The organism is Streptomyces sp. MH60 (genome assembly GCF_002939385.1).
Taxonomy (GTDB): Bacteria; Actinomycetota; Actinomycetes; order Streptomycetales; family Streptomycetaceae; genus Streptomyces.
Map to the genome: position 1 here is coordinate 1 of NZ_MULI01000037.1, position 56,158 is coordinate 56,158.

At 72.3% G+C, this 56,158-nt stretch carries 51 protein-coding genes; 24 read left to right on the plus strand and 27 right to left on the minus strand.

Translation table 11 applies throughout. The features are described 5' to 3' along the window. Both BZZ08_RS22135 and BZZ08_RS22140 read right to left on the minus strand, forming a co-directional pair. Positions 1-791, minus strand: a 791-nt coding sequence (locus tag BZZ08_RS22135; RefSeq protein ID WP_104633990.1) for a class I SAM-dependent methyltransferase, incomplete at its 3' end; no start/stop codon positions are given. A 146-nt stretch (positions 792-937) separates the two neighbouring features. Further along, positions 938-1,849: a class I SAM-dependent methyltransferase gene (locus tag BZZ08_RS22140; RefSeq protein ID WP_104633991.1), complete on the minus strand. Its 912-nt coding sequence runs from the start codon at positions 1,847-1,849 to the stop codon at positions 938-940. Between the two features lie 427 nt (positions 1,850-2,276). Between BZZ08_RS22140 and BZZ08_RS22145 the strand changes: the two genes are divergently transcribed. Continuing rightward, positions 2,277-3,314 carry an acyltransferase gene (locus tag BZZ08_RS22145; protein WP_104633992.1) on the plus strand — a complete coding sequence of 346 codons (1,038 nt, stop codon included), beginning with the start codon at positions 2,277-2,279 and terminating at the stop codon, positions 3,312-3,314. Positions 3,315-3,387: 73 nt separating this feature from the next. Here the strand turns inward: BZZ08_RS22145 and BZZ08_RS22150 are convergent, their stop codons facing one another. The 4 genes from BZZ08_RS22150 to BZZ08_RS22165 all read right to left on the minus strand — a co-directional run bounded on the left by BZZ08_RS22150 (position 3,388) and on the right by BZZ08_RS22165 (position 8,211). After that, the gene (locus tag BZZ08_RS22150) at positions 3,388-4,743 is read right to left on the minus strand and encodes a polysialyltransferase family glycosyltransferase (RefSeq protein ID WP_104633993.1); all 1,356 of its coding nucleotides are present in this window, start codon (positions 4,741-4,743) and stop codon (positions 3,388-3,390) included. A gap of 3 nt (positions 4,744-4,746) precedes the next feature. Further along, on the minus strand, positions 4,747-5,712 hold the full coding sequence (locus BZZ08_RS22155; RefSeq protein ID WP_104633994.1) for a glycosyltransferase family 2 protein: 966 nt from the start codon (positions 5,710-5,712) through the stop codon (positions 4,747-4,749). A gap of 178 nt (positions 5,713-5,890) precedes the next feature. Then, the gene (locus BZZ08_RS22160; protein ID WP_104633995.1) at positions 5,891-7,225 is read right to left on the minus strand and encodes a polysialyltransferase family glycosyltransferase; all 1,335 of its coding nucleotides are present in this window, start codon (positions 7,223-7,225) and stop codon (positions 5,891-5,893) included. Further along, entirely contained in the window at positions 7,222-8,211 is a 990-nt protein-coding gene (locus tag BZZ08_RS22165; protein ID WP_104633996.1) for a glycosyltransferase family 2 protein, read from the minus strand. Before BZZ08_RS22165 ends, BZZ08_RS22160 begins: the two co-directional genes overlap by 4 nt. A 198-nt stretch (positions 8,212-8,409) precedes the next feature. Between BZZ08_RS22165 and BZZ08_RS22170 the strand changes: the two genes are divergently transcribed. The 12 genes from BZZ08_RS22170 (at position 8,410) to BZZ08_RS22225 (ending at position 23,193) form a co-directional block, all read left to right on the plus strand. Beyond that, a complete protein-coding gene (locus tag BZZ08_RS22170; RefSeq protein WP_104633997.1) occupies positions 8,410-9,747 on the plus strand; it encodes a DUF6716 putative glycosyltransferase in 1,338 nt (445 codons plus the stop codon). A gap of 95 nt (positions 9,748-9,842) precedes the next feature. Continuing rightward, positions 9,843-11,111 carry an N-acylneuraminate cytidylyltransferase gene (locus BZZ08_RS22175; RefSeq protein WP_104633998.1) on the plus strand — a complete coding sequence of 423 codons (1,269 nt, stop codon included), beginning with the start codon at positions 9,843-9,845 and terminating at the stop codon, positions 11,109-11,111. A gap of 13 nt (positions 11,112-11,124) precedes the next feature. Next, on the plus strand, positions 11,125-12,063 hold the full coding sequence (locus BZZ08_RS22180; RefSeq protein ID WP_104633999.1) for an N-acetylneuraminate synthase family protein: 939 nt from the start codon (positions 11,125-11,127) through the stop codon (positions 12,061-12,063). A gap of 42 nt (positions 12,064-12,105) precedes the next feature. Continuing rightward, the gene (locus tag BZZ08_RS22185) at positions 12,106-13,173 is read left to right on the plus strand and encodes a hypothetical protein (protein ID WP_104634000.1); all 1,068 of its coding nucleotides are present in this window, start codon (positions 12,106-12,108) and stop codon (positions 13,171-13,173) included. 239 nt (positions 13,174-13,412) lie between these two features. After that, complete coding sequence (locus BZZ08_RS22190) at positions 13,413-14,651, plus strand: M20 family metallopeptidase (protein ID WP_104634001.1); 1,239 nt, start codon at positions 13,413-13,415, stop codon at positions 14,649-14,651. 136 nt (positions 14,652-14,787) lie between these two features. Then, positions 14,788-15,831, plus strand: coding sequence for a BMP family lipoprotein (locus BZZ08_RS22195; RefSeq protein ID WP_104634002.1), 1,044 nt, complete (start codon positions 14,788-14,790; stop codon positions 15,829-15,831). Positions 15,832-16,105: 274 nt separating this feature from the next. Next, positions 16,106-17,152, plus strand: coding sequence for a BMP family lipoprotein (locus tag BZZ08_RS22200; protein WP_104634003.1), 1,047 nt, complete (start codon positions 16,106-16,108; stop codon positions 17,150-17,152). Between the two features lie 239 nt (positions 17,153-17,391). After that, positions 17,392-19,113 carry an ABC transporter ATP-binding protein gene (locus tag BZZ08_RS22205; protein WP_241965534.1) on the plus strand — a complete coding sequence of 574 codons (1,722 nt, stop codon included), beginning with the start codon at positions 17,392-17,394 and terminating at the stop codon, positions 19,111-19,113. Beyond that, positions 19,113-20,237 carry an ABC transporter permease gene (locus tag BZZ08_RS22210; RefSeq protein WP_104634004.1) on the plus strand — a complete coding sequence of 375 codons (1,125 nt, stop codon included), beginning with the start codon at positions 19,113-19,115 and terminating at the stop codon, positions 20,235-20,237. The genes BZZ08_RS22205 and BZZ08_RS22210 overlap by 1 nt, the downstream gene beginning before the upstream one ends. Then, positions 20,234-21,508, plus strand: coding sequence for an ABC transporter permease (locus BZZ08_RS22215; RefSeq protein WP_104634005.1), 1,275 nt, complete (start codon positions 20,234-20,236; stop codon positions 21,506-21,508). The genes BZZ08_RS22210 and BZZ08_RS22215 overlap by 4 nt, the downstream gene beginning before the upstream one ends. Next, positions 21,505-21,897, plus strand: a complete 393-nt coding sequence (locus tag BZZ08_RS22220) for a cytidine deaminase (protein WP_104634006.1) — start codon at positions 21,505-21,507, stop codon at positions 21,895-21,897. Before BZZ08_RS22215 ends, BZZ08_RS22220 begins: the two co-directional genes overlap by 4 nt. Positions 21,898-21,915: 18 nt before the next feature. After that, positions 21,916-23,193, plus strand: coding sequence for a thymidine phosphorylase (locus tag BZZ08_RS22225; RefSeq protein WP_198601628.1), 1,278 nt, complete (start codon positions 21,916-21,918; stop codon positions 23,191-23,193). A 251-nt stretch (positions 23,194-23,444) separates the two neighbouring features. Here BZZ08_RS22225 and BZZ08_RS22230 read toward each other — a convergent pair whose 3' ends face one another. Next, positions 23,445-24,365, minus strand: coding sequence for an AEC family transporter (locus BZZ08_RS22230; RefSeq protein WP_104634008.1), 921 nt, complete (start codon positions 24,363-24,365; stop codon positions 23,445-23,447). A gap of 131 nt (positions 24,366-24,496) precedes the next feature. On the opposite strand from BZZ08_RS22230, the gene BZZ08_RS22235 reads away from it, so the two are divergent. After that, positions 24,497-24,883 (plus strand): STAS domain-containing protein, encoded by a 387-nt coding sequence (locus BZZ08_RS22235; RefSeq protein ID WP_104634009.1) that lies wholly within the window; start codon positions 24,497-24,499, stop codon positions 24,881-24,883. Here the strand turns inward: BZZ08_RS22235 and BZZ08_RS22240 are convergent. Together BZZ08_RS22240 and BZZ08_RS22245 are read right to left on the minus strand one after the other, a co-directional pair. Continuing rightward, positions 24,776-25,780 (minus strand): sigma-70 family RNA polymerase sigma factor, encoded by a 1,005-nt coding sequence (locus BZZ08_RS22240; protein ID WP_104634010.1) that lies wholly within the window; start codon positions 25,778-25,780, stop codon positions 24,776-24,778. The two genes, BZZ08_RS22235 and BZZ08_RS22240, sit on opposite strands and share 108 nt — an antisense overlap. Positions 25,781-25,907: 127 nt before the next feature. Then, positions 25,908-27,218: an MFS transporter gene (locus tag BZZ08_RS22245; RefSeq protein WP_104634011.1), complete on the minus strand. Its 1,311-nt coding sequence runs from the start codon at positions 27,216-27,218 to the stop codon at positions 25,908-25,910. A gap of 63 nt (positions 27,219-27,281) precedes the next feature. Between BZZ08_RS22245 and BZZ08_RS22250 the strand changes: the two genes are divergently transcribed. Then, positions 27,282-28,235, plus strand: a complete 954-nt coding sequence (locus BZZ08_RS22250; RefSeq protein WP_104634012.1) for a LysR family transcriptional regulator — start codon at positions 27,282-27,284, stop codon at positions 28,233-28,235. Here BZZ08_RS22250 and BZZ08_RS22255 read toward each other — a convergent pair. The 7 genes from BZZ08_RS22255 to BZZ08_RS22285 all read right to left on the minus strand — a co-directional run bounded on the left by BZZ08_RS22255 (position 28,189) and on the right by BZZ08_RS22285 (position 36,636). Then, positions 28,189-29,172 carry a carbohydrate kinase family protein gene (locus BZZ08_RS22255; RefSeq protein ID WP_104634013.1) on the minus strand — a complete coding sequence of 328 codons (984 nt, stop codon included), beginning with the start codon at positions 29,170-29,172 and terminating at the stop codon, positions 28,189-28,191. The genes BZZ08_RS22250 and BZZ08_RS22255 overlap by 47 nt on opposite strands. A gap of 11 nt (positions 29,173-29,183) precedes the next feature. After that, positions 29,184-30,377 (minus strand): methionine adenosyltransferase, encoded by a 1,194-nt coding sequence (gene metK, locus BZZ08_RS22260; protein WP_104634014.1) that lies wholly within the window; start codon positions 30,375-30,377, stop codon positions 29,184-29,186. A gap of 69 nt (positions 30,378-30,446) precedes the next feature. Continuing rightward, the gene (locus tag BZZ08_RS22265; RefSeq protein ID WP_241965535.1) at positions 30,447-31,160 is read right to left on the minus strand and encodes a CPBP family intramembrane glutamic endopeptidase; all 714 of its coding nucleotides are present in this window, start codon (positions 31,158-31,160) and stop codon (positions 30,447-30,449) included. Next, complete coding sequence (locus BZZ08_RS22270; RefSeq protein ID WP_104634015.1) at positions 31,157-33,724, minus strand: MMPL family transporter; 2,568 nt, start codon at positions 33,722-33,724, stop codon at positions 31,157-31,159. The genes BZZ08_RS22265 and BZZ08_RS22270 overlap by 4 nt, the downstream gene beginning before the upstream one ends. Next, a complete protein-coding gene (locus tag BZZ08_RS22275) occupies positions 33,721-34,650 on the minus strand; it encodes a class I SAM-dependent methyltransferase (protein ID WP_104634016.1) in 930 nt (309 codons plus the stop codon). Before BZZ08_RS22275 ends, BZZ08_RS22270 begins: the two co-directional genes overlap by 4 nt. Before the next feature lie 97 nt (positions 34,651-34,747). After that, entirely contained in the window at positions 34,748-35,395 is a 648-nt protein-coding gene (locus tag BZZ08_RS22280) for a hypothetical protein (RefSeq protein WP_104634017.1), read from the minus strand. Then, entirely contained in the window at positions 35,392-36,636 is a 1,245-nt protein-coding gene (locus BZZ08_RS22285; RefSeq protein ID WP_241965536.1) for an aminotransferase class I/II-fold pyridoxal phosphate-dependent enzyme, read from the minus strand. Before BZZ08_RS22285 ends, BZZ08_RS22280 begins: the two co-directional genes overlap by 4 nt. A gap of 440 nt (positions 36,637-37,076) precedes the next feature. Here BZZ08_RS22285 and BZZ08_RS22290 point away from each other — a divergent pair, with 440 nt between their 5' ends. Genes BZZ08_RS22290 through BZZ08_RS22300 form a run of 3 tightly spaced genes read left to right on the plus strand, consistent with a single transcriptional unit; the run spans position 37,077 to position 38,439 of the window. Beyond that, a complete protein-coding gene (locus tag BZZ08_RS22290; RefSeq protein WP_104634019.1) occupies positions 37,077-37,619 on the plus strand; it encodes a TetR/AcrR family transcriptional regulator in 543 nt (180 codons plus the stop codon). After that, positions 37,616-37,948 (plus strand): DMT family transporter, encoded by a 333-nt coding sequence (locus BZZ08_RS22295; protein ID WP_446750267.1) that lies wholly within the window; start codon positions 37,616-37,618, stop codon positions 37,946-37,948. The genes BZZ08_RS22290 and BZZ08_RS22295 overlap by 4 nt, the downstream gene beginning before the upstream one ends. Next, a complete protein-coding gene (locus BZZ08_RS22300; protein WP_198601625.1) occupies positions 37,945-38,439 on the plus strand; it encodes a DUF5360 family protein in 495 nt (164 codons plus the stop codon). Before BZZ08_RS22295 ends, BZZ08_RS22300 begins: the two co-directional genes overlap by 4 nt. 4 nt (positions 38,440-38,443) lie before the next feature. Here BZZ08_RS22300 and BZZ08_RS22305 read toward each other — a convergent pair whose 3' ends face one another. Then, positions 38,444-39,205, minus strand: a complete 762-nt coding sequence (locus BZZ08_RS22305) for an alpha/beta hydrolase family protein (RefSeq protein ID WP_104634021.1) — start codon at positions 39,203-39,205, stop codon at positions 38,444-38,446. 135 nt (positions 39,206-39,340) lie between these two features. Here BZZ08_RS22305 and BZZ08_RS22310 point away from each other — a divergent pair, with 135 nt between their 5' ends. Together BZZ08_RS22310 and BZZ08_RS22315 are read left to right on the plus strand one after the other, a co-directional pair. Continuing rightward, positions 39,341-40,531 carry an adenosine deaminase gene (locus tag BZZ08_RS22310; RefSeq protein ID WP_104634022.1) on the plus strand — a complete coding sequence of 397 codons (1,191 nt, stop codon included), beginning with the start codon at positions 39,341-39,343 and terminating at the stop codon, positions 40,529-40,531. Positions 40,532-40,671: 140 nt separating this feature from the next. Then, the gene (locus BZZ08_RS22315; RefSeq protein WP_104634023.1) at positions 40,672-41,040 is read left to right on the plus strand and encodes an ATP-binding protein; all 369 of its coding nucleotides are present in this window, start codon (positions 40,672-40,674) and stop codon (positions 41,038-41,040) included. An 83-nt stretch (positions 41,041-41,123) separates the two neighbouring features. On the opposite strand, the gene BZZ08_RS22320 is transcribed toward BZZ08_RS22315, so the two are convergent. The 5 genes from BZZ08_RS22320 to afsQ1 form a co-directional block, all read right to left on the minus strand. Then, entirely contained in the window at positions 41,124-41,327 is a 204-nt protein-coding gene (locus tag BZZ08_RS22320) for a PspC domain-containing protein (RefSeq protein WP_030145644.1), read from the minus strand. A 95-nt stretch (positions 41,328-41,422) separates the two neighbouring features. Continuing rightward, positions 41,423-41,974, minus strand: a complete 552-nt coding sequence (locus BZZ08_RS22325; RefSeq protein WP_104634024.1) for a VanZ family protein — start codon at positions 41,972-41,974, stop codon at positions 41,423-41,425. 148 nt (positions 41,975-42,122) lie between these two features. Then, positions 42,123-42,734, minus strand: a complete 612-nt coding sequence (locus BZZ08_RS22330; protein ID WP_104634025.1) for a hypothetical protein — start codon at positions 42,732-42,734, stop codon at positions 42,123-42,125. Beyond that, positions 42,734-44,344 carry a sensor histidine kinase gene (locus BZZ08_RS22335; protein ID WP_104634026.1) on the minus strand — a complete coding sequence of 537 codons (1,611 nt, stop codon included), beginning with the start codon at positions 44,342-44,344 and terminating at the stop codon, positions 42,734-42,736. The genes BZZ08_RS22330 and BZZ08_RS22335 overlap by 1 nt, the downstream gene beginning before the upstream one ends. After that, complete coding sequence (afsQ1, locus tag BZZ08_RS22340; RefSeq protein ID WP_104634027.1) at positions 44,341-45,018, minus strand: two-component system response regulator AfsQ1; 678 nt, start codon at positions 45,016-45,018, stop codon at positions 44,341-44,343. The genes BZZ08_RS22335 and afsQ1 overlap by 4 nt, the downstream gene beginning before the upstream one ends. Before the next feature lie 208 nt (positions 45,019-45,226). Here afsQ1 and BZZ08_RS22345 point away from each other — a divergent pair, with 208 nt between their 5' ends. Next, complete coding sequence (locus BZZ08_RS22345) at positions 45,227-45,958, plus strand: SigE family RNA polymerase sigma factor (RefSeq protein WP_198601626.1); 732 nt, start codon at positions 45,227-45,229, stop codon at positions 45,956-45,958. 234 nt (positions 45,959-46,192) lie between these two features. On the opposite strand, the gene BZZ08_RS22350 is transcribed toward BZZ08_RS22345, so the two are convergent. Beyond that, positions 46,193-46,828: a uridine kinase gene (locus BZZ08_RS22350; RefSeq protein ID WP_446750268.1), complete on the minus strand. Its 636-nt coding sequence runs from the start codon at positions 46,826-46,828 to the stop codon at positions 46,193-46,195. Between the two features lie 159 nt (positions 46,829-46,987). On the opposite strand from BZZ08_RS22350, the gene BZZ08_RS22355 reads away from it, so the two are divergent. Both BZZ08_RS22355 and BZZ08_RS22360 read left to right on the plus strand, forming a co-directional pair. Further along, positions 46,988-47,392, plus strand: coding sequence for a hypothetical protein (locus BZZ08_RS22355; protein WP_104634029.1), 405 nt, complete (start codon positions 46,988-46,990; stop codon positions 47,390-47,392). 337 nt (positions 47,393-47,729) lie between these two features. After that, the gene (locus BZZ08_RS22360) at positions 47,730-49,715 is read left to right on the plus strand and encodes a bifunctional serine/threonine-protein kinase/glutamate ABC transporter substrate-binding protein (RefSeq protein ID WP_104634030.1); all 1,986 of its coding nucleotides are present in this window, start codon (positions 47,730-47,732) and stop codon (positions 49,713-49,715) included. Between the two features lie 85 nt (positions 49,716-49,800). On the opposite strand, the gene BZZ08_RS22365 is transcribed toward BZZ08_RS22360, so the two are convergent. Genes BZZ08_RS22365 through deoC form a run of 3 tightly spaced genes read right to left on the minus strand, consistent with a single transcriptional unit; the run spans position 49,801 to position 53,142 of the window. Further along, the gene (locus tag BZZ08_RS22365; protein WP_104634031.1) at positions 49,801-50,694 is read right to left on the minus strand and encodes an aldehyde dehydrogenase family protein; all 894 of its coding nucleotides are present in this window, start codon (positions 50,692-50,694) and stop codon (positions 49,801-49,803) included. After that, positions 50,687-52,141, minus strand: coding sequence for an aldehyde dehydrogenase family protein (locus tag BZZ08_RS22370; protein WP_104634032.1), 1,455 nt, complete (start codon positions 52,139-52,141; stop codon positions 50,687-50,689). Before BZZ08_RS22370 ends, BZZ08_RS22365 begins: the two co-directional genes overlap by 8 nt. Before the next feature lie 5 nt (positions 52,142-52,146). Beyond that, positions 52,147-53,142, minus strand: a complete 996-nt coding sequence (gene deoC / locus BZZ08_RS22375) for a deoxyribose-phosphate aldolase (RefSeq protein ID WP_104634033.1) — start codon at positions 53,140-53,142, stop codon at positions 52,147-52,149. Positions 53,143-53,256: 114 nt separating this feature from the next. Here deoC and BZZ08_RS22380 point away from each other — a divergent pair, with 114 nt between their 5' ends. After that, positions 53,257-53,964: a PH domain-containing protein gene (locus BZZ08_RS22380; protein WP_104634034.1), complete on the plus strand. Its 708-nt coding sequence runs from the start codon at positions 53,257-53,259 to the stop codon at positions 53,962-53,964. Between the two features lie 94 nt (positions 53,965-54,058). Here BZZ08_RS22380 and BZZ08_RS22385 read toward each other — a convergent pair whose 3' ends face one another. After that, positions 54,059-55,714, minus strand: coding sequence for a phospho-sugar mutase (locus tag BZZ08_RS22385; protein ID WP_198601630.1), 1,656 nt, complete (start codon positions 55,712-55,714; stop codon positions 54,059-54,061). Between the last annotated feature and the right edge of the window lie 444 nt (positions 55,715-56,158).

The following is a 56,158-nucleotide window of genomic DNA, read 5'->3' on the forward strand; positions in this document are numbered from 1 at the left end:
GGGGTGGCCGCCGGGGGTGCGGGCGCCGGGTGCCGCGAGGACGGCAGCGAGGGCGGCCGCAGCCGCTTGCCCCTGGCGCGGGTCCGCACCAGCCGGTGCCCTGCGGCCCGCTCCACGGTCACGGCGATGTCGTCGCGCCCGCGCAGTGCCGCCAGCAGCTCCTCCTGCACGGGCTCCGGGTCGCCCCAGGTGCCGTACAGCTTCTGGCTGCTCAGGCAGACCGGGCGCAGCCCGCGGTTGAGCACCGCCTCCCAGGCCGCGACGGCGACGCCCGGGGTGTGCTCGCTGCGGAAGTCGTCCAGGACGACGATGCCGTCGGGCCCCAGCAGCTCCTTGGCCGCGCCGATGTCGCCCTCGACGTGCTCGTACAGGTGCGAGGCGTCGATGTGGACGAAGCGGCAGCTGCCCGGCGCGACCTCGTCCACGACCGCGGAACTGGGCGCCTGGATGATCGTCGGCAGGGTGGCGTGGAAGGAGAGGTAGTTGCGTTCGAAGGCCTGGCGGGTGAGCGAGGAGTACGACTTCGCCGCCTCCGCCCGGTTGGCCGCGTCCGGGGGCTCGGCCCCGAACAGGTCGCAGACGGTGAGCGTCTCGCCGTCCCGCAGCCGGTGCCCGAGCAGGATCGCGCTCTTGCCCAGGTAGGCGCCCAGTTCCAGCAGGTCGCCGCGGGTGTCCAGCCGCTCCTGCCGCTCCAGGAACCAGGAGAACAGCACCTGGTCGAGCGGCCAGAACCAGCCGGGGACGTCGTTCAGCTCACCGGGGTACTCGTGCGTCTCTTGCGCAGTGGCCATGAGGCGAGGATGCATCCTCGATGCCGGAAAAGGAGTCGGCACGCGCGATCCGACGGTCAGAAAATCGCACGTATCGCTCAATGTGTCCCGGTCGCCACCCTGCGCAGCCCGCTCGGGAAGCCTCAGGGAAGCCCTCAGGGAAGCCCTCAGGAAGCCCGCAGGAAGGCGGAGTGGGCGGCCTTCCCGAGGTAGGTGAACCGGGTGTCGTCCTTCAGGTGCTCGTCGAGGGCCTCCTTGATGCCCGGCCAGCTCGGGTCGCCGAAGTCGTCCAGCACGACGATCGCGCCGGGCGCGGCGATCTCCTCGGCCCACTGGAGGTCCTGGCGCACCCCCTTCGCCGAGTGGTCGCCGTCGACGACGATCACGCCGTAGGAGCGGTCGGAGACGGCCGCACGGGTCTCGGGGTCCTCGGAGAACCCCTGCCGGATGCGGGCCGCCGCACCGGCCGGACCGGCCAGGGCGAGGTTGGTGCGCACCGCGTGCTCGTCCACCGGCGTGCCCGTCGGGTCGGGGCGCACGGTGGTGCCGGGCTGGAGCTGCACACCGGCGAACGGGTCCACGATGGTCAGGGCCGGGCTGCGCCCGTCGCGCTCCAGCATCCGCACCAGACCGGCGGAGAACATGCCGTACAGCGTGCCTATCTCCAGGACCTCGTCGTTCGGCGGGCCGAGCAGCGGGATCGAGGCGAGCTTGCCGCAGATGTTCATGGTGCCGCCCGCGACCCGGCCCACGCCCAGCGACTCCAGCGCGATCAGGAGCCGGTACGCGGTGGCCACGTTGCGCTCGGCCGCCACCCGGTCCCCGGCCAGGGCCGCGACCTCGCGGTGCAGCCGTTCCAGGGACCCCTCGGCCACCGTCCGGGAGATGCCGCGACCGGAGGAGCCGACCAGCAGCTCGAAGGTGAGCTGCTGCTTCTGGGTCACCTCGGGGTCGGGCACCGGAGGTCTGCGGGACTCCGCGGCGCGGATCCGCCGCTCGATGCGCTGGTCGATGAGATCGGCGACGGGACGCAGCAGGCGCCGGCCGGCGGAACTGCGGAGCAGGGTACGGCTGTTCATGGGTCAACGACCTCTATCCGTCACGGAAGTGAACGTGGGTGCGTGGAACGCCAGTGGGGTGGGTGAGGCCAGACTAGGGACGTCCGGCACCCGAAACGCAGCTCTCGGAACGGACCATGGGGCGAACTTCTGCGGAACGCCGGATGGCCGGACGATGGCGGCTCCCGGCGTTCACCGAGGGGTCACGCACAGGTCGCCGATGTTCATCCGGCGGCGCTTTCCGGCGCTCACGGCCCTCTCATAGCCTGCACCGACGTGCGCCGCGCGGCGCCGCGGCTGCGAGCGCGCGCGACGCGGCATGCCGATCCCCCGCCCGGCCCACACCGCCGGGCCCGCGCGTCCAACCCGGGAGTGACCCCCCATCGCCGCCGAGCCCCTGACCACCACCGAGTCCGTCCGCCCCGCCGCCGTCGCCGACCGGGCGCAGGTGCCGCGTCCCCGCGGGGAGCACCGGTACGACGTCGACCTCGTCCGGGTTCTGGCCTCGGTCGGGGTCATCGTCTGCCATGCCGCCGGCGAACTGATGAAGGCCGTCGACCGCGATCCCGCGCAGGGCGGGCCCGTCTACTGGACCGCGCTCACCGGGGACGCGCTGAGCCGCTGCGCCGTGCCGCTGTTCTTCGCGATCGCCGGCTGGGTCGTCCTCTCCGGGGCCCCGCCCCGCGACGGCCGGCAGGTCCGCAAACGGCTGACCCGCATCGTCGTGCCGCTGGCCGTGTGGACCGCCGTCTACCTGCTGTGGGACTGGGCCCGGGACGCCAACACCGAACCCACCGCGCGGCTCGCCCGGGACGCGGTGTTCGCCTCCGTGCGGCCCGCCTTCCACCTCTGGTACCTGTACGCCTACGTTCCGGTGATCCTGCTGCTGTCGGTGACCGTGCTGGTCAGGAACGGCAAGCGGCCCTGGGGCGCGGGCGCCGCGCTGCTCGGCCTGGCGCTCGCCCCGACCCTCCTGGGCGACCTCGGGCGTCTCCTCGACGTGCGGGTGCCCACCTTCGCCTGGCAGTTCGGCGTCTACCAGATCGCGTACGCCGTCGCCGGGGCCGTCCTGCTCTCGCTGCCCGGGTCAGCGGTCGCGGGCCGGCGCCGCCGCCTGCTGTGGCTGGCCGGAGGGCTGTGCGCGTGGGCCGCGGTCGCCGTCTACGAGCACCGGGTGCACTTCCCGAGCCCGTACGCCTCCGTGGTGGTGGCGCTGCTCGCCGGAACCCTGCTGATGGCGCTCGACCGGATCAGGGTGCCCGAGCGGTTCCGGCCGCTCCTCGGCAGGCTCGCCGGGGCCTCCTTCGGCGCCTACCTGGTCCACCTGCTGTTCCTGGAGGCGCTGGCCCCGCGGCTGGTGTCGGCGGACGCGGGCTGGGCGGGCGCCGCAGGTGCTCTCGCCGGTCTGACGGCCGTCACGGTCGCGCTGTCGTTCGCCGCCGCCCTGCTGTGGACCCGGCTGCGGCTGGGCCGCTGGCTGGGCTGAGCCGGACGGCGCCGAGACGCCGGAGCCCCCACCCGTGCGGTGGGGGCTCCGGCGTCGTCGCGGTCCGGCCCTCTCACTTCCCCCCGGTGCCGCGCCGCACCGCCCTGCGCACCACGCGCCTGGCCCGCCGCACCTGGAGCTTCGCCCGCAGCTGCGGGCGGCTGCCAGGCAGGCCCAGCTCGGTCAGCCGCAGCTCCGGGAAGTAGTAGCCGGGGGTGCCGGAGAGATGGCCGCGCAGCCATTCCTCCGTCGGTCTGCGCAGCTCCGGGTAGGTCTTGGGCTGCATGCAGAAGCCGATCGCCCGGACCAGCGGGGACAGGGACGCGGGCGCCGTGCCGACGAGCGCCGGGTCGTCCGGGCCCTCCAGGTCGGGCACCAGGTGGTCCACGACGGCCAGCGGCACCCGGTTGCTGTTCGGGTAGGGCGTGAGCCGCTCCATCACCAGCGCCGTCCCGACCCGGGCCACGGGCACCTCGTAGTAGGCGGAGGCGGTCACCATCGCCGTCGAGAAGCAGCCGACGACGAGTTCGGGGGAGCAGTGGTCGTACAGGGTCTCGGCCAGCAGGGGCGCGTCCAGCACGGTGAGCCGCACGCCCGCGTCCGCCGCCGCCTTGCTCAGGGCCGCCGTGTAGCCGGCGGGCGCCGTCGGGTGGGGCTTGAAGACCACGGAGCGGTGCCCGGCCCGCGCGGCCCCGGTCAGCATGCGGACGTGGAGGTCCTCCTCCTCCTGCGCGGTCAGGATGTTGATCGCCGCCAGGTACTGGCCGAGCAGCACGGCCGTCGGCTTCTCCCGTACCACGGGGGCCAGTTCGGGGCCGTCGGCCGCTTCCCGGGAGACCTCGTCGAGCACCGCGCGGAACGCCGCGTCGGGGACGACCTCGGGCTCGACGCCGTACTCGGACAGCAGCATCGGCCTGAGGCCCGGGATCAGGTCGAGGTGGAGCAGGCGGCGGATGCGGCGCGCGAGGGTCAGCGGCAGCTTGTCGCGGGTGGGGCCGTAGCTCATCAGGCCGTCGGCGTACACGTGGAGGCTCGCCTCGGAGAAGATCGCGGCCAGTGCGCGGGCCGGGTTGACCTGGATCGACTCGACGGCCAGCTCGATCAGGTCCCGCTCGCCGATGCCCCAGGCGAGCCGGAACGCCTTCTGCCACAGGGACACGTCGTTGCCCCGGGGGCCCCAGGCGCTGGGGTGGTGCGGACGGATCGCCTCGTTCCAGCTGACCACGGAGTCGAACCGGCCGGATATTCGCCCGTACCCGTGCATCTCGTCCAGGCGCAGTGCGGTCTCCGGTATCGCCGCGTTGTTGGACACCAGCAGGACGCGCCGGGCCTCGCCGCGCGGTCCGAACAGGCCCGCGTCGAGGGCCGCGGCGAGGGTGGCGGCTCCGTAGAGGGTGGAGACCTGGAATATCTGGGTCTTGTGGGGCATGGATCAGGCAGCCTTCCGCCCGTCACGCAGGCGGCCGAGCAACCTGCTGCGAGTCCTGTCGATGGTCCGGAGGGTCTCCTCCAGTACGTGCTGGGGCATGCGGTGCAGCGCGTCCCGCGCCTCCCGGCGCAGCCGCTGCGCCGCCGAGGTCTCGTACTCGCCCACCTTGCCCAGGTGGAAGGCGATCATGGCGCAGTAGGTCCGTACGGCCTTGGGGAGGAAACGTTCTGCCTCCGGGTCCGCGAGCAGGTCCTTCAAAAGCATGTCGTAGGCCGGGATGAAGTCCAGCTGCCGGGAGTCCTTTATCTGGGTGAGCGAGGTGGCCACCCCCCGCCGGTAGAAGACCCCGTGCAGTCCCACCGACGCGTACGTCGCGGCCTTCAGGTGCAGGCGCCAGATCCACAACCGGTCCTCGGCGGTGCGCAGTTCGGTCGCGAAGCGCATCCCGCCGTCGTCGAAGAGGTGGCGCCGGTAGATGCCCGCCCAGACGAAGGGGTAGTCGACCATCGTCTCCATGTGGGGCGGCGCGATGCCGTCGCGCGGGTCCATCACGACGTTGCGCGCCGGGGCCGGGGGCCGCCGGATCACCCGCTCGGTGCCGGTGGCCTGCACATGGTCGGTGCGGGCGAAGTCGCAGCCCAACTCCTCCACCCAGCGCACCAGTTCGGTGAGGTAGCCCGGCCCGTACCAGTCGTCGCCGTCGAGGAACGTGACGTAGTCGCCGCGGGCCGCGTCGATACCGCTGTTGCGTGCCTGCGCGATACCCCGGTTCGTCTCGTGCCGGATCACCCGGGTGTCGGTGCGCCGGTCCGCCCAGCGTTCGATCTGCCACGACGTGGAATCCGTGGAGCAGTCGTCGACGAGCAGGAATTCGAAGTCCGGGTCCGCGTTGTTGGCGAGACTTCTCAGAGTGCTCTCGGCGAAGGATTCCACATTGTGCATGGGAACGACGACGGACAGTTTCGGCACGCGGGCCTCTCACGTTCGAGGAGGGGAGAGATGAAGTCGGAGACGAGGAAAGAGACGGGGAAAGAGACGAGGGGAGATTGGAACAGGCTAGCGACGCGCCCGGATCCGAAGGTGACCCGGCGGGCACCGAAAGGCGAACTCCGTTCGCAGCGGAAGTGAATTCTTGGCGGCCGGGCCGTCACCGCCCGATCGAGCGCCGGATCGACCGTGCCCGGCGCACCACCCTGCGTGCCGTGGAGTTGTGCGGCAGGAACCCCAGCCGGGCCGGGATGCCGCCCGGCAGGCCCAGGGAGGTGAGCCTGCGCTTCTTGAAGTACCGCCAGGAGCGGGCGTCCAGGTGGGCGCGCAGATACGCCTCCGCCGCCGGGCGCAGCTCCGGCAGGACCTTCGGCTGCATCGCGAACCCGACGGCCCGCACCAGCCCGGCCAGTTCCTCGGTGTCCATCTCCCGCCGCCCCCCGGCGACGGCGGCCGGGTCCGACAGGTCCGGCAGCAGCGCGTCCACGAGGGTGGCGGGCACCCGGTTGCTGTTCTCGTACGGCGTCAGCCGGTCGAGCAGCGTCTCGGTGCCGGCCCGGGCGACCGGCAGGCCGTACAGCGCGGACGCGGTGAGCAGCGCCGTGGAGAAGCAGCCGACCACCAGCGCCGGACGCATCCGCTGGAACAGCACCTCGGCCGGCACCGGCGCCTCCACCACGGTGAGGTCGACCCCCAGCCGACCGGCCTCCTCCTCCAGGACCCGGGTGAAGCGGGCCGGGGCCGTCGGGTGCGTCTTGAACACCACGCGCGGGTGCCCGAGCGCGGCGACGCCGGTCAGCATCCGCACGTGCAGGTCTTCCTCCTCCTCGGCGGAGAGGATGCCCAGCGCCGACAGGTACTGGCCGAGCAGCACCGCGGGCCGTTCCACGTCCGGCAGCCCGTCGCCGGTGTCCGCCAGTTCGGCCAGCACCTTGGTGAACGCCGCGGACGGCACCACCTCGGGCTCCACGCCGAACTCGGTCAGCAGCAGCGGCGCGAGCCCCGGCACCAGGTCCAGGTGGAGCAGCCGCTCCACGCGCGTGCCGACCAGCGGGGCGAGCTTGGTGCGGGTGGGCCCGTAGCTCATCAGGCCGTCCGCGTAGACGGTCAGGGGCGCGTCGGTGAAGATCTGCGCCACGCCGAGCGCCGGCGGCACGTGGACCGACTCCACGGCCAGCGCCACGTCGTCGTCGCCCAGCCCCCAGGCCAGCCGCAGGTGCCGCTCCCACAACGGCACGTCCCCGGCCCGCGGCGACCAGTCCCCGGGGTGGAAGGGGCAGATCGCCTCGTTCCACGACACCACGTCGTCGAACCGGCCCCGCAGCCGCGCGAACCCCGGCGAGGCGTCCAGGGGCGGTGTCGTCTCGGGCGTCGCCGCGTTGTTGGTGACCAGCAGGATCCGCCGGTCGGCCGCGTCGAAGCAGCCGGAGTCCAGGGCCGCGGCGAGCGTGGCCGTGCCGTACAGCGTCGACGCCAGGAAGATCTGTGTGGTCATGCCGCCGCCCCCTCGGCCGGGCCGCCCGAGGCCGCGCGACGGCGCAGCCGCCGCAACCGCGTGGCGCGCTCGGCGTCCATCGTGTCGAGCACCTCGTCGAGCGCCTCCTGCGGCATCCGCCGCAGCGCCGCCGCGCTCCGCTCCCTCAGTATCCGGGCCACGGCGGGCTCGAACCGCTCGATGGAGCCGAGGTGGTGGGAGATGATCGCGCAGTACGTGCGGACCGCCTTCGGCACCAGCCGCGCGGCGTCCGCGTCCCCGGCCGCCCCCGCGAGCACCTCGTCGAACGCGCGGATGAAGTCGAGCTGGCGCACATCACCGATCTGGGTGAGCGAGGACGCCACCCCGCGCCGGTAGAACACGCCGAGCAGTCCGGTCACCGCGAAGGACTCCGCCTCCCGGTGCAGCTTCCAGATCCACGGCCGGTCCTCGGCCGTGCGCAGCCCGTCGGTGAAGTGCAGCAGGCCGCGCTCGGCCAGCCGGCGGTGGTAGACGCCCGCCCACGCGTAGGCGTAGTCCACGGAGGTGGTGCGGTGCGCGGGCAGGATCGCGTCGCGCGGGCGCAGGGCCGTGTTGCGGCGGCCGTGCGGGACCCGGTGCAGGGTGCGGTTGCGTCCCGTGCACTGCACGTGGTCGGTGCGCACGAAGTCGACGTCCAGCCGCTCGATCGCGGCCACCAGATCGGCGCAGTGGCCCGGCGCCAGCCAGTCGTCGCCGTCCAGGAAGGCGAGGTACTCGCCGCGCGCCCGGTCGATGCCGGTGTTGCGGGCCGTCGCCAGGCCGCCGTTGTGCTCGTGTATGACCAGCACCGCCCCCGGCAGCTCGCGCTCCGCGCGCGCGAGGAGGTCCACGGTCCCGTCGGTGGAGCAGTCGTCGACGAGAATGAACTCGAAGTCGTCCCGCGCGTTGGCGCGCAGACTCCGCAGAGTGTCTGGGGCGTATTGCCGCACGTTGTAGAACGGCACGATGACGGAGAGCTTGGGCACGTGAGCGACGTTATGCGACGGTCCGGCATGCGGCTTTACCGGTTTCTTGATTCCCGGTGAACGCGGCGTGGCGAAGCGGTGAAGCGGACGCTTTTCCGAGGTCCGGGCGGGCCGGATCCCCATTCGGCGATGTGCTGTTCACCCTTTGTTGGATTCCGGTTGGGCGGTTCCTAGGAATGGCTTCCTAGCGTCTGGGGCGTGCCAGCAAGTGCAACGAAGGCCCTCAGAGTCGCCGTCCTGGCGGACTCCGACACCCGGTGGAAATGGGGCGCGCTCACCGCGACCCGCGTCTGCCCCCCGGACACGGAGATCCACCTCGACGGGTACCTCCTGCGCGGCCGAGCCACCCCCACCGCCCGCCAGCTCCAGGAGGTCGGCGTCAGCGCGGACTCGCTCCGCGAGGTGACCGCCGTCGAGTTCCTGCGCGCCATGGCCGGGGCACGGGGCGAGGACTCCTACGACGTCCTCGTCCTCGCCCTGGTCGGCGGCGGTGTCCAGGCGATGCTGCACGGGCTCGGCCGCGTCTGGCAGCACGACGCCGAGCGGCCCGTGGTCGTCACCGGCTACGTCGGCGTCGTCTACGAGAAGCTCGCCGACGGCCTGCTGCTGCGCCACGGCGCCGACCTCGTCCTCGCCAACTCCCGTCAGGACGCGGACCGTTTCCGCGCGGTGTACGAGGGGGTCGGCGCCGACGCCGCCGCGGTGACCGAGGTCGCCCTGCCCTTCCTGGGCGGGGCCGCCTACGCCGGTGAGCCGGGCCGGGACGACCGCCCCTACACGGTGGTCTTCGCCGCCCAGCCCTCGGTGCCGGACAGCCGCCGGGACCGTACGTACCTCCTCGAACGGCTGATCGGGCACGCCCGCCTCCATCCCGAGCGCGAGGTGCTGCTCAAGCTGCGCTCCAAGCCCGGCGAACACACCACGCACATCGAGGAACTGCCCTACCAGAAGCTGGTGCAGCGGGCCGACCCGCCGGCCAACTTCCGCCTGGTCTACGGGCACATGGGCGAGGTCCTGGACCGCACCGACCTGCTGGTCACCGTCAGCTCCACGGCCGCCCTGGAATCCCTGCACCGCCGCATCCCCACGGTCGTCCTGACCGACCTGGGCGTGCGCGAGGCGCTCGGCAACCACCACTTCGTGGGCTCCGGCTGCCTCGCCTCCTGGGACCAGCTCGACGCGGGCCACCGCCCGGCCCCCGACCCCGAGTGGGTCGCCCGGCAGGGCGTGGCGGCGGACGGCGGCTACGAGACCGCCTTCGACGAGGCCCGTGGGCGCATCGCCGCCCTGCTGTCCCGGCCCGGCGGACTGCCGCCGCTCGCCCCCTACTACACCCTCGTCACCGCGCCCGGCTACCTCCCCGGCATCCTCGCCCGCCACCACCTCGCCCCCGACGGCACCCCGCTGCCCGGCGCGCCGGCCGCCGACCGGGCGCCCGGCCCCGTGCGGCAGGTCGTGCGGCGTGCGGCCCGCGGCGCCTACCGGCACGGCGTCCAGCGGGTCGCCCCGGTGATCCGCCGGATGGGGGAGCTGTGACCGCCCCGGCGCCCGGGCCCGCCCCGATACCCGAGACCTCCGCGGTTGCGCCCACGTCCGCGGGCCCCGCGACACCTGCGCAAGGAGCAGATCCCATGTCCAACCCGGAAGCGGGCCAGGGCGCTTCGGTGCGCCGGGTGCTCGCCGTCATCCCCGCCCGCGGCGGCTCCAAGGGAGTGCCCGCGAAGAACCTCGCCCCCGTCGGCGGCGTCCCGCTGGTGGTCCGCGCGGTGCGCGAGTGCCTGGCGGCCCGCCTCGTGACGGACGTCGTGGTCTCCACCGACGACCAGGCCATCGCCGCGGCGGCCCGCGAGGCCGGGGCCGAGGTCGTGCTGCGGCCCGCCGCCATCGCCGGGGACACGGCCACCTCCGAGGCCGCCGTGCTGCACGCGATGGACACCCACGAGGCCCTGCACGGCGCCGCCGTCGACGTGGTCCTGCTCGTGCAGTGCACCAGCCCCTTCCTGGTCCGCGAGGACGTCGACGGGGTGGCCGGCGCGGTCGCCGAGGACGGCGCGGACACCGCCGTCACCGTCGCCCCGTTCCACGGCTTCGTCTGGCGGGACGGCACCGACGAGACGGGCGGGGCCGACGGCGGCCACGGCGTCAACCACGACAAGGCGTACCGCCCCCGCCGCCAGGACCGCCCCCAGGACCTGCTGGAGACCGGCGCCGCCTACGCCATGGCCGCCCCCGGCTTCCGCAAGCACCAGCACCGCTTCTTCGGCCGCACCGAACTGGTCCGCACCGACCCGGCCCGCGTCCTGGAGATCGACGACCCGCACGACCTGGCCCGCGCCCGGGCCCTGGCCCCGCACTTCGACGCGGCCCGGCCCGGCGCCCTGCCGACCGCGGCCGACATCGACGCCGTGGTCCTCGACTTCGACGGCACCCAGACCGACGACCGGGTGCTGATCGACTCCGACGGACGGGAGTTCGTCTCCGTGCACCGCGGCGACGGACTCGGCATCGCCGCCCTGCGCCGCAGCGGCCTGACGATGCTGATCCTGTCCACGGAGGTGAACCCGGTCGTCGCCGCCCGCGCGCGCAAGCTCAAGCTGCCCGTGCTGCACGGCATCGACCGCAAGGACCTCGCCCTCAAGCAGTGGTGCGAGGAACAGGGCATCGCGCCCGAACGCGTGCTCTACGTCGGCAACGACGTCAACGACCTCCCGTGCTTCGCCCTCGTCGGCTGGCCCGTGGCGGTCGCGAGCGCCCACGACGCGGTACGCGGCGCGGCCCGCGCGGTCACCACCGTCCCCGGCGGCGAAGGCGCCGTACGGGAGATCGCGGCCTGGCTCCTGGGCCCCTCATTGAACACCCCCGACCCTCTCGAAGCCCCCACGCTCACCCAGTCCAAGTAAGGAACCCCCTGCCATGAGCACCAACTCCCGCATCCGCACCTTCGGCACCCGCGAGGCCGGCCCCGGCCGCCCCGTCTACATCACCGGCGAGATCGGCATCAACCACAACGGTGAGCTGGAGAACGCCTTCAAGCTGATCGACGCCGCCGCCGAGGCCGGCTGCGACGCCGTCAAGTTCCAGAAGCGCACCCCGGAGATCTGCACCCCGCGCGACCAGTGGGACATCGAGCGGGACACCCCCTGGGGCCGCATGACGTACATCGACTACCGCCACCGCGTGGAGTTCGGCGAGGACGAGTACCGCCAGATCGACGAGTACTGCAAGACCAAGAACATCGACTGGTTCGCCTCCCCGTGGGACACCGAGGCCGTCGCCTTCCTGGAGAAGTTCGACGTCCCCGCCCACAAGGTCGCCTCCGCCTCCCTCACCGACGACGAGCTGCTGCGCGCCCTGCGCGCCACCGGCAAGACGGTCATCCTCTCCACCGGCATGTCCACCCCGAAGCAGATCCGCCACGCGGTCGAGGTCCTGGGCAGCGACAACATCCTCATGTGCCACGCCACCTCCACCTACCCGGCGCAGGCCGAGGAGCTGAACCTCCGCGTCATCAACACCCTCCAGCAGGAGTTCCCGAACGTCCCGATCGGCTACTCGGGACACGAGACCGGCCTGCAGACCACGCTGGCCGCCGTGGCCCTCGGCGCCACCTTCGTCGAGCGCCACATCACCCTCGACCGCGCCATGTGGGGCTCCGACCAGGCCGCCTCCGTCGAGCCGCAGGGCCTGACCCGCCTGGTGCGCGACATCCGCACCATCGAGGCCTCCCTCGGCGACGGCGTCAAGAAGGTCTACGACTCCGAGCTGGGCCCGATGAAGAAGCTGCGCCGCGTCACCGGCGTCGTCGCCGAGGCGGAGATCGCCGCCGCCGCGGGCGAGCCCGTCACCGTCTGACCACCGGCCACCGAGTCACTCACCACGGGACGGACCCCACCGATGAGCCCCCGCGCCGGGAACGCCGGCCCCCGCACTCTCGCCTTCGTCGAGAGCCCGGTACAACTGCTGAACGTGCTGGAGTGGGCGCACACCCGCGCCCCCGGCGCGGAGCTCACCCTCGTGGTCCTCTCGCCCGTCGACCCGATGACCCGCGGCCAGCTGCGCCGCATGGCGGAACTGGCCCGCAAGGAGGGTCACGAGATCCGCTGGGAGGAGGCGCGCGGCGGTGCCACCGCCCCCTTCCGCACGGTCGGCGGCCTGACCACCGCACTGCGCCAGGCGGACCGGGTCGTCATGGGCGACCCGTTCTCCCGCTACGTGCAGCTCCTCCTCACCATCACCCGCGCCCACGACCTGGTCGTCGTCGACGACGGCACCGCCACGATGGAGTTCGTCACCCAGCTGGCCCACGGCGAGCGCCTGGTCCGCTGGCACCGCAAGGGCAGCCGCCCCGGCCCGCGCGACCTGCTCTTCGCCCCGGTCTCCCGGTCGGCCCGCCACCGCCTCACCCCGACCCCCGACCGGCAGGTCTCGGTCTTCTCCTCCATGCCCATCGAGGACGTCCCCGAAGGCGTCACCGTCGCCGCGAACGACTTCTCCTGGACCAGGGCCCGCTTCGGTCCGCCCCGCATCACCAAGGGCGCCGACATGGTCGGCACCTCCCTGGTGGAGACCGGCGTCGTCGACGCCGACCGCTACGTGGCCGCCGTACACGCCCTGGCGAAAACCCACGGGGCCGCCCGCTACTTCGCCCACCGCCGGGAGGGCGCCGAGAAGCTGCACCGGCTGGCCGTGGAGACGGGCCTGCAGATCGTCCGCCCCGACCTCCCCCTGGAGCTGATCGCCCGCCGCGGCCCGATCGGCCGCACCGTCCTCAGCTTCCCGTCCACCGTCGTCCACACCCTGCCGCTGGCCCTCACCGGCACCGAGGTCCGGGTCGCCGTCTGCGACATCGACCCCGCCTGGCTCACCGAGACGGCCTCACCGCGGGCCCGCGGATTCCTGAGCGGCGTCACCGGCTCGGCCCGGGACGTGCACCGGCTGTCGGCGGTGGTGAGCGCGGGGTAGGGCGCGTGGAGCGGGCCACGCGTGGTAACCGTGGGGAAGAGGACGGGTGCCGTGGAGCGGTCGGGCCGCTCACGGTGATCTCATGATCGGCTCGGTCGGAAAGGCGGCCAAGTTTACCCAAGCGAGATGATGGCTATGCGTAGGGCGGCCGAGTTTTCTTCCCCTAACGGGCTGAATTTTGTTGATCGTGGGTCCATCGATCGCCCGGGAGCCCTACGCTGCAAAGGGTGAACGTGTTGATGTCCCCAGAGTCCGAGGCCGACACTCCTGGTGAAGCCGCGCTGCCCGGCACCTTGCCGGACACGCTGCGCGCGGAGCTCGTGGCCTTCCGCCGCGATCTGCACATGCACCCCGAGCTGGGCAATCAGGAGTTCCGCACCACCGCCGCGATCAAGGAACGGCTGGAGCGGGCCGGACTCAAGCCCCGCGTGCTGCCCATCGGCACCGGGCTCGTCTGCGACATCGGCACCGGCACCGACTCGGGACAGTGGTCCGGCGGGCCCCGCATGCTCGCCCTGCGGGCCGACATCGACGCCCTGCCCATCCCCGACACCAAGACCGAGTGCGCGTACCGCTCCCAGGTGCCGGACCGCGCCCACGCCTGCGGGCACGACGTGCACACCACCGTCGTCCTCGGCACCGGGCTCCTGCTCGCCGCCCTGCACGAGCAGGGCCTGCTGCCCCGGCCCGTGCGGCTGGTCTTCCAGCCGGCCGAGGAGGTGCTGCCCGGCGGCGCCGCCGACGCCATCGAGGGCGGTGCGCTCGACGGGGTGCGCCGCATCCTGGCCGTGCACTGCGACCCCCGGGTGGACGCCGGGAAGATCGGCCTCAGGGTCGGTCCCATCACCTCCGCCTGCGACCGGCTGGAGATCGCCCTGAACGGCCCCGGCGGCCACACCGCCCGCCCGCACCTCACCACCGACCTGGTCACCGCCGCCGCCCGCGTGGTCACCGACGTGCCCCCGCTCGTCGCCCGGCGCGTGGACAGCCGCAGCGGGCTTGCGCTGACCTGGGGGCGGATCGAATCCGGCCACGCCCCGAACGTCATCCCGCAGCACGCCGAACTCGCCGGGACCGTGCGCTGCCTCGACCTCGACGCCTGGCGGCAGGCACCCGACCTGGTGATGGGCGCCATCGACGAGATCGCCGACCTGTACCGGGCCAAGTCCGAGATCACCTACGTCCGCGGCGTGCCCCCGGTCGTCAACGAGGTCACCAGCACCGAACTGCTCCAGGCCGCCATGGTCGCCCGGCGCGGCACCGACGCCGTCGAGGGCACCGAGCAGAGCCTGGGCGGCGAGGACTTCTCCTGGTACCTGGAGCACGTGCCCGGCGCCATGGCCCGCCTCGGCGTCCGCCCGCCCGGCGAGCGCACCGTCCGCGACCTCCACCAGGGCGACTTCGACGTGGACGAGCACGCCATCACGGTCGGCGTGGAGATGTTCACCGCGGCGGCGCTGATCGACGCCGTGCAGTAGCCGCACCGGCGGTAACCGGCCAGCGGCACGAATGGATAACGGCGCCGCGCAATCCCGTTCCCAGGAGGTTCTACGCGCGTTAATGTGCGCCGAACCGAGCACCCGCTGCGGGGCTTTGGAGAATGGGGAACTTCAGATGCGTCGGATATCGAGACTGACCCGCGTCGCGGTGGGGGTCGCGTCGCTCGCACTCGCCGCCACGGCCTGCGGCGGCACCAGCGGCGAAAGCGGCGACGACGGCGGTGACGACAAGGGCCTCGCCATCGCCTACGACGTCGGCGGCAAGGGCGACCAGTCCTTCAACGACGCCGCGTACGCCGGTCTGCAGCGGGCCCAGAAGGAGTTCGGCTACAAGACCGCCGACATCGAGCCCACCGACGGCGAGACGGACGCCGACAAGGAACAGCGCCTGACCTCCCTGGCCAAGCAGGGCTACAACCCGGTGATCGGCGTCGGCTTCGCCTACGGCCCGGCGATGAAGGCCGTCGCCGCCAAATACCCGGACACCACCTTCGGCATCGTCGACTCCGTGGTCGAGGGCAAGAACGTCGCCTCCCTCGTCTTCGCCGAGAACGAGGCCTCCTACCTGGCCGGCGTCGCCGCGGCCAAGGCCACGAAGTCCAAGACCGTCGGCTTCGTGGGCGGTGTGGACGTCCCGCTGATCCACAAGTTCGAGGCCGGGTTCGCGCAGGGCGTCAAGGACACCGACCCCAAGGTCAAGGTGCTCTCGCAGTACCTGACGCAGACCGCGGAGGAGGGCGGCTTCTCCAGCCCCGACAAGGGCAAGGCCGCAGCCGAGGGCCAGATCGAGAAGAAGGCCGACGTGGTGTACGCGGCGGCCGGCCTCTCCGGTCAGGGCGTGATCGAGGCCGCCGCGAAGGCGAAGATCTGGGCGATCGGCGTCGACTCGGACCAGTACCAGCAGGAGGCCCTGGCGGCCTACAAGGACTCCATCCTGACCTCCGCCCTCAAGGACATCAACGGCGCGGTCTTCGCCCTGGCCAAGTCCGTCGAGGACGACAAGCCGCTGACCGGCACCCACACCTTCGACCTGAAGTCCGACGGCGTGGGCCTGTCCGACAGCAACCCGAAGTTCGCCGAGGTCCCCGGCGCCAAGGAGGCCGTGGAGAAGGCCAAGGCGGGCATCGTCGACGGCTCCATCAAGGTCGCCACGGAGTAGCCGCGACGGCACGGCACGCAACCCGACGAAGCGGACGGGCGCCCCCGGTGCCCGTCCGCTTCCGCGTGCCGCGGCCCCCGGGCCGGGCGTCACCCTCCGCCACCTTCCGTCTGCGTCCGGCGAGCCCCGTACCCCCATACGCGTCGCCTTGCTCACGGGCGGATAACAAGGTGGACAGAAGGGGTTTTCAGGCAGGTCTACGCGCGTTAATCTGCGGCGAAAGCAGCGCCGCAGCCGAACCGTCCCCGGCGCTTGTACGACAGGAGCACCAGACATGCGCCGGATTTCCCGGATCACGGTCGCAGGCGCAGCGACCGCCTCCCTGGCCCTCGCCCTCGCCGCCTGCGGTGGTACCTCGACCGACTCCGGTTCGGAGTCCAAGGGGGACAAGGGCCTCGCCATCGCGTACGACGTCGGCGGCAAGGGCGACCAGTCCTTCAACGACGCCGCGTACGCCGGTCTGGAGCAGGCCAAGAAGGAGTTCGGCTACGAGACGGCCGACGTCGAGCCCACCGACGGCGAGACGGACGCCGACAAGGAGCAGCGGCTGTCCTCGCTGGCGAAGCAGGGGTACAACCCGGTCGTCGGCATCGGCTACGCCTACGCGTCCGCCATGAAGAACGTCGCCGAGAAGTACCCGGACACCACCTTCGGCATCGTCGACGACGCCACGATCGAGGCGAAGAACGTCGCGGACCTGGTCTTCAACGAGCAGGAGGCGTCCTACCTCGCCGGTGTCGCCGCCGCCAAGAGTACAAAGACCAACACGGTCGGCTTCGTGGGCGGTGTGGACGTCCCGCTGATCCACAAGTTCCAGGCCGGCTACGAGCAGGGCGTCAAGGACACCGACCCCAAGGTCAAGGTCATCTCGCAGTACCTCACGCAGACCGCGGAGGAGGGCGGCTTCTCCAGCCCCGACAAGGGCAAGACCGCCGCCGAGGGCCAGATCGAGAAGAAGGCCGACGTCGTGTACGCGGCGGCCGGTCTCTCCGGTCAGGGCGTGATCGAGGCCGCCGCCGCCAACAAGGTCTGGGCGATCGGCGTCGACTCCGACCAGTACAAGCAGGAAGCCCTCGCGAAGTACAAGGACTCCATCCTGACTTCGGCCACCAAGGACGTCGCCAAGGCGGTCTACAGCCTCGCGAAGTCGGTCGAGGACGGCAAGCCGGAGACCGGTATCGTTCGGGGCGATCTGAAGTCCGGCGAGGTCGGTCTCTCGGACTCCAACCCGAAGTTCGCGGACGACGCCGAGCTCCAGGCAGCCATCAAGACGGCCAAGGAGAAGATCATCAGCGGCGAGATCAAGGTCAAGAGCAGCTGAACGGCTGAGTAGCACCAGCAGTACCTCGAACAGCGTGTAACCGCGCCGGCCCGGCCGCACGGCGGGGTACGGGGAGAGCGTCCTCGAAGTCGCCCTCCCCGTACCCCGTCGCGTCGATGTGCCGCCGCCGCTTTTAGATGCCGTAGGGGCGCTACGCGCGTAGACGGCCCCCGTCCCCAGGAGAGTGCGCCATCAACGCGTCCAGCAGCCCTCCGGCCGGAGCGGCGGTCAACGAACCGGTGACCGCCGTCGAACTCGCCGGGATCACCAAGCGTTTCCCCGGCGTCGTGGCCAACCACGACATCCACCTCACCGTCCGCAAGGGCACCGTCCACGCCCTCGTCGGTGAGAACGGCGCCGGCAAGTCGACCCTGATGAAGATCCTCTACGGCATGCAGAAGCCGGACGAGGGCACCATCGCGGTCGACGGCGAGAAGGTGGCCTTCTCCTCGCCCGCCGACGCCATCGTGCGCGGCATCGGCATGGTCCACCAGCACTTCATGCTCGCCGACAACCTCACGGTCCTGGAGAACGTGGTCCTCGGCAGCGAGAAGCTCTACGGCATCGGCGCCAGGGCCCGCCGGAAGATCAAGGAGATCTCCGAGCGGTACGGCCTCGGGGTGCGCCCCGACGTCCTCGTCGAGGAGCTGGGTGTCGCCGCCCGCCAGCGCGTGGAGATCCTCAAGGTCCTCTACCGCGGCGCCCGCACGCTGATCCTCGACGAGCCCACGGCCGTCCTGGTGCCGCAGGAGGTGGACGCCCTCTTCGACAACCTGCGCGAGCTGAAGGCCGAGGGCCTGTCCGTCATCTTCATCTCCCACAAGCTGGGCGAGGTCCTCTCGGTCGCCGACGAGATCACCGTCATCCGCCGCGGCACCACGGTCGGCACGGCCGTCCCCGCGGAGACCACGCCCCGTCAGCTCGCCGAGCTGATGGTCGGCAGCGAGCTGCCCACCCCGGAGACGGCGGAGTCCACGGTCACCGACCGCGCGGTCCTCACCGTCGACACGCTGCGCCTCGCGGCGCCCGGCGGCAAGGCCCTGCTGAACGACATCTCCTTCACCATCCACGCCGGTGAGATCCTCGGCATCGCCGGCGTCGAGGGCAACGGCCAGACCGAGCTGGTCGACGCGCTCATCGGGCTGCGCCAGGCCGACTCCGGCAGCATCCGCTTCCTCGACCAGGACATCACCGCGCTGCCCACCCGCAAGCGCCGCGAGCAGGGCGTCGGCTACATCCCCGAGGACCGCCACCGCCACGGGCTGCTCCTGGAGGCGCCCCTCTGGGAGAACCGCATCCTCGGCCACGTCACCGAGAAGCCCAACAGCAAGGGCGTCTGGCTGGACCTCAAGAGCGCCCAGCAGGACACCCGCCGCATCGTCGAGACGTACGACGTCCGCACCCCCGGCATCGACGTCACCGCCGCCTCGCTGTCCGGCGGCAACCAGCAGAAGCTGATCGTCGGCCGCGAGATGAGCCACAAGCCGCGCTTCCTGATCGCCGCCCACCCCACCCGCGGAGTGGACGTGGGAGCGCAGGCCGCGATCTGGGACCACATCCGCGAGGCCCGTCGTGAGGGCCTGGCGGTGCTGCTGATCTCCGCCGACCTGGACGAGCTGATCGGCCTGTCCGACACCCTCCGCGTGATCTACGACGGCAAGCTGGTCGCGGACGCCGACCCGGCCACCATCACCCCCGAGGCGCTCGGCTCGGCGATGACCGGCGCCGCCTCCGGACACCTGGAGGACGAGGAGACCGCCAAGGCCCCGGCCGCCCCGGCGGGCGTGTCGAAGTCCCCGGAGTCCCCGGAGTCCTCGGAGTCCCCGGAGTCCCCGGAGTCCCCGGAGTCCCCGGAGTCCCCGCAGTCCCCGGGCACTCCCAGGCCGACCAAGCCGACCGAGTCGCTCAAGTCCCCCGAGGCCCCTGAGTCCCCCGAGTCTCCGGAAGACGAGGCCCGCTGATGAAGAAGTTCGACAAGGAGCGCGTGCTCCTCGCGGTGGCCGGACCGGTCATCGCGCTCGCCGTGGCCTTCGTGCTCAGCGCGATCGTCCTGATCGCCTCGGGCAAGAACCCGGTCGAACCGTTCGCCCTCATGTTCGAGCAGGCCGGGTTCTCCGACATCCAGGTCCTGATCATCAACCAGGCGTCGATGTACTACATCGCGGCCCTCGCGGTGGCCATCGGCTTCCGGATGAACCTGTTCAACATCGGCGTCGACGGCCAGTACCAGCTCGCCGCCATGATGGCCGCGATCGTCGGCGCCCACGCCAGCCTGCCGGCCGGCCTCCAGGTCCCGCTGCTGCTCCTGACCGCCGTCCTCACCGGCGCCTTCTGGTCCGGCATCGCCGGTGTCCTGAAGATCACCCGGGGCGTCAGCGAGGTCGTCGCGACGATCATGCTCAACTCCATCGCCACCGCCGTCATCGGCTACCTGTGGCTGCCCGACGTCTTCGGCGTCAAGATCGGCAACAACAACACCACCGGCGAGATGCACGAGTCCGGCTGGATCCCCGGCATCGACATGGGCGCGGCCGGCGAGATCTACGGCCTGGTCATCCTCGCCGTACTGCTCGGCATCGGCTACTGGCTGGTCCTCAACCGCACCCGCTTCGGCTTCGACCTGCGCGCCTCCGGCGCCTCCGAGTCCGCCGCCGCGGCCAGCGGTGTCGACCCCAAGCGCATGGTGCTCACCGCGATGCTCATCTCCGGCGGCCTCGCCGGTCTCGCGGGCCTGCCGATCCTGCTCGGCGACACCCACACCTACAGCCTCAACTTCCCCACCGGCATCGGCTTCCTCGGCATCGGCATCGCCCTGCTCGGCCGCAACAGCCCGGTCGGCATCGCCTTCGCCGCCCTGCTGTGGGCCTGGCTCGACAAGGCCTCGCCCGAGCTGGACTTCCACGGGTACGACAAGGAGATCGCGGTCATCATGCAGGGCCTGATCGTCCTCTCGGTCGTCGTCTCCTACGAGGCCGTCCGTGAGTGGGGCCTGCGCCGCCAGCAGCGCCGGGTCGGCGCGGAGCTGGCCGCCGGTCACGTCCTCGGCGCCACCGACAACTCGAAGAAGGAGGTGGCCGGCCGATGACCGCTCCGACCACAGCGACCGACGTCAACCAGCCGTCGCTGGAGCACGCACCACCGACCGGCCGCCGCATGTCGTGGCCCGTGCTGCTCCTGGTCATCGCCGGTGCCCTGGCGCTGACCTCGATCGTCCGCCTGATCACCGGCGCCAACGGCATCACCAACGTCAGCCAGATGTCCACCGCGCTCCAGCTCGCCGTGCCGATCGGCCTCGCCGGTCTCGGCGGTCTGTGGGCCGAGCGCGCGGGCGTCGTCAACATCGGCCTCGAAGGCATGATGATCCTCGGCACCTGGTTCGGTGCCTGGGCCGGCTTCCAGTGGGGCCCGTGGACCGGCGTCCTGGTCGGCATCGTCGGCGGCTGCCTCGGCGGCCTGCTGCACGCCATCGTGACGATCACCTTCAACGTCAACCACATCGTCTCCGGTGTGGCCATCAACATCCTCGCCCTGGGCGCCACCCGCTACCTGGCCCCGCTCGCCTTCGAGGGCCACCAGGGCGGCTCGGCCAAGCAGTCCCCGCCGGTCGACTCCCTCGGCCACTTCTCGATCCCGGGCCTGTCCGGCTGGCTGGACAGCCTCAACGACCAGCACTGGTTCTTCGTCTCGGACATCGCGGGCCTGCTCGGCGGCCTGGTCACCGACGTCTCCTGGCTCACCCTGCTCGCGGTCGCCCTGGTCCCCGCCACCTGGTGGGTCCTGTGGCGCACCCCGTTCGGCCTGCGGCTGCGCTCCTGCGGCGAGAACCCGATCGCCGCCGAGTCCCTCGGCGTGAACGTCTACAAGTACAAGTACCTCGCCGTGATCATCTCCGGTGGACTGGCCGGTCTCGGCGGTGTCTTCCTCTCCATCGTGGCCAACCCCTTCTACCTGGAGGGCCAGACCAGCGGCCGCGGCTACATCGGCCTCGCGGCGATGATCTTCGGCAACTGGATGCCGGGCGGCCTCGCCATCGGCGCCGGCCTCTTCGGCTACACCGACAGCCTCAACCTGCGCGGCGGCTCCGCCAACGTGCACGCCCTGCTGCTGCTCGGCGCCCTGCTGCTGGTCGCCGGCGCCATCTGGCTGGTGATCCGCAAGAAGTACGTCAAGGCCGCGATCACCTTCGTCGTCGGCGCCCTGGTCTTCGCCTGGTACGCCGGCACCAACGAGGTCCCCAACCAGGTCGTCTCCGCCACGCCGTACGTCGTCACGCTCGTCGTCCTCGCCCTGTCCGCGCAACGGCTGCGGATGCCCAAGGCGGACGGCATGCAGTACCGCAAGGGCCAGGGCAAGTGACCGGGGCCGCGTGGGAGGAGCTGCGCACGGCGGCCCGGGACGCCATGTCCCGGGCGTACGCCCCCTACTCCGGGTACGCCGTGGGCGCCGCCGCCCTGGTCGACGACGGCCGCACCGTCACCGGCTGCAACGTGGAGAACGCCAGCTACGGCATCGGCCTGTGCGCCGAGTGCGGTCTCGTCTCGCAGCTCCAGGTGACCGGCGGGGGCCGGCTGACGCACTTCGTCTGCGTCGACGGCCAGGGCGAGGTACTCGTCCCCTGCGGCCGCTGCCGGCAGCTGCTGTACGAGTTCGGCGGCCCGGAGCTGCTGCTGGAGACCCCGGAGGGGATCCTCCCGCTGTCCCGGATGCTCCCGCAGGCCTTCGGCCCCGACCACCTCACGAAGTAAGGACAGCCAGACATGGCCATGGACGTCATCTCCGTCATCCGCACCAAGCGGGACCGCGGCGAACTCGGCGACGAGCAGATCGACTGGGTCATCGACGCCTACACGCGCGGCGAGGTGGCCGACGAGCAGATGTCCTCGCTCGCGATGGCGATCCTGCTCAACGGCATGAACCGCGGCGAGATCGCCCGCTGGACGGCCGCGATGATCGCCTCGGGCGAGCGCATGGACTTCTCGTCCCTGTCCCGCCCGACCGCCGACAAGCACTCCACGGGCGGCGTCGGCGACAAGATCACCCTGCCGCTCGCGCCCCTGGTGGCGGCGTGCGGCGCGGCCGTCCCGCAGCTCTCCGGCCGCGGCCTCGGCCACACCGGCGGCACGCTGGACAAGCTGGAGTCCATCCCGGGCTGGCGCGCCCTCCTGTCCAACGAGGAGATGCTGGACGTCCTGGACACCACCGGCGCGGTGATCTGCGCGGCGGGCGACGGCCTGGCGCCCGCCGACAAGAAGCTGTACGCGCTGCGCGACGTCACCGGCACGGTCGAGGCGATCCCGCTGATCGCCTCCTCCATCATGTCGAAGAAGATCGCGGAGGGCACCGGCTCGCTGGTCCTCGACGTGAAGGTGGGCTCCGGCGCCTTCATGAAGACCATCGAGGACGCCCGTGAGCTGGCGTCCACGATGGTCGGCCTCGGCACCGACCACGGGGTGAAGACCGTCGCGCTCCTCACGGACATGTCGACGCCCCTCGGCCTCACCGCGGGCAACGCCCTGGAGGTCCGCGAGTCGGTCGAGGTGCTGGCCGGGGGCGGCCCCTCCGACGTGGTCGAGCTGACCCTCGCCCTGGCCCGCGAGATGCTCGACGCGGCGGGCCTGAAGGACGCCGACCCGGCGAAGGCCCTGGCCGACGGCTCCGCGATGGACGTCTGGCGCCGCATGATCGCGGCCCAGGGCGGCGACCCGGACGCCGCGCTGCCCACGTCGAAGGAGCAGCACGTGGTGAAGGCCGCCTCCTCCGGCGTCCTGACCCGCCTCGACGCCTACGACATCGGCGTCGCCGCCTGGCGCCTGGGCGCGGGCCGCGCCCGCAAGGAGGACCCGGTGCAGGCCGGCGCCGGCGTCGAACTCCACGCCAAGCCCGGCGACACGGTCACCGCGGGCCAGCCCCTCCTCACCCTCCACACGGACACCCCGGACCGCTTCGACTACGCCCTCGCGGCGGTGGAGGGCGCGTACGACGTGGCCCCGGCGGGCACGGCCTTCACCGCCTCGCCGGTGGTGCGGGAACGTATCGCCTGACCTGCGCCCGCGGCCGGAGGCCGCTGATGTCACAGCCCATTCGGGTGAACGGGATCGGTAGACCAGTGCCGGTCCCGTTCGGCATGCTGGGATCGGTGACGCACCGATAGGAGAACCGCCAGTGCGACACGAAGTCGCTCCACCCAAGTAGATGGTCTGTGTGAGGAAAGAAGGTCATGAGCAGGCCATCTCGGACCAGTGTCCAAGGTCCGTCCCCACTTCCGACACCGGCGAGTTCCCCGAGGCCTGACTCACCCCAGCACCGTCGCCACCCCCACCAGCACCGGCACCGACAGCACCGTCGACACGAGGATCGCGTCCCGGGCCAGGCGTTCGCCCACCCCATAGGTTGACGCGTACGTGTACAGGTTCTGCGCGGCCGGCAGTGCCGACGTCACCACCACGTCGAGGAGTTGGGGGCCCCGCAGGCCGAAGACCCCCGACGCCAGCGCCCAGGCCACCGCGGGCTGGCCCACCGCCTTCAGCGCGACCGCGAGCAGCACCGGCCGCCGTTCCACGCCCCGCAGCGGCATCGTGGAGCCGCACAGGCCGATGCCGAAGGCCAGCAGCACCGCCGGGACGGACATGTTGCCGATCAGCGTCACCGGGTCCATCACCGCGTCCGGGACCCGAAGACCGCTCGCGGCCACCGCGACCCCGGCGAGCGAACCCAGCGCGATCGGATTGCGCAGCGGCGTCAGCAGCCGCCGCCACAGCGTGCCCCCGGCGCCCCCGCGCGACAGGTCCAGGATCGTCACCGCCACCGGCGTCACCAGCACCAGCTGGAACAGCAGCACCGGCGCCACCAGTGAGGCGTCGCCCAGGACGTACACGGCGATCGGAATGCCGAGGTTGCCGGAGTTGACGTAGCCGGAGCAGAGCGCGCCGATCGTCGTACGGCCCACGCCCCAGCCGCGGGCGACGCCCACCGCGACGAACGCACCGGCCACCGCCACCGTGGACAGCGCCGTCACCAGGAGCCGGGCGGAGAAGACCACCGACAGGTCGGCCGTCGCCAGCGTGGTGAACAGCAGGGCGGGGGAGGCCACGTGGAAGGCGAGCTTGGTCAGCACCTCGCGGCCCTGCGGACCCAGGTGGCCGCGCAGGCCGAGCACATAGCCGACCCCGATCACCACCGCGATGACCGCGAACCCGGTCAGCACCCCCTGCACGGCGCCCCCTTCCGGACGGAGACGCGGGTGCCGGGCGGCGCGGAGGCGGGACGGGGTATGTGGGCCATACAGCGAACCCTCTGTGGGAGGGCCCGCGCAGGTCAATGTGATCCACGACGGGCCCCGCACCGATGAGTTCCGCCGGTCGGCCGGGTCTACCGCACGTGGACGCCGTGACACCCGCCGTACTCGTGCTGCCGGGGCCCGTCTCCCGAGGGGAGACGCCCCGGTTCTGCGACGAGGTGCGCGCGCTGCTGGAAACCACCCGGGCCGGGGTGGTCGTCTGCGACGTCGGCGGTCTCGGACCGCCGGGGCTCGCCGTCGTCGACCTGCTGGCCCGGCTGGAACTCACCGCCCGGCGGGCCGGGGGCCGGATACGGCTGCGCGACCCCGATCCGGCCCTGCACGCCCTACTGGACCTCGTCGGCCTCCGCTTCGAGACGGAGCGGCAGGTCGAACAGCGGGAACCACCGCTTGGTGTCGAGGAAGCAGTGGAACCCGGTGATGCGGCCGTCTGAGATCTCCAGCACCTGGACCGCCCACGGCGCGAAGCCGCCCGCCTCCGGGTCCGGCTTGTAGTGCGCGAAGGCCGGCAGCCCGTTGGCCTCCACCCGCAGCAGCCGGGAACCGGCGCACGCGGCGCCGAGCGTGCTCATGAAACCGGTGATGTCCGACGGACCGGCCAGCCACAGGTCGAACGGCGGCATCGTCATCACCGCGTCCTCGTGCAGCAGCGCCGTCAGCGCCGTCATGTCGTAGCCCTCGAAGGCCGCGACATAGCGCTCCAGGAGCTTCTGCTGCTCCTCGTCCAGCGGGTCCGACACCGCCGCGTCGGCCCCCCGGTCCGACCGCTCGGCGAGTGTCGCGCGGGCGCGTTGCAGGGCGCTGTTGACCGAGGCGACCGACGTGCCGAGCAGCTCGGCGACCTCGCTCGCCTTCCACGCCAGCACCTCGCGCAGGATCAGCACCGCCCGCTGCTTGGGCGGCAGCTGCTGGAGGGCGGCCATGAAGGCGAGCCGCACGGACTCCTTGGCGACCGCGGCCTCGGCCGGGTCGGCGGTCTGCGGCAGTACGCGGGCGTCCGGCATCGGCTCCAGCCAGGTGTGGTCCGGGCGGGGGGACAGGGCGGCCTGGGCGAGCGGCGTCGCCTCCGTCAGGTCCATCGGACGCGCCCGCTTGTTGCCCGCGGTCAGCATGTCCAGGCAGACGTTGGTCGCGATCCGGTACAGCCACGAGCGCAGGCTGGAGCGGCCCTCGAACTTGTCGTAGCTCCGCCAGGCGCGGACCAGCGTGTCCTGCACCGCGTCCTCGGCCTCGAAGGAGGAACCGAGCATCCGGTAGCAGTACCCCGTCAGCTCGGGCCGGTGCTTCTCCAGCGCGGAGTCCAGCTCCGTCGTCACGGTGCCGTTGGTCATCGTCCACCCACCCCTGTGGCGTCCCGTCGTGCGCGTCTTCGCGCCTCGCACTTCGGAAGCTACCGCAGGGGACTGACAATGGCCTGTGCAGTCAATGAAAGCGCAGGTCGGGGAGGGGGTGGAATCCTCAGCGGGACAGGCTCAGCGTCTTCACCGGGGCGTCGCCGGCCTGTCGGCGGGCGGCCAGCGATCCGGAGACCGTGATCACCACGACGCCCAGCACCGCGAGGAACCCGACGCCGACCGTGCCGGACCAGCCGCCGGAGTGGAAGGCCACGGCGCCGACCGTGCTGCCCGCGCTGGAGCCCACGTAGTAGGCGGACTGGTAGAGCGCCGAGGCCTGGGCGCGGCCGTGCTGGGCGGTCTTGCCGACCGCCGAGGAGGCCACCGCGTGCCCGGCGAAGAAGCCCGCCGTGATCAGCACCAGGCCCAGCAGGACCAGCGGCAGCGACGGAGCCAGGGACAGCAGCAGGCCCGCCGCCGTCGTGCCCGCGCCCAGGTAGAGCGCCCCGCGGCGGCCGAGGCGGCCCACCAGACGTCCCGCCGTCGAGGCCGAGACCGTACCGACCAGGTAGACCAGGAAGATCGAGCCGATCAGGCCCTGCGGAAGGGAGAACGGCGCTTCCGTCAGGCGGTAGCCGATCACCGTGTAGACGCCGCCGAACACCGTCATGAAAAGGGCGCCGATCGCGTACAGGCGGCGCAGCAGCGGGTCGGCGAGGTGGTCGCGGACCGTGCGGACCAGGACCCGGGGGCGCAGCGAGCCCGGCGTGAAGTGCTTCGGCGCCGGGAGCAGCAGCCGGAAGGCCACCGCGCACGCCACCGCGACGAGGCCGATGACCCCGACGGCGACCCGCCAGCCCCATTCCTGGGCGACCCAGCCGGTGATGACCCGGCCGCTCATGCCGCCGACGCTGTTGCCCGCCACGAACAGGCCGATCGCGGTGACCAGCGCCCGCGGTCGCACCTCCTCCGCGAGGTACGCCGTCGCCGAGGCCGGCAGCCCGGCCAGCGCCGCGCCCTGCACCGCCCGCAGCGCGACCAGCGCCGGCAGCGACGGGGCGAAGGGCACCAGCAGTCCGACGGTCACCGCGACCGCCAGCGACGCCGTCATGACCGTACGCCGTCCGAACCGCTCCGACAGGGCGCTCATCGGCAGGACGAACACCGCGAGGCCACCGGTCGCGGCAGCCACCGTCCAGCTCGCGTCGCTCGCCGTGACGCCCAGGTCGCCCGAGATCAGCGGCAGCAGGGCCTGGGTGGAGTACAGCAGCGCGAAGGTCGCGACGCCCGCCAGGAACAGCGCGAAACTCATCCGGCGGTAGCCGGGACCGCCCGGTGTCATGCGCGAGTCGCAGGGGCCTGAGGCGGCGGGGGCCGTGGCGGCGGCGGATGCGGCGTCCACGACCGTGGACGCCCCGGTATCGGCGGGAGTCATGCCACGAAGGTACGAAGCCCCTTACTCATCCGTCCAATGCATGGAATGGCCATAATCGTTCCCATGGTGCATCAGCAAAGCTCACGGCCCCGCCTGTCACCGTCCGGTGACACAGAAGACATCGTCGCGCTGCTCGCGCCCCGCCTCGCGCACTTCGCCGGCGTGGCCCGCACCGAGCACGTCACCCGGGCCGCCCAGGAGATGAACGTCCCCCAGTCGACCCTCTCCCGCGCCCTCGTCCGCCTGGAGGAGGACCTCGGCGTCGACCTGTTCGTGCGCCGCGGCCGCACCCTCGCGCTGACCGTCGCCGGGCGCACCTTCCTCGGCTCCGTCGAACGCGCCCTCGCCGAGGTCGAGCGCGCCGCCGACGAGGTTCGCGGCGACGCCGACCCGGCCACCGGCAAGGTCGCCTTCGGCTTCCTGCACACCATGGGCGCCGAGACCGTCCCCGGCCTGCTGCACGCCTTCCGCGCCGATCACCCCCGGGTCCGCTTCAGCCTCGTGCAGAACTACGGCGAGGCCATGCTGGAGCGGCTGCGCGCGGGGGAGCTGGACCTGTGCCTGACCTCCCCGGTGCCCGACGCACCCGACCTGGTCGCCCGCCGCCTCGACGAGCAGAAGCTGCGCCTGGTCGTCCCGGCCGACCACGCCCTGGCCGGCCGCAGGCGCATCCGCCTCGCCGAGGCGGCCGACGAGAACTTCGTGACCCTGGAACCCGGCTACGGGCTGCGCCGCATCACCGACGCCCTGTGCAAGGAGGCCGGTTTCCGGCCCAAGGTGGCCTTCGAGGGGGAGGAGGCCGAGACACTGCGCGGCCTGGTCGCGGCCGGACTCGGCGTCGCCCTGCTGCCACCGCCCGCCGTGCCCCGCCCCGGCGTGGTCGAACTGACGGTCACCGCCCCGCGCGCCGCCCGTGAGATCGGCGTGGCCTGGCTGGCGGGCCGCACGGACACCCCGCCGGTGGCGGCGTTCAAGAAGTTCCTGCTGTCGCGGCGGGGAAGTCTGCTGCCGGCGTAGGAAGCGCGCCCCACCCGGCGAACGGCGGCAGACTCGCCGGGTCGAGCGTGTACTCCTGGGTGCCCGCGCAGCCCAGTGCCCGTGCCGCCACGGCGCAGCCCAGCCGGGCCGCCCGGTCGAGGGGCAGATCGTGGGCGAGCCCCGCGAGGAAGCCGGCCCGGAAGGCGTCGCCCCCGCCGGTGGGGTCGACCACCTCGGCGACGGGCACGGCCGGGACGCTCAGCGTCGGCGTGCCGCGGCGGGCGATGCCGACGCCGTCCCCGCCCCGGGTCGTCACCCACGCCCCGACCCGCGCCAGCACCTCGGCCTCGGTCCAGCCGGTGCGCTCCCGCAACAGGGCCGCCTCGTAGGCGTTGGTGAACAGGAACCGGGCGCCCGTCACCAGCTCGCGGGTCTCGGCGCGGCCGAGCCGGGCCAGTTGCTGGGACGGGTCCGCCGCGAACGGGATGGAGCCGGAGCGGCAGGCACGGGTGTGCCGCACCATCGCGGCCGGGGCGTCGGCGCCCACCAGCACCAGGTCGAAGGGGCCGTGGCGGCGTGCGACCGCCGCGAGGTCGATCGCCTCCGCCTCCGCCATCGCGCCGGCGTAGAAGGTGGCGATCTGGTTCTGGTCCAGGTCCGTGGTGCACACGAAACGGGCGGTGTGCCGGGTGGCGCTGATCGTCACCGCGGACGTGTCGACGCCCACCGCCCGCAGCCGCCGCGCCGGGCCGTCGAAGTCCGCGCCGGCCGCGCCGACCAGGAGCGCGCCGATGCCCAGCCGGCCGAGCCCGTAGGCGATGTTGGCCGCGACCCCGCCGTCGCGCACGGTCAGATCGTCGACGAGGAAGGACAGCGCGACGGTGTCGAGCCGGTCGGCGACGAGTTGCTCGGTGAACCGGCCGGGGAAGGTCATGAGGTGGTCGGTGGCGATGGAGCCCGTGACGGCGATGCGCATGCCGTGGCCCCTCACAGTCCGGCGGCCGAGCGCAGGGCGTCCACCCGGTCCGTGCGTTCCCAGGTGAACCCGGGCAGCTCACGGCCGAAGTGGCCGTAGGCGGCGGTGCGCGCGTAGCGGGGCCGCAGCAGGTCGAGGTCCCGGACGAGAGCGGCGGGACGCAGGTCGAAGACCTCCCGCACGGCGTGCTCGATCCGGGCGACCGGAACCGCGGCGGTGCCGAAGGTCTCCAGGAACAGACCCACGGGGCGGGCCACCCCGATGGCGTAGGCGACCTGGGTCTCGCAGCGCCGGGCGAGGCCGGCCGCGACGACGTTCTTGGCGACCCAGCGCATCGCGTAGGCGGCGGAGCGGTCCACCTTGGAGGGGTCCTTCCCGGAGAAGGCCCCGCCGCCGTGCCGGGCCATGCCCCCGTAGGTGTCGATGATGATCTTGCGGCCGGTCAGACCCGCGTCCCCCATGGGCCCGCCGGTCTCGAACCGGCCGGTGGGATTGACGAGCAGGCGGTAGTCGTCGGCGGCCAGGTCGAGCCCCGACTCGCGTGCGTCGGCCAGCACCTGGTCGACGACGTGCTTGCGGATGTCGGGCCCGAGCAGGCCGTCCGCGCTCACGCCGGGCGCGTGCTGGCCGGAGACCACCACGGTGTCCAGGCGTACCGCGCGGGCGCCCAGGTACTCGACGGTGACCTGGGTCTTGCCGTCGGGACGGAGGTAGGGCAGCGTGCCGTCGCGCCGTACCTCGGTGAGGCGTTCGGCGAGCCGGTGCGCCAACTGGATGGGCACCGGCATCAGTTGCGGCGTCTCGTCGGTCGCGTAGCCGAACATCAGGCCCTGGTCGCCCGCGCCCTGCCCGTCGAGCGGGTCGCCGTCCTCGCCCGAGACGTCCACACCGAGGGCGATGTCCGGGGACTGGGTGCCGAGGGAGACGTTGACGCCGCAGGAGGCGCCGTCGAACCCCTTGGCCGACGAGTCGTACCCGATCTCCAGGATCTTGGCCCGCACGAGCCCCGGTATGTCGGCCCAGGCCGTGGTGGAGACCTCGCCGGCCACATGGACCTGGCCGGTCGTGATCAGCGTCTCCACCGCCACGCGGGCGGACGGGTCGTCGCGGAGCAGGGCGTCGAGGATCGTGTCGCTGATCTGGTCGGCGATCTTGTCGGGGTGGCCCTCGGTGACGGATTCGGACGTGAACAGGCGGCTGGGCATGACGGGTTCCTGTCTGTCGGGATCGGGAGGACGAGAAGGCCGGACGAGAAGGCCGGAGGAGAAGGCCGGTCAGAGCCAGAGGTGTACGGCACCGAGCAGCAGCAGGTTGCACACGCCCTGCGCCACCGCGCAGGCCACCGCGGAGCCGGTGACCGCGCGGCACACGCCCAGGGCGAGACCCATGAGGAAGACGGACGGGAGCACGCCGCAGATCACCTGGGGGTTGAAGGGCCGCAGCCCGTAGTCGCCGAGGTGGACCAGGGCCCACCCGGCGGCCGTGAGCACCACCGCGGCGCGGGTGCCCCAGGGCCGTTCCACCGCGCGGAAGAGGACACCGCGGTAGCAGACCTCCTCCACCAGCGGCACCAGCACGCCCATGGCGAGGAGCATCGCCACGACGTCCGCCCAGGGCGCGCCGGGCACCAGGCCCTCGAACAGCTTGGGCACCCACCGCGTCCAGTTGTCCTCGTCCGTGCCGAACGCGGCGCGGGTGGCGAGGAACGTCTGGGCGTAGACCACGGCCACCATGGCGGTGCACCACAGCAGCGGCGCCCACCCGCTGAAGCCCCGTATCCCCGCGTCGGCCCACCGCGTGCGCGGCACCAGTCCCAGGGCGGCGGCGCTCAGGGCCACCGCCAGGACCATCACCGGCACGCTGAAGGCGCCGCCGATCCGCACCGCGGCGAGCAGCGCGAAGAGGGCACCGGCCGAGGCCACCGGGGCCGCGGACACCCGGCCGCGCAGCCCCGGGCCCCGGTGGGCGGGCGCGGGCAGGCCGCTCACCGCGCGTCCGCCGTACGGCGCTTGCCGCCCCGGCGGCGCAGGCTGGGCAGCCACCAGTTGTAGCGGCCCAGGAGCAGCAGCGTGGCCGGCACGAACAGCATCCGGATCACCGTCGCGTCGAGCAGGACGGCGAGCCCGAGGCCCGCGCCGTACTCCTGGAGCATCAGCGTGGACGACAGCGCCATCGTGCCGAGGCTGCCGGCCATGACCAGGCCGGCCGCGTTGATGACCCGGCCGGTGTCCACGACCGCGTTCACGGTGGCCTCCTCCTGGGAGGCGCCCGCGCGGGCGAGGTCGCGGACCCGGGTGACCAGGAAGATCTCGTAGTCCATGCCCAGGCCCATCATCAGGACCGTGAGGAAGATCGGCAGGTCGTCGATGACCACCTCGCCGCGCCAGTGGTGGAAGATCAGGACGGTGAGCCCGATCGCCCAGACGTTGCTCAGCATGATCGTGGCGATCAGCCGGACGGGGACGAACAGCGACCGCAGCGTGATCACGAGCATCACGAAGACCCCGAGGCTGACCAGGGCCACCATCTGCCAGAAGCTGGACCGCAGCGCGGCCCCGTACTGGAGGTCCACCTCCGTCGCCCCGCCGACCACCAGGTCCCCGACGCCCGCGTCCGTCTCCCGGACCGTGTCGCGCAGCCGGTCCAGGGTGTCGGCCGCGGCGGCCGAGTAGGGGTCGTCGGCCAGGACCACGACGAACCGCAGGGTGCCGTCGCGAGCCACGTGGTCGGTGAGGAAGGCCTGCCCGGCGGCGGCCTGTCCGCCGGTCCAGGGCGTCCCGAAGGGCTGCGTCGCCGAGTCCACGGAGGCCACCCCGTCGGTGGCGGCGAGCCGCTCGGTGAACCGCGCGACCGCGGCCCGCCCCTCGTCGGTCAGCGCACCGTCCCGCACGACGCCGGGCGCGGCGGGACCGAGCACCGTGGTGGGCAGCGCGGCGCTGTCGCCCCACTCACCGGCCAGCGTCTCGAAGCCCTGCCGGGCGTCGGTGACCGGGCTCAATGCGACCGGGTCGGAGGTGGAGCGGTTGCCCGCCACGAGCAGGGCGAGCGGAGCCGTCACCACGAGGAACACGACGACGATCGCCACCTTCCGGCGGCGTGCGAAGTGCGCCATGCGCAGCAGGTGCCGGCCCATCGCGCCCTCGTGCTCCAGATCGGTCAGCGCGCCGCGCCCCAGCGCGAAGAACCGGTCGCCGAGCAGCACCAGCAGACAGGGGGTGAGGGTCAGCGCGGCGGCGAGCACGATGGGGATGCCGAGGAGCCCGCCGTAGCCGAGCGGCGGGATCCAGTCCACCGGGGACAGCAGCGTGGCGCCGAACGCGAGGGCCACCGCGACCGCGGCCAGCAGCATGCTCTCACCGGCGTGCACCGTGGCGTGCACCGCGGCCTCGCGCGGAGGACGCCCCGCGAGCCGTTCCTGCCGGTAGCGGGACGACAGCAGCATGCTGTAGTCGACACCGGCGCCCAGCATCACGAACTGCATGATGGTCACCGTGAACTGGGTGAGCGTCACCTGCTGGCCCAGTCCGTACAGCGCGGCCTGACTGACGCTCATGGACAGACCCACGACCGCCAGCGTGAGGATCGCCGGCACCAGGGCCCGGAAGAAGACCAGCAGGACCACGAAGATGATGACGTACGCCACCGACTCCATGAGGGCGTTGTCCGCCTCGGCCTTGGCGTACGTGTCGTGGATGAGCGCCAGTTCCCCGGTCACGTGCACCGTGACGCCGTCGCGGTCGCCGGCCAGTTCGCGCACCGACGTCCGCAGCCCCTCCACGTCCGGGTCGCCGTGGCCGTCGGCCGCGTAGGCGACCGACACCAGCGCCGTGCCGCCGTCCTGGGAGAGCAGCCGGGCCGCCGCGCCCCCGGGCACGGCCACGGGGAAGTCGCGCCAGTCGGTGGCGACGGTGAAGTCGCCCGCCAGCCGCGTGAGTTCCTGGCGGGAAGCGGCCTCGACCGCCGTACGCGCGGTGGACGCGAGGGCGGCCGGGACGCGCCCGGCGGCCACCTCGGCGTCCACGTACGCGCGGCGCTCCGCGGCGGTGTCGCCCCGCTCCCGTGCCTGCTCGCGCACTCCGCCCAGCAGCGCGGCGGTCGCGTCCCGGTACAGCGTGAACGCGGAGGCCGTGCTCCGGACCTCGCCGCTGCGCAGGGGGCCGGCCAGCCGCGCGTCCAGACCGGCCAGCAGTCCGCGCAGTTCGGGGCCGTGGGCCTCGGTGGCCTCGGCCACCACCGTGACCTCGCGCTCCGAGCGCTGCGGGAAGGCCCGCTTGGTGAGTTCGTCGGCGCGGGCACTGGTGGTGCCGGGCACCACCTTGGAGGCGCCCTGGTCGTCGAGGACCGAGTGCAGCTGTCCCGCCACCGGGGTGCACAGGGCGATGAGCACGGCCCACACCGCGATCACCGTCTTCGGGCGGCGGGCGAGGCCCTCGGCGAGCCGGAACAGGGCGCGCTGCACCGGGGACCGTGCCGGTGGCCCGGTGGAGGGGGCGGGCGGGGACGGCACGCGCACCGTCCCGGTCGCGCCCGAGGTGGTCGGCGTGTCCGTCATACCGGCACGACCCCGTCCGGGCGGTCGGCGCGCCCCGCGCGGGCGTCGGCGGGCTTGGCGCCGGTGACCACGACGAAGGTGTGCTCGATGTCCAGGGTGCCCTGCCGCTCCAGCAGTTCGGCCAGTCCGTTCTCGATGCGGCTGAGCACCAGCTGCTCCCGGTCGCTGTCGACGGCGGTCTTGAAACCGGCCGCGGCGCCGGAACGCTGGACCCACTCCATGACGGCGGCCGGGGTGTGCGCCGGGATCGTCTGGGCGCCGTCCCGCTGGGTGCGCACGGTCAGCCCGGCCTTGGCGAACCAGCGTGCCACCGTCGCCGCGTCCTTCGGCAGCGAGACCCTGATCAGGCCGGTGAGCAGGGACGGATCGTCGGCGAAGACGCGCTCGAGGGCACCGGTGAGCGCGTGGTGCGCGTCGGCCCGGGTCTCGATGACGACGACGTGTCCGCCCGGCCGGAGGATCCGGTTGATCTCGGCGAGCAGACGCGGCGGCTTCGTGTAGCAGATCGCCCACCCCACCACGACGACATCGGCACGGCCCGAGGGGATGCCCCGCACGAACCCGTCCATGTCCCTCTCGGAGAGTTCCACCCGCAGGTCGGGCGCGTCCTGGGCGAGCGGAAGCACCTTCCGCTTCGCGACGCCGAGCATGCCGGGTGACTTGTCGACGGCGAGTACGGTGCCGCGGCCGCGCAGCCGACGGGTGATCTCGGCGGTCAGGTGGCCGGTCCCGCAGGCGAGTTCGACGACCGTGTCGCCCGGGGAGATCGGCACGTCGTCGAGGGCGGCGACGGAGTGCCCGCCCATCACCGGGCTGAAGAACGTGTCGTAGTCGTCGCTGGCGGCGTCGTAGTCGGCCGTGGGATCGGCGTGCGCCTTGGTGGCGGCGAGGCGCAGCGCGCGGACGGCGAGGCCTATGCGTGACATGCGGACTCCTTCGGAGACAGAGCGTGGGCAGGAAGGCGAGGGGAGGTGAGGGAACGAGAACATGGGGACGGCCGGCGCGGCGGAGAGGTCAGCGGGATCAGCGGCGCACCTGTCGGTGTGCGGGGCCCGTCACGGGGACGGGCGTGCGGGTCAGTTGGAGCAGACCGCAGCAGCAGGCCAGCGCACTCGCGGCGGCGCGCGCCTCCGGCAGCCGGACGGCCGCGGCCACACAACCGAGGACGACGCCCAGACACAGCAGCAGCACCGCGGCCCGCACCGACACGCCGGAGCCGGAGCCGGAGCCGGAGCCGGAGCTGGAGCCGGAGCTGGAGCCGGAGCCGGGGGCCGAGCCCGCGCCCGGGGCCGAGCCCGAACCCGAACCCGAACGCGGCCCGTCCCGGTTCGCGGGGTCCATCAGTGTGGCGGCCACGATGCCCGTCGCCATCGCGCAGCACACCCCGCCCAGCAGCAGACCCCACCGTCCGCCCGGACACGCGACCGCCGGGCCCAGGGCGAGCAGCGCGGGCGGCAGTGACCGGGGCGGTGTGCCACCCAGGGCGTGTGCCGCGCCGGCGGTGAGGAGGAACGCGAACAGGAGCAGTGCCGACGTCACCAGCGCGTCGTGCCGGACCACTTGGGCCGCCGCGCTGACCCCGAGCGCGAGCCCGGCCGCGGCCAGCGCCGAGGCCGCCCCGGCGCGGGCGACGACGGGCCCCGGGGCGGCGCCGGTGTCCACGCCGGTCATGCCACGCGGGTCGACGCGGTCGGCCGGAGCGCCCGCTGGTGCGGTGCGACCTCGGCGGCGAAGGCGTCGACGACCCGGTCGAGCTGCGTGACGGTGTGGGCCGCGGTGTAACTGGTGCGCAGCCGCGGCGAGGCGGCGGGCGGCAGGACCGGGTTGACGTACACGCCACGCTGTACCAGGCGCTGCCAGATCCGGACGGTGTCGGTCGCCCCGGCGGTCGGCAGGGGGATGATCGGGGTGCTGCTCTCCCCGGCCAGCACTCCGGCGCCGCTCAGGCCGCGCCGCACGTGGTCGGCGTTGGCGAGCGCGGTCGCCGACAGCTCCGGTTCGGCCCGCAGGATCCGCAGCGCGGCCAGGGCGGCCGCGGTGTTGGACGGCGTCATGGAGGCGCTGAACATCAGGCTGCGCGCGTGGTGCTTGAGGTAGTGGATGGCCTCGTGACTGCCGAGCACGGCGCCGCCCAGCGACGCGAGCGACTTGCTGAACGTGACGGTGATCAGGTCGACCCGGTCGGTCAGCCCGAAGTGCGCGGCGGTGCCCCGGCCGCCCGCCAGCACGCCGAGGCCGTGCGCGTCGTCCACGAGCAGACGCGCTCCGTACTCGGCGCAGACGTGGGTGACGGCGGGGAGGTCGCAGATGTCGCCCTCCATCGAGTAGACGCCGTCCACCACGACGAGGCGCCCGGCGTCGTCGGGCAGGCGCTCCAGCACGCGTCGCAGCCCGGTGGCGTCGTTGTGCGGGAACTTGCGCATCCGGGCGCCGCTCAGCCGGCAGCCGTCGACCAGGGAGGCGTGGGCGTCGTGGTCGATGAGCACGTAGTCGCGCGGGGTGAGCAGGGCGGCGAGGACGCCGAGGTTGGTCTGGTAGCCGGTCGACATGACCAGCGCCGCGGGCTTGCCGAGGAACGCGGCCAGCTCCGTCTCCAGCTCCTCGTGCAGTTCGGTGTTCCCGTTGAGGAACCGCGATCCGGTGCTGGAGCTGCCGTACCGCTCGGCGGCGGTGCGGGCGGCGGCCAGGACGCGGGGGTCGCCGGTCAGCCCCAGGTAGTTGTTGGAGCCGCACATGACCAGGTCACGGCTGCCGGTGCGCACCGTGCTGCCCTCACCGCTTTCGAGGGCCTGGAAATAGGGATAGAGCCCGGCCGCGATCAGGTCGTCGGCCGCTGTGAAAGCGGCGAACCGGGAGTATATGTCGGGCGGGGATTTCACGGTTCCGGTTTTGGTGCCGAGTTCAGCTGTCACGTACTTTCCCTTTGTTGAATTCAAGTCACTAAAGGGCGTGCAGGAATGCCGAAGGGCGCGGATGAGCGCATGCGGCCAGGGCAGGATGCCGTCTCGCCCGGAGTGGGTCATCGTTGACCGAGGGCGACAGAAGGTGTGGCGGAGAAGGGCGGGCAGCGCCGTGGACAACGGGGCCCGCGAGGTTTGCTAAGCGCTCGATTCGATCATGTAATCCCCCGAATGATCGTATGCGCCGGCCGGTCTGGGCAGGCGACGGCGAACATAACCGTTCTCCGTCAAGCGTGTCAACGAAATCCTTTTGAGTCGGCGGATATTGCACGGAATTCATGATTCCGACCTTCTCGATGCCGCAGGTCAGGGCTTGTTGCATGTGGTACGGTTCATTCGACCGTCCAGACGGTCGGGAATGCTGGTAAGCCCTATCGGAAACGGATGAGTACGTGCGCGACCGAATCCTCGACGCCGTGGAACGACTGCTGGTCAGGGGCGGGGTGGACGCGGTCCGGCTGGACGCCGCGGCCGCGGAGGCCCGGGTGAGCAAGGGCGGCCTGCTCCACCACTTCCCCTCGAAGCGCGCGCTCGTCGAGGGCGTGGTCACCCGGCTGGTCGACCGGTTCGAGGCCGTGCTCCCGGGGTCGGACGCGCCGCCCGGGGCCTTCGCGAAGGCGTGGCTCGACGCCTCCATCCCACCGGAGGTCTCCGAGGACGGTGAACCGGCCGCCTCCGCCGTGCCGGTGGCCCTGCTCGCCGCGGCGGGCGGACCCGAGGTCCTCGACATCCTCCGCGAGCGCTACGACGCCTGGCAGCGCCGGCTCGACGAGGACGGGCTGGCACCCGGCGTGGCGACGCTGGTCCGCATGGCCGTGGACGGCTGGTGGACCGCGCGGCTGCTCGGCCTGGCCCCGCCGCGCGGCGAAGAGCACCGCCGGCTGCGGGCGTTGGTGGACGAACTGACGACACGACAGGATCAGGGGGACGGTTGATGGGATTCCTGCTGGTGGCCGGGGCGATCGTCTCCGAGGTGGCCGCGACCCTCGCGCTGCGCGCCTCGCACGGACTGACCCGCCTCGCCCCGAGCCTCCTCGTGGTCGCCGGCTACGCGGCCGCCTTCGTCCTGCTGGCCCAGGCGCTCAAATCGCTGAACGTGGGGCCGGTGTACGCCGTGTGGTCCGGCGTGGGGACCGTCGGGGCCTTCGTCGGCGGCGTCGTCCTGTTCGGCGAGCAGCTGCGCACGGCGACCCTGGTCGGCATGGCGTTGATCGTCGGCGGAGTCGCCGTGATGTACCTGGGCGGGGGCGTCGAGCACGGATGAGCGCCGGGACCGACACCGATTCCGCCACCCACACCCCCTGCCTGTCCGGCATCAAGGCGGCGATGCTGGTGACCGACCTGGGCTTCCTGCTGTATTGGTCGGTGGCCCTGCTCGCGCTCATCCCGGCGGAATGCGCCTACAAGGACTACGACGACCCGGTGATGAGCGACTGGAACTACTCCTTCCTGCCCCTCGACATCGCCGCCAGCGTCACCGGCCTGCTCTCCCTGGCGCTCTCCCGGGGCGCACTCGGGGACCGCGCCCGCCGGCACCGCCCGCTCTGGCTGCCCCTGATGCTCGTCTCGCTCACCCTCACCAGCACGGCCGGACTGCAGGCCGTCGCCTTCTGGGCGCTGCGCGGCGACTGGTCCCCGACGTGGTGGATCCCGAACCTGGCCCTGCTGCTCTTCCCGGTCTACGCCCTCACCGTCCTGCTGCGCCACGGCGGCAGCACGGCGCACCGGCCGGCCCGGCGGCCGCCGGGCCGCTGACGCGCTACCGCCGCAACGACTTCCCGAACCCCGCCGCCAGCGGCATCCGCAGGCCCAGCGGCGGGGGAGCGGCCAGGGCGTCCTCCACCGGACGCGAGAAGGACTGCCCGAACAGCGCGCCCATCACGAAGTCCTCGGCCAGCGCCGCGACCTCGTCCCGGTACTGGCGCAGTCCGTGGCCGTCGGAGTGCACCTCGAACCGGCACACGGCGCGGTTCGCCTTCTTCGCCCGGGAGGCGAGCCGGAACGACAACTCCGGGTCGCTGCGCCCGTCGTTGGTGCCGTGCACGATCAGCACCTGGCGTCCGGCGAGCTGCTTCACCGGTTCGGGTGGCGCGGCCACGTCGTCCTCCGGCAGCCACGGGGCGATCGCCAGCGCCGAGTTGACCGCCTCGTGCCCGGCCGCCCGCAGCGCCGCCCGTCCGCCCATGCCGACGCCCGCCAGGCAGACCGACACGTCGCCGTAGCGCCGTACGGCCTCGTCGGCGGCCCATTCGGCGTCCCGCGCGAGGTGCGCCTCGGCGCCGTTCCAGCCGCGGTAGCGGTAGTGCACGACATGCGCGGCCAGCCCCTCCTCCCGGCCCGCGCGGGCCAGCCTGCGCCCCAACGCGCGTACGGACGCGGCCGCGAGCAGCGCGGAGGGCCTGCGGTCGGACATCTCGTCGCCCCCGGGGAGCAGCAGCACCACACCGCTCACCGCCGTCCCCTCCGGACCGAGCGTCCGCCCCAGCCGGGCCCGACGGACCGGCGTCGCTTGCTGTGCCATGGCAGAAGATTCTCAGAAGACCGGGTGTACGGAACCCGTCCGCGCAGTCACCGTTACATATCGGGGAGTCCGTACACCGCGTCGGGTCCCGGCGTTCGCCCGGCGTTCTACGCGCGTAGGAGTTAGAGTGCGGAAATGACGAGCCAAAGCACCGGGAAGAGCGCCGCGGCGAACACCGCGACGGTCTCCAAGACACCGTCGCCCGACCGGATCCGCCGGGCACCGAAGGTTCTGCTGCACGACCACCTCGACGGCGGGCTGCGTCCCGGCACGGTCGTCGAACTCGCCCGCGAGACCGGCTACCCGGACCTCCCCGAAACCGACGCCGGCCTGCTCGGCACCTGGTTCCGGCAGGCCGCCGACTCCGGGTCCCTGGAGCGGTACCTGGAGACCTTCTCCCACACCGTCGGCGTCATGCAGACCCGCGACGCCCTGGTCCGGGTCGCCGCCGAGTGCGCGGAGGACCTCGCCGAGGACGGCGTCGTCTACGCCGAGGTGCGGTACGCGCCCGAGCAGCACCTGGAGGGCGGGCTCAGTCTCGAAGAGGTCGTGGAGGCCGTGAACGAGGGCTTCCGGGAGGGCGAGCGCCGGGCGCGGGACAACGGCCACCGCATCCGGGTCGGCGCCCTGCTCACCGCCATGCGGCACGCGGCCCGCTCCCTGGAGATCGCCGAACTCGCCAACCGCTACCGCGACCTCGGCGTGGTCGGATTCGACATCGCGGGCGCAGAGGCCGGCTACCCGCCCACCCGGCACCTGGACGCCTTCGAGTACCTGAAGCGGGAGAACAACCACTTCACCATCCACGCCGGTGAGGCCTTCGGGCTGCCGTCCATCTGGCAGGCCCTGCAGTGGTGCGGCGCCGACCGGCTCGGGCACGGGGTGCGCATCATCGACGACATCCAGGTCCACGAGGACGGCTCGGTCAAGCTCGGCCGGCTCGCCTCCTACGTCCGGGACAAGCGGATCCCGCTGGAGCTGTGCCCCAGCTCCAACCTCCAGACCGGCGCCGCCGACTCCTACGCCGAGCACCCCATCGGGCTGCTGCGCCGACTGCACTTCCGGGCCACCGTCAACACCGACAACCGGCTGATGTCCCACACCAGCATGAGCCGGGAATTCGAGCACCTGGTCGAGGCATTCGGTTACACGCTCGACGACATGCAGTGGTTCTCCGTCAATGCGATGAAATCAGCGTTCATTCCTTTCGATGAACGACTGGCCATGATCAATGACGTCATCAAGCCCGGATATGCGGAGCTGAAGTCCGAATGGCTGTTCCAGCAGACGGCTTCGACCAGCGGTTCTTCGGCATCCGAGGGCTGAGTGCGGGGTGACGGTATTACGGAAACGCGGGCGGGCTTTCACAATCCGTCCGCATTTCGATGTTTGCCGCCGGGGGTGAAGCGTGTTTACGGTCGAGCACCGCTCACATCCCCGTCACCCCATCGCGAGGACGCATTTCCATGAAGCAGTCTGCTGCCAAGACCCTCGGTGTCGCCGCCCTCGGTGCCGCCTTCGCCGCCGCCGGCGCGGGCGCGGCCACCGCGGCCCCCGGGCTCCCCGACACCGCGCAGACGGTGGACTCCGTCGCCCGCACCCTCCCCGCGGAGACCGTCTCCCAGGTGGCGCCCGGCGCGGGCAACGTGCTGGAGCAGGGCCGCAAGGTCTCCCACACCGGTCTGACCGCCGCGCAGCCGGTCGTCGAGCAGGTGGTCGCCGAGCAGCTCGCCGAGGGCCCGACCGAGCCGGTCGCCAAGCTGCTCGGCGGAGTGCCGCTGAAGGGGCTGCCCACCCAGGGCCTGCCGGTCAACGGCCTGCCGCTGGGCGGCTGACCCGCCTCCCGCCCACGCGCCGACGGGGCGCACCCGGTGTCGCCGGGTGCGCCCCGTCGGCGTACCAGAGGGAGGTACCTGCCTCACCAGGCCGTGCGGGCGGCCTTCTCCTCGGACGGGAGCAGGATCCACAGGGCCAGGTAGAGCAGGAACTGCGGGCCGGGCAGCAGGCAGGAGACCAGGAAGATCACCCGCATCGTGCCGTTGGAGGTGCCGAAGCGCCGGGCCAGCGCGGCGCACACTCCGCCGATCATGCGGCCGTGGGTGGGGCGGGCGAGGCGGGACATCGCGGCTCCTTCGTGAGCGTGTGGGTGGGGCCGCCTTCCGGCTTCCCCTTCATCTGCCCTCCACGCTACGGAGACGAACGGCACAAAGCGTCGCTCTACGGGGCGATACCGACCCTGGGAATCGTCGGGGTCCGACCCTGAGCGGGCTCCTCCTGGGGGACACCCTCCCGCCCGGCCTGCCGGTACCAGCGACGGATCCGAGCCCGGCCCGCCGGGACCACGGCGAGGTGCGCCAGAGCCACCCCCACCGTGTTCAGCAGCACCGAGTCGATGTCGACGACCTGACCGGGCACCCCGGTCTGCAGCAGCTCGATGCCCACCGACAGCAGGGCGGCCGCGGCCGTGGTGCGCAGCAGGGACGCCAGCGGCGAGACGTGCAGCCGCCCGCCGGCCATCGGCAGCAGGACGCCGAGCGGTGCCAGCAGGACCAGCGCCCCGCCCAGCGAACGAGCCGCCGCGGGCCCGCCCAGCGCCAGGTCGGCGCGGATCCCCGCGAAGGGCCGCACGTTCGGCGGCAGCACCCAGGGGACGTCCAGCGGCCGCAGCGCGAACCAGGCGACGAACGCGAGATGTGCGACCAGGAGAACACTTCCTGTCGCACGGATGCGGAGCGCGGCGCTGCCGCCGAGGAACCCATGACGCTGCACGTCCCCCTAGACGCGTCCCCCGCCGCGCGCGGTTCCGGGCTCCCACCCGCAAGGGTGAGGCCTGCGCCACATGGCCCCGCGGGGGGCTCCGCGGGGGCTCCACGGGGCACGCGCCCCCGCGCCGCGTCGTGCCGCGCGGGGCCGTCCGTCAGTCGCCCGTGACCTCGTCGGCCGGCGGTTCGTTGCTGCCCGGCCGGGCCCGGACCTCGTCCGTGCAGGAGTAGCGGCGGGCGGACCGGTCGGCGGGCCCGGCCAGGATCACCGCGCCGTCGCCCTCGGCCGCGGCCGAGTCGGAGAACGTGCACACCACCTGGGCGAGGGCGTACGAGGTGAGGTCGTCGGGAGCGGTGCTCAGCCGCAGCGTGTCCTCGGGGTCGCCCGAGCGCGGTCCCGTCACCGTGATCCCGCGGCGCACGTCCGAGGTGTACCCGGCCTCCTTCTCCGCGGCCGACGGCTGCGCCGCCAGCTCGTTCAGCAGCCCCTGGGCCACCAGCACGCGCCGCCCCGAGTCCGCTGCGCCGTCCGGCACCCGCACCGTGCGGTCCACGGCCACCAGCGACGAACCGCACAGCAGGAACACCTGCGCGGACAGACCGGGCGTGGCCGACGTCGACGCGTCCGGCTCGGCGAGCGAGCAGCGCACCCGCGAGGGCGCGGGACCGTAGTCCGTGGGCACCTCGGTGGCGCGGATGCCGCACCCGGTCAGCAGCACGGCCAGTACCAGGAGCCCGGAGAGGGCCGGCAGCCGGCGTACGGTCATCAGACCTGTCCCTTCGCGTCCTTGCCCTTGCTCCCGTCGCCCGCGGCCCCCGCCGTGTCCTCGGCCTCCTCGTCGGCGGGCGGGGACGGGTCCTGCGGCAGCCGCAGCGTGAACACCGCACCACCCTCCGGGGCGTTCTCGGCGGTGATCCCGCCACCGTGGATGTGCGCGTTCTCCAGGGCGATGGACAGGCCGAGGCCGCTGCCCTCGGAGCGCGGCCGGGAGGCGCTCGCCTTGTAGAAACGGTCGAAGACGTGCGGCAGGACGTCCTCGGGGATGCCGGGACCGTTGTCCCGCACCCGGATGACGACCTCGTCGTCCGCCCGCGACACGGACACCCGCACCGGCGAACCGCCGTGCTTGAGCGCGTTGCCGATCAGGTTGGCCAGGATGACGTCCAGGCGGCGCGGGTCCAGCCGGGCGTGGATGCCGCGCTCGGCTTCCAGCTCGACGGCGTCCAGCCAGGCCCGGGCGTCGATGCAGGCGGTGATCTGGTCGGCGACGTCCACGTCGTCCAGGACCAGGCGGGCGGTGCCCGCGTCGAAGCGGGTGACCTCCATCAGGTTCTCCACCAGGTCGTTCAGCCGCCGCGTCTCGCTCACCACCAGCCGTACGGCGGGCTCGACCATCGGGTCGAAACTCCCGCCCTCGCCCTCGCCGGCGAACTCCAGCTCCTCCTCCAGCACCTCCGTCACCGCGGTGAGCGCCGTCAGCGGCGTACGCAGCTCATGGCTCATGTCCGCGACGAAGCGCCGGGAGGCCTGCTCGCGGCCGGCCATGTCCGCGACCCGCTTCTCCAGGTTCTCGGCGGCGCTGTTGAACGTCCGGGACAGGTCGGCCAGTTCGTCGGTGCCGGACACCCGCAGCCGGGTGTCCAGCTTCCCCTCGCCCAGCCGCCGCGCCGCGACCCCGAGCCGGTGCACGGGCTTCAGCACGGTCGTCGCCAGGGCCTGCGCGAGCAGCGCGGAACCGAGCAGGGCGAGCGCGGTGGCGATCCCCAGCGACCAGGCGAGCGAGTTCAGGTCCTTGGCCTCCGGCTCCAGCGACTTGAGCATGTAACCGGTCGGTCCGCCGCCGATCACCCTCGTGCCGGCCACCAGGTACGGGGTGTCGTCGTCGGTGATCCGCTGCCAGTACAGGTGGTACGGGTGCTTGTTGGCCGAGGTGACCTTCTGCTCCTTGTTCACCGCCGTGCGCAGCGACTCGGGCACGTCGGACAGCTCGAAGCCGCCCAGACCGCCCGAACTGCCGTACACGGCACCGCCGTCGGCGTCCTCGGCGACCAGCAGCACGCCGAACCGCTGGCTGCTGTTGGCCATCTGACCGGCGGTGTGCTGCAACTCGTCCTGCGTGGGGTGCTCGGGCAGCGCGCCCGCCCGGTTCTGCATCTCCTGCTCGAAGTCGCGCAGCACGGCGTCCTGGGTACGGGTCAGCACCGCCTCCCGGTTCAGCCAGTACGCGATGCCGGACGCGGACACGGCGGCGGTGAGCGCGACCAGGCCGAAGACGAGGACCAGCCGCAGGCGCAGGCTGGTGAAGCGCAGCCCGGACCAGAATCCCTTGCGAGCCGCGGCCAGGCCGTGGGTCCCCCCCTGGTGTTCCCGTGTCACTGAGGCGGATCCAGCCGGTAGCCGACACCGCGCACGGTACGGATCAGGGTCGGGGACGACGGCACGTCCTCGATCTTGGCGCGCAGCCGCTGCACGCACGCGTCCACCAGCCGGGAGTCACCGAGGTAGTCGTGCTCCCACACCAGGCGCAGCAACTGCTGCCGGGACAGCGCCTGTCCCGGCCGCCGGCTCAGTTCGAGGAGCAGGCGCAGCTCGGTCGGCGTCAGCTGGAGGTCCTCGCCGTTCTTCGTCACGGTCATCGCGGAGCGGTCGATGACCAGGCTGCCGAAGCTCGCCGAGTCGGTGGACTCCCGTTCCCCGCGCCGCAGCACGGCCCGGATCCGGGCGTCGAGCACCCGGCCCTGGACGGGTTTGACGACGTAGTCGTCGGCGCCCGACTCAAGACCGACGACCACGTCGATGTCGTCGTTGCGCGCGGTCAGCAGGATGATCGGCAGCTGGTCGGTGCGCCGGATGCGGCGGCACACCTCGAAACCGTCGATGCCGGGCAGCATCACGTCCAGCACGATCAGGTCCGGCCGCTGCTCGCGCAACAGCTTCAGACCGTCCTCACCACTGGCAGCGGTGGCCACCCGGTGGCCCTGGCGGGTCAGGGAGAGCTCCAGGGCCGTGCGGATGGCGTCGTCGTCCTCGATCAGCAACAGGGAAGGCACGCGCTCATTCTGGCCCATGAGGGGGTGGGTGTTCGACCTGCGGGTGCGGTTGAGGTCCCAGGACGCCGCCGGACCCTGTGAAGGAAGGGTGCCGCAGACGTGACGGACCCCTGTGACAGCTCTGTGACAGTCGGCGGACACGGCCATGAAGTCACCGCGGGAAGCTTTTCGTCACAAGCAACCGGCAGTCCACGACGGGGGGCGCGAGATGAACACGCTGAAGGGCACCAACACCAGCGCAGTGGTCACGCGTCTGCACGACGTGCACGCACACCGGGGTTCCGAGAAGTCCGGTGCCGTGAGCGGGCGGGGGTGCGCTCGCGGCACCGGGCGTCAGCACACCGTGTACATGGCGGTGGTTGACGCGAACACGGGGGAAACGGGGAACACGGGGGACCAGGGGGAGCACCGTTCCCTGTCGGAGGCGGAGTTCACCGCCTACGTCCGGGAACGCCGCTCCGCCCTGTACGCGACGGCCTACCACCTCACCGGCGACCGCTTCGAGGCCGAGGACCTGCTGCAGAGCGCGCTGTTCTCGACCTACCGGGCGTGGGACCGGATCAGTGACAAGGCGGCGGTCGGCGGATACCTCCGCCGCACCATGACCAACCTGCACATCAGCGCCTGGCGGCGCCGCAAGCTCAACGAGTACCCGACCGAGGAACTGCCGGAGACGCCCGGCGACATGGACGCGATGCGTGGCACCGAGCTGCGCACGGTCCTGTGGCAGGCGCTGGCCCGGCTGCCCGAACTCCAGCGCACCATGCTGGTCCTGCGCTACTACGAGGGCCGTACGGACCCGGAGATCGCGGACATCCTCGACATCAGTGTCGGCACGGTGAAGTCCAGCATCTGGCGCTCGCTGCGCCGGCTGCGCGAGGACGAGGTCCTCAGCTTCGGCCGTGACCAGGAGGACGCCTTCGGCGAACTGGTCGCCTGAAGGTACGGGCCGGGTCGACCGGTCCGAGGGGGCGGGGCCCCGTGAAAAAAGTTTTCGAGCCGGGTGTATCAGGGGGAGAGGACCGGGCTCTTACTCACGGGGAAGCACCACGGGGGAACAACGGGGGACCACGGGGGCCGGGGATCACGGGGGATCCACGGGGGAGTGGAAAGGAAGCGGGACTGGAGGGCCGGGGGGTCCATCCAGTCCCGCTTCCGCGTGCGTGAGGAGGCGTTACACCACCGTACGGCTGGTGGCGCACCGGCCCGCCGCCGCGGCCGCCAGCCGGCCCATCGCCTCGTCCCGGTCGCAGGCGTGGGCGCCCAGGGCCGTCTGCCGGGCGATGACCGACCGCTCCTGCCGCATCAGCCGCCAGCCCCTGCGCAGCAGGAACGGCACGGACTTGCGGCCCTCGCGCAGGTCCCGCAGGAACCGGCGGCGGAACGTCGTCAGCGGGCCCCGGCTCAGGCACAGCGCGTCGGCCAGCACGCCCAGCTCCCGGCAGCGGTCCACCAGTTCGGCGGCGAAGATGCCCTCCGCGAGGAACAGCGGCGTCCGGCCGATGTCGACCGTCGTCTCGCCGGTGCGGGCACTCAGCGAGATGTCGTAGACGGGCACGCCGGTACGCCCCGTGCGGCACAGCTCCCCGATGGCGGCGACCGCCGCGTCCGCGTCCCACGACGCCGGATGGTCCCAGTCGATGTCGGAACTGAGCGGGACCGTCGGCAGTGTCGGGTCGGTGCCCTCCTTGTAGAAGTCGTCGAGGCGCAGCACCGGGAGGCCGGAGTGCGCGGCGAGGAGGGACTTGCCGGAGCCGGAAGGGCCGCAGAGCAGCACGACTCGCGTCGGTATGGGCGGATGGGAGCTCACGGGACACCAGTCTGAGGCATCGAACGGCCGCTGTACGACCCCGCGGGTGGACTTTGCAGCGCTCGTCACATCTCGATGGCGCTGCGCGGTGACCTGATCACGGTCCGCACTGTTATCAGGGCAGTCCCTGGCAATCCACACCAAGAGGTGGCAGCACCGATGGCCCGACACGCGTCCCCCCGCACCCCGCACGCCCAGCGCGCCCTGGTCGCCCTCGCGACCGCCGGGGCCGCCCTGGCGGCCGGAGCGGCGACGGCTTCCGCGGACAGCGGCGAGACGATCGCCGGCCTGGCCCACACCCGCCCCACCTCGCTGGGCAACATCGACCCGCAGGCGGGCGTCCAGGCGGTGACCGGCATTGTCGGCTATGTCACCGGCCCGGTCGCCGACCTCAAGCCGAACCCGCTGGCCGGCACCGGAGTCGACCCGCTGGACAACGGCGTCGGCACCAAGGTCGCCGACTTCCAGCCGCTGACCTCGACGGCCCTGACCGGCCCGGTCGCCCAGGCCCAGTCCCTCGGGTCCGTGCCGGTGGTGGGGCAGGCGACGGAGGCGCTGCGCTGACGCACTCCGCGCACGCCGGGCCGCGATTCTCCGATGGGGAGGTCGCGGCCCTTCCGTTGACGCGGGTGGTTCAGGCCGTCCGGCCGAGGTGGGTCATCAGGACGCGAACGACGTCATGGTGGATGACGTACAGAACTCGGTACTCATCGATGCGCAGTCGTCGGACGTCGGTCGATCCGTACGGAACCGAACCGAGCAGGGCGGCCACGCGCCCGCGGTCGATCCGCCGTGGACGGTATCGCGTGGTCTGCCCGAGCCTTCGTCACGCGGGATCTCCCAGGGTGGCCGTCTAATCTGTGGTGATCCACGTTTCGCGCAGGACGTGCAAGGGGGCCGGGTGCACAACGACGACGGATTCAACGGGGCTGACGGCGGTTCCGTCCCGCACACCGTGATCGAGGGCCGTTACGAGCTGCTGGAGCCCATCGGCAGCGGCGGCATGGGCGAGGTCTGGAAGGCCCACGACAGGCGGCTGCGCCGGTTCGTCGCCGTCAAGGGGCTCCTCGACCGCAGGGCCATGACCCCGGACACGCAGAAGGCCGCGATGCAGCGGGCCCGTCGCGAGGCGGAGGCCCTCGCCAAGATCGAGCACCAGAACGTGGTGACGGTCCACGACCAGATCGAGACCGCCGACCAGGTCTGGATCGTGATGAAGCTGCTCGAAGGGCGCTCGCTGGCCGACTTGTTGAGCCGTGACGGGGTGCTCGGCGTGCCCAGGGCCGCGGCCATCGGTCTCGGGATGGCCCAGGGCCTGCGGGCGGTCCACGAGGCGTCGGTCCTGCACCGCGACGTCAAGCCGGGCAACGTACTGGTGCGGGACAGCGGCCAGGTGGTTCTGGTGGACTTCGGCATCGCCACCTTCGCGGGCGCGGACCGCGTCACCAGGTACGGCGGGGTCATCGGCACACCCCCCTACCTGGCGCCCGAACTCTTCGCCCCGGCCTCCCCCGGTCCCACGTCCGCCTCCGACCTGTGGGCCTTGGGCGTCACCTTGTACGAGATGGTCGAGGGACGGCTGCCCTTCGGGGGCAACGAGGTCTGGGAGGTGCAGGCCAGCATCCAGCAGTCGCCCGACCCCGTTCTCCGGTACGCGGGACCCCTCGGCCCCGTCATCCAGGGGTTGTTGGCCACGGACCCGGACAGGCGCCTGGACGCGGCCTCGACGGAGGCGATGCTCCAGGAAGTCCTCGCGGACCCGGGCGCGCCGGCCCCCGCCCGGGGCGCCACACCCCCACACCCGCCCACGGCCCGGCCCGCGCCGCCCGTCTCACGGCCCACGCCGACGGTGGCCGCACCGGCGCCTGCCGCGCCTTCCGCCGAAGGCGTCCCTTCCGAAGCCCTCCGTTCCGAGTCGTCACCGGCGGCGTCGCGCGGCGGCCGCGGCCGGTTCCGGGGCTGGAAGGTGGCGGCGGCCGCGGCGTGTGTCGCCCTGCTGGCCGGGGGAGGCTGGCTCGTCTCGCAGGGTGTCTCCGGGGGCAAGCAGGACGACGCCTCCGGGCAACAGGGCGGAGGCGCCGCCGGGGGTGACGCCGAGAAGGCGTGGGAGCAGTGGAAGAGCGCCAGGAAAAGGCTGACGATCGGTGCCAAGGAGGATCAGCCCGGACTGAGCTTCTACGACAAGGGCACCGGAGTGTGGAGCGGGTTCGACATCGACATCGCCTACGCCCTCGCCCATGAACTGGGTTACGGCAAGGAACAGGTGGACTTCTACGGGGTGACCACGGCCAACCGGGCGAGCAAGCTGAAGAACGGGGAAGTGGATCTGGTCATCGCCTCGTACAGCATGACGCCCGCCCGGGAGAAGCGGGACGGCATCAACTTCGTCGGCCCGTACTACAAGGCGGGCAGCAGCCTCCTCGTGCGCAAGAACTCCGCGAAGTACGACCTCGATGAAACCGTCGACGTGAAGAGGAACCAAGTCGAGGTGTGCACGGCGCGGGACTCCACGTACGCGGACCGGTTGAAGGAGGACGGATACACCACGGGGAAGTGGCAGCCCGACACCTACAAGGAGTGCGTGGAGAGACTGCTGGACAAGCGTTCAAGCGTGTACGCGGTCGCCTCGGACGACGTCCTTCTCGCCGGGTACGCCCAGAACGATCCGGCGCATCTGAAATTGCTGCCCAGCGGCGCGGGCACGGAGCCCTACGGGGTGGCGATGCGGCAGGACGACCCTCTCCTGAAGAGCAAGGTCTGCTCGGGGCTCCGGGAGATCCTGGCCGGCAAGGAGTGGTCGGAGATGTACATGAAGGACCTGTCCCCGCTGACGGGACGGAAGACCGCGCCGAGCAAACCGGAGCTGAGGCCGTGCTCGGTCGAGTGAGGGCCGCGGTTCCTCCGGACGGGGAGGAGCCGCGGCCCGGTCTGCGTCGACGTCGACGTCGACGTTGAGTGAAGGTGCAAGTCGGTCAGTACGACGAACCCGACGCGCCCAGCGCGCCCGTCGGGTGCCAGACCGTCTTGGTCTCCAGGAACGCCGTCATGCGGTCGGTGCCCGGGGTCGCCGACCAGTCGGCGTTGTCCACAGGCTGTGGACGCAGGACGCGCTTCAGGTTGTCCGCCGCCGCGATCTCCAGCTCCTTAGCCAGCGTCTCGTCGGCGCCCGCGAGGTCGATCGCGTTGACGTCCTGGTGGGCGGCGAGCGGGGCGGCGATCTCGGCCGTACGGCCGGAGAGGATGTTGACCACGCCGCCGGGGAGGTCGGAGGTGGCCAGGACCTCGCCCAGGGAGAGGGCGGGCAGGGGGGACTGCTCCGACGCCACCACGACCGCCGTGTTGCCGGTCGCGATGACCGGGGCGATCACGGAGACCAGGCCCAGGAAGGACGACTCCTGCGGGGCCAGGACGGCGACGACGCCGGTCGGCTCCGGGGAGGAGAGGTTGAAGAAGGGGCCCGCGACCGGGTTGCCGCCGCCGACCACCTGGGCGATCTTGTCGGTCCAGCCCGCGTACCAGACCCAGCGGTCGATCGCGGCGTCCACCTGCGCCGCCGCCTTCGACTTCGACAGGCCCTCCGCGTCGGCGACCTCCGCGACGTACTGGTCGCGGCGGCCCTCCAGCATCTCCGCGACGCGGTAGAGGATCTGGCCGCGGTTGTACGCCGTCGCGCCGGACCAGCCGCCGAACGCCTTGCGCGCGGCGACCACCGCGTCACGGGCGTCCTTGCGGGAGGAGAGGGGGGCGTTCGCCAGCCACTTGCCCTTTGCGTCGGTCACCTCGTACACCCGGCCGCTCTCGGAACGCGGGAACTTCCCGCCGACGTACAGCTTGTAGGTCTTCAGGACACTGAGTCGCTCAGACATCGAGGTATGCCTCCAGGCCGTGGCGGCCGCCCTCGCGGCCGAAGCCCGACTCCTTGTAGCCGCCGAACGGCGACGTCGGGTCGAACTTGTTGAACGTGTTGGACCAGATCACGCCCGCGCGGAGCTTGTTCGCGACCGCCAGGATGCGCGAGCCCTTCTCCGTCCAGATGCCCGCCGACAGGCCGTACGGGGTGTTGTTGGCCTTGGCGACCGCCTCGTCCGGGGTGCGGAAGGTGAGGACGGACAGGACCGGGCCGAAGATCTCGTCGCGGGCGACCGTGTGCGCCTGGGTGACGTTGGTGAAGAGCGTCGGGGCGAACCAGTAGCCGGAGGAGGGGAGTTCGCAGGCCGGGGACCAGCGTTCGGCGCCCTCCGCCTCGCCCTGGTCGGCGAGGGCGGTGATACGGGCCAGCTGCTCGGCGGAGTTGATCGCGCCGATGTCCGTGTTCTTGTCCAGGGGGTCGCCCAGGCGGAGGGTGGTGAGCCGCCGCTTCAGGGAGTCGAGCAGCTCGTCGTGGATCGACTCCTGCACCAGGAGGCGGGAGCCCGCGCAGCAGACCTGGCCCTGGTTGAAGAAGATGCCGTTGACGATGCCCTCGACGGCCTGGTCGATCGGGGCGTCGTCGAAGACGATGTTGGCGCCCTTGCCGCCCAGCTCCAGGGTGAGCTTCTTGCGGGTGCCCGCGACCGTGCGCGCGATCTGCTTGCCGACGGCCGTGGAGCCGGTGAAGGCGACCTTGTTCACGTCGGGGTGGGCGGTCAGCGCCGCTCCGGCACGGCCGTCGCCGGTGATGATGTTGACGACGCCCTTGGGCAGCCCGGCCTGGCGGCAGATGTCCGCGAAGAACAGGGCGGACAGGGGGGTCGTCTCGGCGGGCTTCAGCACCACCGTGTTGCCGGTGGCGAGCGCCGGGGCGATCTTCCACGCCAGCATCAGGAGCGGGAAGTTCCAGGGGATGACCTGGCCCGCCACGCCCAGGGGGCGGGGGGCCGTGCCGTACCCGGCGTGGTCGAGCTTGTCGGCCCAGCCCGCGTAGTAGAAGAAGTGCGCCGCCACCAGGGGGAGGTCCGCGTCCCGGGTCTCCCGGATCGGCTTGCCGTTGTCCAGGGTCTCCAGGACGGCCAGCTCGCGGCTGCGTTCCTGGATGATGCGGGCGATGCGGAAGAGGTACTTCGCGCGCTCCGCGCCGGGCAGCGCCGACCACTTCTCGAAGGCCTTGCGGGCGGCCTTCACGGCGCGGTCGACGTCCGCCTCGCCGGCCTCGGCGACCTCGGAGAGGACCTCTTCGGTGGCGGGGGAGACGGTCTTGAAGACCTTGCCGTCGGCCGCCTCGGTGAACTCACCGTCGATGAACAGGCCGTAGGAGGGGGCGATGTCGACGACCGCGCGGGACTCGGGCGCCGGGGCGTACTCGAACGCGGATGAGGGTGCGGGTGCGGGTGCCATGGTGATCAGTCCACCGTCACGTAGTCGGGGCCGGAGTAACGGCCTGTGGCCAGCTTCTGGCGCTGCATCAGCAGGTCGTTCAGCAGCGAGGAGGCGCCGAAGCGGAACCAGTGGTGGTCCAGCCAGTCCTCGCCCGCCGTCTCGTTGACCAGGACCAGGAACTTGATCGCGTCCTTCGCGGTGCGGATGCCGCCGGCCGGCTTCACGCCCACCTGGACGCCGGTCTGGGCGCGGAAGTCGCGGACCGCCTCCAGCATCAGGAGGGTGTTGGCGGGCGTGGCGTTGACCGCGACCTTGCCGGTGGACGTCTTGATGAAGTCCGCCCCGGCCAGCATGCCGAGCCAGCTCGCGCGACGGATGTTGTCGTACGTCGACAGCTCGCCGGTCTCGAAGATGACCTTCAGGCGGGCGGCCGTACCGCAGGCCTCGCGTACGGCGGTGATCTCGTCGTACACCTTCATGTACTGCCCGGCGAGGAACGCGCCGCGGTCGATGACCATGTCGACCTCGTCCGCGCCCGCCGCCACGGCCTCGCGCACGTCGGCCAGCTTGACGGCCAGCGAGGCGCGGCCGGCCGGGAAGGCGGTGGCGACCGAGGCGACCTTCACGCCGGAGCCGGCGACGGCTTCCCTGGCCGTGGGCACCATGTCGGGGTACACGCAGACGGCGGCGGTGGCGGGGGCCGTGCGGTCGGTCGGGTCGGGGCGGACCGCCTTCGCGCCGAGCGCCCGGACCTTGCCCGGGGTGTCCGCGCCTTCCAGCGTCGTCAGGTCGACCATCGAGATGGCGAGGTCGAGGGCAAACGCCTTCGCGGTGGTCTTGATGGAACGGGTGCCGAGGGAGGCGGCGCGCGCCTCCAGGCCGACCGTGTCGACGCCGGGTAGTCCGTGGAGGAAGCGGCGCAGGGTGCTGTCGGACGCGGTGACGTCGGCGAATCCTTGAGCGGGTCCGTTGACGGGGCCCTGGGCGGGTCCGTCTGCGGCGGGTGCAGTGGTGGGCATGGTCACCAGATGAGCATATCTACGCGCGTAGCGGTCTGTACAGTCCCTCGGGCTCGTCCGATGTACCGGCACCGCATGTGAGCCTCGGGCGGCCTGTCGGGCACAATCGGCAGCATGAGCACGCCGGAGCCCCAGTCATCCTCGCCGCAGCCGCCGGGTCCCGTGTCCAAGGACCGGGCCTACCGCTCGCCCGCGGGCATCTCCGGCGGCGTGCTGGTACTCGCCCTCGCGCTGTGGCTCGGCATCGACGCCCTGGTCTCGGGCGAGGGGGACACCCGCTGGAAGGCGCTCGCGGCGCTGGTCTTCCTCGTGCCGCTGGTCGCCGCGTACACCGTGCGGCCCGCCGTGTTCGCGAACGACGACCGGCTGCGGGTGCGCAATCCGTTCCGCGTGATCGTGCTTCCCTGGGCGCGGGTCGAGTCGTTCCGGTCCGGGTACACGAACGAGGTCTTCACCGAGGGCGGCGCCAAGTTCCAGCTGTGGTCCATCCCGGTCTCGCTGCGCGGGCGCAAGAAGGCCGCGCGGCGGGAGGACCGGCGGGTCGCCGGAGCTGCCGGCGGCGGGGGCAGGCGGGGGAGTGTGCTCGGTGGCATGGGGCAGTTCGGTTCCCGGGGCGGCGGGGCCGGGGCCGCCGCGGTGGGTGCGGAGGGGCCGGTGCGGGCCGAGGCCGACAAGATCATGGACGAGCTGCGTGAGCTGTGGGAGGCGCGGAAGGATGCCGAGGGCTCGCAGGGCGGAGTGACGGTGCGGTGGGCGTACGAGATCCTCGTGCCGGCGGTCGCCGGGGCGGTGGCGCTGGGGGTGCTGTTCGGGGTGGGGTGACGTGGCCGGGCGGTGTGGGGTGCGGGGTCCGTGCGGGTGCGTGTTCGGTGCGCGTGGGTAAACCGGGGGTGCCTTTGAGGTACCCCCGGTTTTTCTAGATGCCTGCCGCCGTCGAGAAGTCGCGCTTGAGCGCCGTCAGCAGGTCCGTCGCCTTCGCCCGGGCGGCCGGGAGAGCGGCGTGCGTGGCCACCGGGACGACCACCTCCAGGTAGCACTTCAGCTTGGGCTCCGTGCCGCTCGGGCGGACGATCACCCGGGCGCCGTCGAGCGTGTAGCGCAGGCCGTCGGTGGGCGGGAGGGTGTCCGTGCCCCGGCTGAGGTCCTCCGCCTTGCTGACGGGGAGGTCCGCGAGGGCCGTCGGGGGCTGCTCGCGCAGGCGGTGCATCGCGGCGGCGATGAGGGAGAGGTCCGCCACGCGCACCGAGAGCTGGTCGGTGGCGTGCAGGCCGTGCTCCACGGCGAGGTCGTCCAGGAGGTCGAGGAGGGTGCGGCCGGCTTCCTTCAGGGTGGAGGCCAGCTCCGTGATCAGCAGGGCCGCGGTGATGCCGTCCTTGTCGCGGACGCCCTCCGGGTCGACGCAGTAGCCGAGGGCCTCCTCGTACCCGTAGCGGATGTTCTCGGCCCGGGCGATCCACTTGAAGCCGGTGAGGGTTTCCACGTGCGGGAGGTTCGCCTTCGCGGCGATGCGGCCGAGGAGGGACGACGAGACGATCGACTCCGCGAACGTGCCGTGCGCTCCGCGGGTGACCAGGTGGGCGGCGAGGAGGGCGCCGACCTCGTCGCCCCGGAGCATGCGCCAGCCGGCGGCGTCCGTGCGGTCGGGTACGGCCACCGCGAGGCGGTCCGCGTCCGGGTCGTTGGCGATGACCAGGTCGGGGGTCGTCTCCCTCGCCTTCGCGAAGGCGAGGTCCATCGCGCCGGGCTCCTCCGGGTTGGGGAAGGCGACGGTGGGGAAGTCCGGGTCGGGGTCGGCCTGCTCGGTGACGAGGGCGGGCCGCGGGAAGCCGGCTCGGGCGAAGGCGGCGAGGAGGGTGTCCTTGCCGACGCCGTGCATCGCGGTGTAGACGGTGCGGGCGGTGCGGGGGGAGCCGGGGGCGAGGACGGCGTCCGTGCGGGTGAGGTAGGCGTCGAGGACGTCGTCGTCGAGGGTCTGCCAGCCGGATTCGGGGCGGGGGACGTCGTGGAGGGTGCGCACGGCGTCGATCTCGGCGGCGATCTCGGCGTCGGCGGGGGGCACGATCTGGGAGCCGTCGCCGAGGTAGACCTTGTAGCCGTTGTCGCGGGGCGGGTTGTGGCTGGCGGTGACCTCCACTCCGGCGACGGCGCCGAGGTGCCGGATCGCGAAGGCGAGGACGGGGGTGGGGAGGGGGCGGGGGAGTACGGCCGCCCGGAGGCCGGCGCCGGTCATCACGGCGGCGGTGTCGCGGGCGAAGTCCGCGGACTTGTGGCGGGCGTCGTAGCCGATGACGACCAGGCCGGCCGTGTCGTCCCCGTGGGGGGTTCCCTGCTTCTTGAGGTACGCGGCGAGGCCGGCGGCGGCGCGGATGACGACCGAGCGGTTCATGCGCATCGGGCCGGCGCCGAGTTCGCCGCGCAGGCCCGCGGTGCCGAACTGGAGGGTGCCGGTGAAGCGTGCGGTGAGCTCGGCGTGGTCCTCGGCCTCGATGAGGCGGGCGAGTTCGGCGCGGGTGTCCGCGTCGGGGTCCTCGGCCAGCCATGCCTTGGCTCGTGCGAGGAGGTCGTCTTGCACGTCTTGCACGTCTTGCACGTCGGTCAGCCTCTCGGGTGTCGGGTGGTGTGGGGTGTGGGGTGCCTGCGGCGCCGGTGCGGGTTCGGTGGGGGTGCGCGTAGCGCCTTGGGTCCGGTGGGTGGGTCGGGGCCGCGCCGGGGGGTGTCCGTCCTCGGAACGGCGCGGAATCGGTCGGCCACAGATCTCACCGGCGCGGACGCGCCAACCGCTGCGGGCGGACACCCCCCGACACGACCCCTTCCCGCCGTACGCGCCTGCGGCTCGCCAACCCTCCGGGGCCCCGCCTCGCCGTGCGCGGCTCTCCCGCCCCAGCTGCGGGCAGTCGTGCCGCTGGGGCGGCACGGGTGGGCGCGGCGGCACCCCGCTACGCCGGGCCGCGCTCCCCACCCCCGCGCCCACACCCGCTCCGGACAGCTGTACGACGCCGGATCAGTGAACCGCGTT

What these genes read in the sequence shown, in the direction of transcription:
- BZZ08_RS22215 (WP_104634005.1), top strand. Translation starts at nt 20,234, where the DNA reads ATGACCGCTCCGACCACAGCGACCGACGTCAACCAGCCGTCGCTGGAG.
- BZZ08_RS22160 (WP_104633995.1), bottom strand. Translation starts at nt 7,225, where the DNA reads ATGACCACACAGATCTTCCTGGCGTCGACGCTGTACGGCACGGCCACG.
- BZZ08_RS22250 (WP_104634012.1), top strand. Translation starts at nt 27,282, where the DNA reads ATGGTGCATCAGCAAAGCTCACGGCCCCGCCTGTCACCGTCCGGTGAC.
- BZZ08_RS22345 (WP_198601626.1), top strand. Translation starts at nt 45,227, where the DNA reads ATGAACACGCTGAAGGGCACCAACACCAGCGCAGTGGTCACGCGTCTG.
- BZZ08_RS22200 (WP_104634003.1), top strand. Translation starts at nt 16,106, where the DNA reads ATGCGCCGGATTTCCCGGATCACGGTCGCAGGCGCAGCGACCGCCTCC.
- BZZ08_RS22140 (WP_104633991.1), bottom strand. Translation starts at nt 1,849, where the DNA reads ATGAACAGCCGTACCCTGCTCCGCAGTTCCGCCGGCCGGCGCCTGCTG.
- BZZ08_RS22370 (WP_104634032.1), bottom strand. Translation starts at nt 52,141, where the DNA reads ATGGCACCCGCACCCGCACCCTCATCCGCGTTCGAGTACGCCCCGGCG.
- BZZ08_RS22180 (WP_104633999.1), top strand. Translation starts at nt 11,125, where the DNA reads ATGAGCACCAACTCCCGCATCCGCACCTTCGGCACCCGCGAGGCCGGC.
- BZZ08_RS22235 (WP_104634009.1), top strand. Translation starts at nt 24,497, where the DNA reads ATGAGTTCCGCCGGTCGGCCGGGTCTACCGCACGTGGACGCCGTGACA.
- BZZ08_RS22245 (WP_104634011.1), bottom strand. Translation starts at nt 27,218, where the DNA reads ATGACTCCCGCCGATACCGGGGCGTCCACGGTCGTGGACGCCGCATCC.
- BZZ08_RS22190 (WP_104634001.1), top strand. Translation starts at nt 13,413, where the DNA reads ATGTCCCCAGAGTCCGAGGCCGACACTCCTGGTGAAGCCGCGCTGCCC.
- deoC (WP_104634033.1), bottom strand. Translation starts at nt 53,142, where the DNA reads ATGCCCACCACTGCACCCGCCGCAGACGGACCCGCCCAGGGCCCCGTC.
- BZZ08_RS22300 (WP_198601625.1), top strand. Translation starts at nt 37,945, where the DNA reads ATGAGCGCCGGGACCGACACCGATTCCGCCACCCACACCCCCTGCCTG.
- BZZ08_RS22175 (WP_104633998.1), top strand. Translation starts at nt 9,843, where the DNA reads ATGTCCAACCCGGAAGCGGGCCAGGGCGCTTCGGTGCGCCGGGTGCTC.
- BZZ08_RS22320 (WP_030145644.1), bottom strand. Translation starts at nt 41,327, where the DNA reads ATGTCCCGCCTCGCCCGCCCCACCCACGGCCGCATGATCGGCGGAGTG.
- BZZ08_RS22330 (WP_104634025.1), bottom strand. Translation starts at nt 42,734, where the DNA reads ATGACCGTACGCCGGCTGCCGGCCCTCTCCGGGCTCCTGGTACTGGCC.
- BZZ08_RS22225 (WP_198601628.1), top strand. Translation starts at nt 21,916, where the DNA reads ATGGACGTCATCTCCGTCATCCGCACCAAGCGGGACCGCGGCGAACTC.
- BZZ08_RS22305 (WP_104634021.1), bottom strand. Translation starts at nt 39,205, where the DNA reads ATGGCACAGCAAGCGACGCCGGTCCGTCGGGCCCGGCTGGGGCGGACG.
- BZZ08_RS22380 (WP_104634034.1), top strand. Translation starts at nt 53,257, where the DNA reads ATGAGCACGCCGGAGCCCCAGTCATCCTCGCCGCAGCCGCCGGGTCCC.
- BZZ08_RS22240 (WP_104634010.1), bottom strand. Translation starts at nt 25,780, where the DNA reads ATGACCAACGGCACCGTGACGACGGAGCTGGACTCCGCGCTGGAGAAG.
- BZZ08_RS22150 (WP_104633993.1), bottom strand. Translation starts at nt 4,743, where the DNA reads ATGCCCCACAAGACCCAGATATTCCAGGTCTCCACCCTCTACGGAGCC.
- BZZ08_RS22275 (WP_104634016.1), bottom strand. Translation starts at nt 34,650, where the DNA reads ATGTCACGCATAGGCCTCGCCGTCCGCGCGCTGCGCCTCGCCGCCACC.
- BZZ08_RS22270 (WP_104634015.1), bottom strand. Translation starts at nt 33,724, where the DNA reads ATGACGGACACGCCGACCACCTCGGGCGCGACCGGGACGGTGCGCGTG.
- BZZ08_RS22255 (WP_104634013.1), bottom strand. Translation starts at nt 29,172, where the DNA reads ATGCGCATCGCCGTCACGGGCTCCATCGCCACCGACCACCTCATGACC.
- BZZ08_RS22315 (WP_104634023.1), top strand. Translation starts at nt 40,672, where the DNA reads ATGAAGCAGTCTGCTGCCAAGACCCTCGGTGTCGCCGCCCTCGGTGCC.
- BZZ08_RS22280 (WP_104634017.1), bottom strand. Translation starts at nt 35,395, where the DNA reads ATGACCGGCGTGGACACCGGCGCCGCCCCGGGGCCCGTCGTCGCCCGC.
- BZZ08_RS22365 (WP_104634031.1), bottom strand. Translation starts at nt 50,694, where the DNA reads ATGTCTGAGCGACTCAGTGTCCTGAAGACCTACAAGCTGTACGTCGGC.
- BZZ08_RS22195 (WP_104634002.1), top strand. Translation starts at nt 14,788, where the DNA reads ATGCGTCGGATATCGAGACTGACCCGCGTCGCGGTGGGGGTCGCGTCG.
- metK (WP_104634014.1), bottom strand. Translation starts at nt 30,377, where the DNA reads ATGCCCAGCCGCCTGTTCACGTCCGAATCCGTCACCGAGGGCCACCCC.
- BZZ08_RS22355 (WP_104634029.1), top strand. Translation starts at nt 46,988, where the DNA reads ATGGCCCGACACGCGTCCCCCCGCACCCCGCACGCCCAGCGCGCCCTG.
- BZZ08_RS22310 (WP_104634022.1), top strand. Translation starts at nt 39,341, where the DNA reads ATGACGAGCCAAAGCACCGGGAAGAGCGCCGCGGCGAACACCGCGACG.
- BZZ08_RS22185 (WP_104634000.1), top strand. Translation starts at nt 12,106, where the DNA reads ATGAGCCCCCGCGCCGGGAACGCCGGCCCCCGCACTCTCGCCTTCGTC.
- BZZ08_RS22210 (WP_104634004.1), top strand. Translation starts at nt 19,113, where the DNA reads ATGAAGAAGTTCGACAAGGAGCGCGTGCTCCTCGCGGTGGCCGGACCG.